Raw genomic sequence first — 57,671 nt, 5'->3', positions numbered from 1 at the left:
GCATTTGGGTTTATGCTTCATGTAAGAAAGAGAACCCGTCAGAAATATTCAGAAGCCTGCAGACCAATTCTTGGTAAGTATACAGACGGCTGGGCAGGAAGACTGATTGATTTGCTGGCTGTATTTGCACTATTGGCTGGAACAGCAACCACATTTAGTGTAGCCACACCGCTCATGGCAGCAATCATTGGAGAACTGTTTCATATTGAAATGAGCCGTACGGTAATAAATATTATTATTCTTCTGGTTACATGTGTGGTTTATACGTATTCATTATTGCATGGTTTTAAGGGAATTAGTAAACTTGCAAATATTTGTATTTACATGTTTTTTGGATTGATAGCTTTTGTGTTGCTGTGTGGAGGAGAGTCAAGATATATTATTGAAACTGGTTTTGCATCTTTTGGAAGAATGGTTCAGAATTTTATTGAATTGTCTACATTCACAGATCCATTGAGAACATCTAGTTTCCCGCAGACATGGACGATTTATTATTGGGCCTATTGGATGGTGTGGTGTGTGGCAGCGCCATTCTTTATTGGAAGCATTTCACGAGGCAGGACAGTACGTCAGACAATTCTAGGTGGATATGTATTTGGTGTAGGGTCTACATTGATAAGTTTTATCGTATTAGGCAACTACTCGATGGGTATGCAGGTGACCGGTAAAGCTGATTTTATTGAGCAGTATTTGGAGAATGGAGATTTGTATGGCATGATCGTTACTATTATTAAAACAATGCCTGGTGCACCTGTAATTATGGTAGTTGTACTCTTGACGATGATTGCATTTTATGCCACTTCATTTGATTCTATTGCATTGACGGCTTCCTGCTATAGTTACCATATTTTGGAAGATGGAAAAATGCCTAAAAAAGGAATTCAGCTTATGTGGTGTATTTTATTGATTTTACTTCCTATTGCGTTACTATTTGCGGAAAGTTCTATGAGTAATTTGCAGTCAGTTAGTATCGTGGCAGCATTTCCAATTGGCTTGGTAATTATAATGATTGCGGTAAGTTTTATGAAAGATGCTAAGAAATATATAGAACAAGAATAAGTGGAATAAAAGATAGGGCACCCTGTTTGTAAAAATAATAGGATGCCCTTAAATTTTAGAAATCTTTAGCAGGTAACTTACTTGCGTCGAAACCAGAAATTGCACTTTCCCAGCTGGAAATTCCTATTAAATTTAAATAGGAATTCATGATTTTCAAAGATGAATTTGTATCTAAATTTTGGTATACATAATAGGATTCCTTCTGCGTTTGTGTATAATTGGCTTGCCGTAGACCAAGATAGAGGCCAGATGCTGTCTCGGTAGGAGCATCTAAGTAAGCACGGATAATATAAGAATCTATGCGTTTATTAAACATAGCAATGTAATAGCCATATCCAAGTGCAGCAGCCTGGTATTTTTCATCAGAGGCATTTCCACCTTTTCCTGAAAAACCGATTTCTCCAATGATTACACGAATGGAATCAGAAGATTTACCATAAGTCCGTTCGACATGGGAAAGATAGTCAGTCAAAACCTGAATGTTTTCCATGGAAATATAGTTTGTGTTGACTGTATTTTTTGTATTTGATTGATCCTTCCAAAAATCAGTTCTGGTTAAAGGCTGAGAATAGGGATGATAATTTACATTCCATTGCATGCACGGTGCTGTTTCATCCATATACTTTGCAAAATAATCTAAAAATTCCTTTCCGGTATAACCAGCATCTGCAGTATTCCAACAATGATCAAGAGAAATGAAAAGCCGCGGACTTTTTGCAGTACGTTTAATACCTTGATTAAGTAACTGGAAAGCTAAAGCATAATTAGTAACATAATTTTCAAAAGTCATATTTCCAGAATAATTCCATATGTTACAACTATTAACCTCGTTTCCAAGAGTCCAGTTGTTGACACGTTCCTTCATTTGTCCAAGCTCCTCGCCTAAGTAACAGAATAGTGCTTCATATGTCTTACGTGCAGTATCATCTTTCATATTAAGAGAATAATAGGAAGCTGTTCCCTTAGTTCTGGCATCTGGATGAATGAGATAGGAAAGTTCATCATATTTCCAACTTAGTAAAAGTACAATTGTTACATTACGTGTATGCTTTTCACCGTAAGCATTTCCTTCAGAACTTCCCCATCCATGAAGATCGTAAATGGTCTTTTTTAAAGCCTGAAGATCTGAAAAGTAATAGGTTTTTCCTTTATAAGTGTATGGCACATATCCAGGATAAGAAGAGGTCCATACGAGGTCTTCAATATCTACATTTAATAGCACATGTTGGGCACGAAGATTTTCTGTATATGAATCTGATACTCCTTGAATTCCTTTTTTAGATGTTATTTTATAATTTTCATAATAGCCCCAATAATTATCTTTAAAAGTAATTTCTTTTGATGCAAAGCTATCAGGGTTTTCTATAAATTGACAATCACTAATGATCTCATATGAATCTTTTGATTTAACAGCAATAGCATATTTGTTCATTGAAATAGATTTAAAATTATCATCAGATGATAGTTTACAACTAAAATTTAAGGTACTTCCATTTGACAATTCTATTGAAATGGAATCAATTAATTCAGTAGCATTGCTGTTTAAAATTAAAAGATAGAATGTACTATATTTATTTTCAATAGAAGAAGATCTAGTAGTTTCGATGGACAAGCTACAGTCATTTTGGGATATTACATTGGCTGTACATTTTTTGATTTTTAGTGAAGGATTCGCACTAAAAATAATAGGTCCGGAAGTTGAGGTTTTTTTCATTACACCGCTTTCATTAAAATAGTACCAGACAGTTCCTAATTTAACCCACCCAGTTACCATAATGCCATTTGGTTGAAGGAAATACCAGGAATTTCCAAGTTTAAGCCATCCAGTTTTCATAGAACCGTCAGACTGAAAATAGTACCAATTGTTTCCAATCATAAGCCATCCGGTTGCCATAGACCCATTAGATTTCATGTAGTACCAGAAATCTCCTAATTTAATCCAATTGGTTGCCATAATGCCATTGGACTGTAAAAAATACCAGGAATTTCCAAGTTTAAGCCATCCGGTTTTCATAGAGCCGTTAGATTGAAAATAGTACCAATTGTTTCCAATCATAAACCATCCGGTTGCCATGGAACCGTTAGATTTCATGTAGTACCAGAAATTTCCTAATTTGATCCAATTAGTTGTCATAATTCCATTTGACTGCAAAAAATACCAAGAATTTCCAAGCTTAAGCCAGCCGGTTTTCATGATGCCATTAGACTGCAAATAATACCAATTGCCTTCGAGGTTTAGCCATCCAGTCTTTATGTTTCCGTTTTCATCATAGTAGTACCATTGATTATCTATTTTGATCCAACCAATTTGCATTTCGCCATTAGATTTGAAGTAGTATTTGTGAGAGCTGTTTATAAGCCAGCCCGTATACATGGCTCCGTCAGAGCGAAAATAATACCATTTACTATCTAGTTTAAGCCATCCAGTTGCCATTCGGCCATCGGAATAAAGGTAATAAACATGTTTATTAAGATATAACCATCCAGTCTGCATGGAACCGGTGTTGTCATAGAAAAACCAGCTTCCGTTTTTAAAAATCCATCCAGTTTTAAATGTTTCTTTTGATACAACAATAGAGATGGAATCTTTAAGATTGGTTGTAGTAGTTGCCGAGATAGTTGCAATACCGGGAGCTTTTGCTGTAATGAGGCCGGAATCATCAATGGAAATTATATTATTATCACTACTTTCCCAAAGAATAGAAGTATCTTCAGTTGTATCTTCAGGCAGTATTGTTGCTTGCAGTTTCAGTTGTTGCTGCAGCTTCAGTTCGGACACGCCATTAATAATGGAAATGGATTCTATAGGAATGTAAATAGTTACATCACAGGAGGCAGTACAATATTCACTTGAAACAGTAACGGTAGCGGTGCCGGCAGATATTCCAGTAACAAATCCGTTATCATCTACGGTAAGAATATTTTCATTATCACTTTCCCAAGAAAGAGAAGGAAGTTCATCATTGTCATCTGGAAAAATGTGAGGGGTAAGTTGTGTCCGTTCATTTATGGGGAGAGAAATGGTTGGCTCATCAAAAAGTATCTGAGATATTGGATTGGTAACTGTAACAGAGCACTGTGCGATTAAATCATTAAAAGAAACAGTAATCATAGCGGTTCCAATATTATTTGCGGTTACAATACCTTTGTCATTTACTGATACGATAGAATCGTCTTCGCTTTCCCATGAAAAAAAAGATGAAAGTTCGCTATCAGAATCTGAAAGTGTCGCATGCAATTCAAAAGTTTCTCCCTTTTTTAGAGTGAGTGATGTTGAGTCTAAGGAAATGGTAGGTAGAGCGGGTTCTTCATCTGTGATAGAAACAGACTCATTTTCTTCATAATCAATAGTATTGGATGCGATTGTTGTTAACGGGCATTCAAATAATTGAAAGAGAGAGAGCAATAAAGCAATTTTTTTGTAAAAGGGTTTGATTTTGTAATGCATATAAATACCTCGTTAGTAAATTAAAATACGTGCCTATTATAGAAAAGAAAAAGGCTAATTACAATATTTTCTTAAAAATAAAACTTAAGAAAATTTAAGAGACAGTAAGTTGAATAGAAACAAATTATAAAGTATAATAAACAACAAAGTTAGTATGATAGGATTTTAAATCTTACATTAGAAAGGAAAGGAAAACATATGAAAAAGAAAATAATACTTCAAGTATTAGCTTTGACATTGGCCGGAACGATGTTTGTAGAAACTCCGTCAATATCATATGCTGCGGAAACGCAAGATATATCTGGAGATGTGCAAGAGACATCGTTAGATGTCAGTATTCCAGTGAAGGAAGATAAGGCGACAGAAGCGCAAAATGCGTCGGATGAAACTCAGCCTGGTGAAGATGAAAATAGTTTTGTGGATTCAAATAATAAGTCTGAAAAGCAAACTAATGAAGTAGAGAATAATGAAGAAAATAATGGACAGGATAGCAACGAAACCGTAGAAGAGACAAATGCAGAAAAGCAGGAAGAGGATAAAATAGTATCTGTCAAGGAAATTGATACATTAGCATTCGAAAATAATAGGGCACTTTTGAAACTTCAATTAAGAAGAGATAAAGGTTCTTTAAAGGTACAAGCTTTTAATGTCGATGGACAAGATATAACTTCAGAAGTAAGTTTTGCATGGAATGCAGATGATGATAGTATTGTTTCGGTTATTCCAGGAGATAATGGAACAGCTGAAATAATAGCTAGATCAGCTGGAACAACCAATGTAAATGTAGTATCAGGAGATAAAAAAGCTGTTTGCAAAGTAATGGTTTCTAATCCGATTGATACGGTAACAATTATTCCGCCAGAAAAGGATTTAAAGAAAAAACAGATATTACAGCTTGAAGCCACGATTAATCCGGAAGATACAACAGAGGATAAGGAACTGATATGGAGTAGCAGTAATAAAAATGTTGCTACAATTACGGCAGAAGGGGTGCTTACGGCAATATCTGAAGGAACTACAACAGTAAGTGTCCAGACAAAATCTGAAGTTAAGGATAGTATAGAAATTAACGTTTCAGCAGAAGAATGGATGACAGGCTGGCAGAATATAGATGGTAAATGGTATTATTATGATGAAAATAGTAAGCTGATGACAGGCTGGTTGACATATGAAGGAAAGAAATATTATCTACTTGAAGATGGAAGTCGTTGTACAGGCTGGCAGAAAATTGGAAAAGCAAGTTATTATTTTAATCCAGATGGTACAATGAGATCAGGATGGCTTCAGGACGGGGAAAAATGGTATTATTTTGCAGAATCGGGAGAAATGGTTACAGGTCTGACAAAAATTGGACAGAAGAATTATTTCTTTGGCGATGATGGCGTTATGCAAAAAGGCTGGAAAACAATTTCAGAAAATTGGTATTTCTTTAAATCAGATGGATCAGCAGTGACAGGGTTGTCTACAATTTCGAAAAGATCATATTTGTTTGATGAAACTGGAAAAATGACTATTGGTTGGGGAAACTACAATAATATAAAGTATTATGCCGATAAAAATGGATATTTACAAAAAGGATGGTACTATGTAGCTGGAAAATGGTACTATTTTAACGATGATTATAGTATGAAAACGGGATGGTTATATTTATCCGGAAAATATTATTACCTGGATTCGGATGGTGCGATGAGTAAAGGCTGGAGAAAGGTAAGCAACAAGTATTATTACATGGGGACGGATGGAACCATGCAGAAAGGCTGGATTAAAGATAAAAATAACTATTATTTTTTGAAAAATAACGGAGAAATGCAGACCGGTTGGTTATTGCTTTCTGGAAACTATTATTTTTTAAGAAATGATGGAGCGATGCAGACCGGTTGGGTAAATGTTGGTGGCAAGTATTATTATATGAATAGTAGTGGAGTGATGCAGAAAGGATGGATTAAAATTGGAACTGCATACTACTATACGAATAATAGTGGAGTAAGGCTGACAGGTTGGCAACAGATTGATCGAAAATATTATTATTTTAATTCCAATGGAGTGATGCAGACCGGTTGGGTAAATGTTGGTGGCAAGTATTATTATATGAATAGTAGTGGAGTGATGCAGAAAGGATGGATTAAAATTGGAACTGCATACTACTATACGAATAATAGTGGAGTAAGGCTGACAGGTTGGCAACAGATTGATCGAAAATATTATTATTTTAATTCCAATGGAGTGATGCAGACCGGTTGGGTAAATGTTGGTGGTAAGTATTATTATATGAATAGTAGTGGAGTGATGCAGACTGGTTGGGTGTATGTCGGCGGTAAATATTACTATATGAATAAAGATGGAGTGATGCAAACTGGTTGGCAGCCAATTTCTGAAAAATGGTACTATTTTAATGCAGATGGATCCATGAAAACTGGATGGATGCAGTCAGGGTCAGTATGGTATTATTTCCAGTCAGATGGTTCCATGGCAACATCAGATATAGAAATAGATGGAAAAACTAACCGATTTGACAGTAACGGTGTTTGGAAAGGTGTAGTGAAGACAGATAAAAAAATAAAAGCATATGGAATAGATGTATCAAGTCATCAGGGAGATATTAACTGGAGTAAAGTTAAAAAGGATGACATTGATTTTGCTATGATCCGGATTATGAAAGGAAAGACTTCAAATTTAACAGTAGATGATAAATTTAAGAAGAATTATAAAGAAGCACGTGCGGCCGGAGTTAAGGTTGGAGTGTATCAGTATAGCTACATAACTAGTAGAAGTTCAGCAAGAGCCAATGCAGATGCAGTAATAGATGCATTAAATGGCAAAAAACTTGATTATCCAGTAGTGCTTGATTTGGAAGATTCAAGTATAATAAATGCAACTTCTGGAAAATCCAAGTCATATCGCTCTGAAATGGTTTTGAATTACAAAAAAGTAATTGAAGCAAGTGGTTACAAATTTGCACTTTATACCAACATTGAATGGATGAATAAATATTTAGATATGGACATGTTAAAAGATGTTGATATTTGGGTTGCAAGATGGAGAAGCTTAGATAAGGGCCATGGATATACTGGAAAAGGAAATGTAACTATGTGGCAATATAGTAATACAGGCTCTGTTGATGGAATATCTGGAAATGTAGATTTGAATGTGAGTTACAAAAATTATTAGTAAATAAAGGATCTTGTAGAAAGATAGAGCATCATCCGTAGAATCAAGAGAACCTATTCCTGATACTTGATCTGATAAAGTTTTTGTTATTGCAGATATATAGTATATCTAAGGACAGAAGTAAAAGGAAGGGTGAAATCATTAGAATGTACGATTATTTAGTGGTAGGCTCTGGTCTTTATGGAGCCATCTTCGCACACGAGGCAAAGAAAGCAGGAAAATCCGTTCTGGTCATTGATAAGAGACCGAACATTGCAGGAAATGTGTATACAGAGGATGTGGAAGGTATCCATGTTCACAAGTATGGTGCACATATTTTCCATACCAATAATAAAAAGGTATGGAACTATATTACCCAGTTTGCAGAGTTCAACCGTTTTACCAACAGTCCGGTAGCGAATTATAAGGGAGAGTTATATAGTCTGCCGTTTAATATGTATACCTTCAATAAGATGTGGGGTGTGATAACTCCGGAAGAAGCGGCTGCAAAGATTGAAGAGCAGAAGAAGGAAGCTGGTATTACTGATCCGAAGAATCTGGAAGAGCAGGCAATCTCTCTGGTCGGAAGGGATATTTTCGAAAAACTAGTAAAAGGTTATACGGAAAAGCAGTGGGGAAGAGACTGTAAGGATCTTCCGGCATTTATTATTAAGAGACTTCCGGTTCGTCTGACTTTTGATAATAACTATTTCAATGCGTTATATCAGGGTATCCCGATGGGTGGCTATACGAAGATGGTGGCAAATCTGTTGGAAGGCATTGAAGTGCGTCTGAATACCGATTATCTGGAAAATAAAACGGAACTGGATGCATTGGCAGAGAAGGTTATTTATACTGGCCCGGTAGATGCTTACTTTGATTACAAGCTGGGAACGTTGGAATATCGTTCTGTACGATTTGAGACAGAACTTCTGGATAAGTCGAACTTTCAGGGAAATGCGGCAGTGAACTATACGGATCGTGAAACACCATGGACCAGAATTATCGAGCATAAGTGGTTTGAATTTGGCAAGGATGATAACGGAAACGATCTTCCGAAGACCGTCATCAGCCGCGAATACAGTTCTGAGTGGAAACCAGGAGATGAGCCTTATTATCCGGTCAATGACGAGAAGAACGGAAAACTGTATGCTGAGTATAAAAAATTGGCAGAGCAGGAAGAAAAAGTAATCTTTGGTGGCCGTCTTGGTGAGTACAAGTATTATGATATGGATGCGGTGATTGATTCTGTATTGAAGATGTGTGAGAAGGAATTAGGTTAAAATAGTAATAAATCAAGAACAGTCTGGCAAAAAGTGTCGGACTGTTTTTGATTTTGGGGTATTAATAACAGTCGTTCTATGGTAAAGTGATGTTATAAAGAAGAAGGAGACAAGCAGGGAATATGAGTGAATCAATCAAATTGCCGATTGGAATCGATGATTTTGAACTGACTGGAATCCAATGTGGAAGCCGGAGAAGGGTTTGCAGACATTATTGTGGAGACAGATGATCTGGATGCCGGAATTATTACCGAACTGAAATATACAAAAGAGTTCAAAGACATGGAGCAGGCATGTCAGAAAGCCCTGGATCAGATTCGAGATCGAAGATACGAGGAATACTTATGGAATGATGGCAGACACGATATTTTGTTATATGGTATTGCCTTTTGCAAGAAGAGGTGCAAAGTAGTTGTGAGCAAGTCTTAAATCGTATATAATGGTACAGAATCTTTACAATATTTTTTGAAAGAGGATAGAATATATGTGTGGAATAGTTGGTTACATTGGAGAGGCACAGGCCGCTCCTATTCTGCTTGCCGGACTTGGTAAGTTGGAGTATCGTGGATATGACTCCGCGGGAATTGCTGTTCGCGACGAGGCAACAGGTAAGATTGAGATTGTAAAGGAAAAAGGTCGTCTTCGTGCCTTGGTGGAGAAGACGGACAATGGGAAGGCAGTACCGGGTACCTGCGGTATCGGCCATACTCGTTGGGCAACCCATGGTGAACCATCAGCCCAGAATGCACATCCCCATTGTACAGAGGATCGTTCTGTCGTGCTGGTACATAACGGAATCATCGAGAATTATCAGGAACTGAAAGAGAAACTTTTGAAATCCGGTTATACGTTTTATTCCCAGACAGATACAGAAGTGGCTGTAAAGCTCATCGATTATTATTACAAGAAGACGGGCACGCCGCTGGAGGCCATTTCCAGAGCCATGCTGCGTATTCGTGGTTCTTATGCGTTTGGCATTATGTTCCATGATTATCCAGGCAAACTGTTTGCAGCCAGAAAGGACAGTCCGCTCATCATTGGTGTTGGTGAACACGGAAGCCTGATCGCATCGGATGTTCCGGCTATCTTGGATCAGACCAGAAAAGTTTATTACATTGGGAATCTGGAGATCGCAGAGATTACCCAGGAAGAGGTACATTTTTACAACATCGACCGGGAAGAACTGCAGAAAGATCTGGTAGAGATCAAATGGGATGCCAAGGCAGCAGAAAAAGGCGGTTTTGAGCATTTCATGCTCAAGGAAATTCATGAGCAGCCTAAAGCAGTAAAAGACACCATCAATGCTTATGTGAAGGATGGAGAAATCGTTTTTTCCCAGGTGGGGTTAAGTGATGAGCAGTTGAAAAATCTGGAAAGAATCTATATTGTGGCATGCGGTTCTGCTTACCATGTAGGCATGTCCGCAAAATACATTCTGGAATCTCTGGCTGATATTCCTGTGGAGGTGGATCTGGCATCCGAGTTCCGTTACCGGGATCCCAAACTTATTGAAAATTCCATGGTGATTGTCATTTCCCAGTCCGGTGAGACCGCAGACAGTCTGGCAGCCCTTCGCCTTTCTAAAGAGAAGGGAAGACCGGTGCTCGGCATTGTGAATGTGATTGGATCCAGTATTGCCCGAGAGAGTGATTATGTGCTTTATACCTATGCAGGTCCGGAGATTTCCGTGGCAACTACCAAGGCTTACAGCACCCAGCTTGTTGCTATGTATCTCCTCACCATCCAGCTGGCAAAAGTAAAAGATAAGATTACAGAGGAAAGAGAAGCAGAGCTGCTCACCGAGATGGCAACCCTGCCAGATAAGATTCAGCGGGTACTGGAAGACAAGGAGAGGATTCAGTGGTTTGCCAGCAAATATGCCAATGCAAAGGATATTTTCTTCATTGGAAGAGGTCTTGATTATGCCATCAGCCTGGAAGGCAGCCTGAAGATGAAGGAGATCAGCTACATTCATTCGGAAGCTTATGCAGCAGGCGAATTGAAGCACGGAACCATCAGTCTGATCGAGGACGGTACACTGGTAGTTGGTGTACTGACCCAGCAGGCTCTCTTTGAGAAGACGGTCAGCAACCTGGTAGAGGTGAAGAGCCGTGGCGCTTATCTCATGGGACTGACCAGCTATGGTAATTATGCCGTGGAGGACACAGCAGATTTCTCTGTTTATGTACCGAAGACAGAGCAGTATTTTATGAATAGTCTGGCTATTGTGCCGCTGCAGCTTATGGGATATTATGTTAGTGTGGCTAAAGGACTGGATGTGGATAAACCAAGAAATCTTGCGAAATCCGTAACGGTAGAATAAAGCAAGGAAGAATGAAACAAGTGAAAAAACTCTTGCAAAAATATGGAAGAACAGCATACTGGGCAATGTTTCTCAGTATGCTGATTTATCGTTTTCTAAATACAACACTATTTTTTGAGGATATAGATATTTTCTATGCGGAAGGTGGGATAGCCAGCAGTATCTGTATGTGGTTGTTTCTGAAGCCGTATGGGATAATAGTAGTGATCGTATTACTACTGTACCTGACGAAAGAAAAGCCCGACTGGAAGCAGATAGGAATACTGTTTTTTTACGACATGATTCTTATTTATTGCAGCCAGAAGACAGATTGTGACAGTTTACTGACCTATTTATTGCTTCTTCCGGGAGCGGCAAAAGTGGATTTTGAAAAACTCATAAAAGCAGATGTATGGGTCAGTACAATATTAACTGTGGTGACGATCGTTTGTTCTTTGACGGGAGTGCTTGACAATCTAACATGGGGGCTGAGCAATGGCCAGGTTCGGATGGCTTTTGGATTTGTTTATTCTACGGATTTTGCAGCACATATTTTTTTCCTGATGCTTGGATGGTGGTATTTAAGACGGGAAAAGGCGAATTGGAAGGATAGTATCTTCTGGCTGGTGATCGGTGCAGTGGTTTTTAAATTCAGTATTGCCAGAAATTCATCAGCTTTAATTGCAATGACAGCATTGTTGATGGCATATTGCGGTAAGATAAAAAAGACCGATGTCCTGGAAAAAAAGATGTTGCCTGCAGCACCATTGATCTGTGCAGCAGCTGTCAGCGGATTGAGTGTTTTTTACAATCCTGATATTGCCTGGACGAAGCAGCTGGACAGCTGGTTCAGTAATCGGCTGATGCTGGTGAAAAAAGCAATAAATTTCTATGGTTTTCAGCTGTGGGGGGCTCCGATTCCTATGACGGGAAATGGAAGCAAGACAAGTAGTAGTGCTACTTATTTCTACATCGACAGCGGTTATATGCAAATTGGTCTTTTATATGGAGTGGTCTTATTGGCAATTGTCTTATGCCTCCTGACCTGGATCTGCCAGAAAGCAGCAGAACAGGATCAGAGAATTCTTTTATGGATCGTGGCACTGGCCTGTGTGCATGGAATGATAGAGCAGCATTTGTTTGAATTGGAATATTTCCCGTTCTTTCTGGCGGCATTTGCAAATTTGAAAGAGAAAGGACAACGAGAGTTATTACATGGAAAAGAGAAATAGTCTTGCCCTCATGAGCAGCACCATCAGTATGGCGGCGCAGGTTATTTATCTGCTGGTGAACTTTGTACTCCGAAGATTCTTTATTCAGTATTTTGGAATGGAGATTCTGGGAATTAACGGAGTACTGGCAGATGTGCTGAATACTTTATCATTGGCAGAACTTGGCATACAGTCTGCGATTACATTTCGGTTGTATGAACCACTTGCCAAAGGCAGAATGGATGAAGTAAATGAAATTGTTACATTATTCAGAAAGTTATATTGGCTGATAGGATGTTTTTTTATAGTGGCAGGTTTTGTCTGTATGCCGTTTCTGGGACTGGTAGTTAAGGATGTACAGCTCAGCATGGGTTATATCAGAATCGCATTTTTCCTGCAGCTGATGGTCTCTGCATCGACGTATTTCTTGGCATATAAGAGAACGTTGCTTTATGCGGATCAGAAGCAGTATCTGTGTTCTTTGGTGGACATTGTTTGTAATATTGGATTTGCAGCGGCTAAATTTGGAATTATTATTTGTACAGGAAATTATTTCTTTTATTTGATGGTTCAGATTATTCAGAATGTAATTTCCAACCTGATCGTTCATGTGATCTGTAAGCGTCAGTATCAGAATTTGAATGAGCGTGCAGAAGTTAGTGCTGAACTGAAGAAAAATCTGTTTTCGGATGTGAAAAATGTATTTACCAGTAAGTTGGCCACGTATGTCTATGGTTCTACAGATAATCTGGTGATTTCCGCGTTTATCAGCACGGTATCAGTAGGGTATCTGTCCAGTTATAAATATATTACGTCCTGCCTGATGAGTATCGTTTATTATATGATGATTCCCATTCAGCCGATGATTGGAAACTATCTGGTAGATGAGAGTGTGGAGCGTTCCAGAACTCTGTTTCGGAATTATACATTTGTCCGTTATTTTCTGGCAATGATATTATTAATTCCTGCAGTCTGTCTGTCAGACGCATTTATTTCGCTCTGGATTGGCGGAGATTATACAATGAATGCCATGATCACATATCTGCTGGTAGCAGATACGTATATTTCAATTGTATATGGACCGACTGGAGAGTATATTAATGCCAGAGGATTATTTGCAAAAGAAAAGAAAATTATGATTCTTGCAGCAGTTTTAAATATTGTATTATCAGTGGCAGGTACCTTTGTGATCGGTATCTATGGTGTATTGCTTGGAACTGTTGTATGCCAGATTGTTTTGTGGATTGGCAAGAGCTCCATTGTATTTAAAGATATTTTCCATATGCGGCCCGTGGAATATCTGGCGTACTGGCTGGAACAGGGGAAAGGACTGGTATTGTTTATATTGACTGCATGGATTGGCAGAATGTTTACTGCATCAGTTCTGCCGGAACCGGGAATTGTTTCTTTCGTGGTAAAAGGAGCAGTTCTGGTGATGTTCTCGTTCCTTGTGCTGACGGTATGCTATCGGAAGACTTCGGGATATGGATATGTGATGAGAATCAAAAATATGGTTTTAAATAAGTTGAAACGGGGAAAATGATGAGAGAGAAACAACTGTATGATGTAATTGTACCGATGACAAAGGACAACCTTTCGGTATTTCAGATGAATATTCAGTATATCAGGAAAAATCTGGATTGTAAGAGAGTCATTGTGATTGGGGCAGAAGGTCTGAGGGAAGACAGTCTGAGACTGGGAGCGGAGTTCCTGAATGAAGATGAAGTATGCGAAGGAATGACGTTAGGTGCGGTCAAAGCTTATATGACAGAACGTACTGGAAAAGCTTCGAGATCCGGCTGGTATTTCCAGCAATTTCTGAAATTTGGTTATTCTTATTTGTGTGAGGATGAATACTACATTGTCTGGGATTCCGACACAGTACCGCTTCATTCGATTTCCCATATGCAGAATGGAAAGCCGGTATTTACAAAGAAGGAAGAAATGGAACCGCCATATTTTGAAACGCTGGACCGATTGTTTGCTGGAGAAGTGAAGAAGTATGGAGATTTCTCATTTATTTGTGAAAATATGATCTTTTCAGTGGCGGTAATGAAGGAGATGCTGGACAATCTGATGCGCCAGCCGCAACTGGTGGGCGGCAGCTTCTGGGAAAGAATTTTAAGTGCAGTGTCCGATGAGAATCTTCCAGGCTCAGGCTTTAGTGAGTTTGAGACGTACGGAAACTATGTCATGAAATATCATCCGGGCATGTATGAACTTCGTACATTGCGCGGACTTCGAAAAGGAGCAGAATTCTTCGGGATGGCACCGACGGAACAGCAGCTTCAGTGGGCAGCAAAGAGCTATGATACCATTGCGTTTGAGCGGTGGAGTCATTCCAGAAAATGGATGAATCAGTTATGTGGTAATTCCCTGGTGATGTTATTTCCATTGTCCTGGATCGTTAATGCGAAAAATACAGTTTCACATCTGAGAAACGGAGTGTAAAAATGGAAAAATGTCGTTTTTCAATTATAGTGCCTGTTTATAATGTAGAAACGTATCTTGGAAGCTGTGTGAATTCACTGATGAATCAGGATTATGATAACTATGAGATTTTACTGATTAATGATGGAAGTACAGATGAAAGTGGGCGGATCTGCGATTATTTCTCATCTATCTGTTCTAAAATCAAAGTATTTCATTGTAAAAACAAAGGAGTTTCTGCGGCACGGAATTATGGGGTTTCTCAGGCCCAGGGGGAATATCTGATCTTTGTTGATTCGGATGATCGTGTCGAGTCAGATTTATGCAGTCATATAGATGCAGTGTTAAAAAAAACTGGCGATGTAGATGTGGTGGCTTACAATGGCTGGGAAGAAAATCAAATGGATAAGACCGGAAAGACCATTAAGGAAACTGGCAGGAAAGACTTGACGGTTCAAGATGGGCATGATTATCTTTTAGACTGTTATAGGAAAGAAGACCTGGAAGTAGTCGTTTGGTTATATTGTCTTCGAAGAGAATATGTGGAACAGCAGAAACTACAGTTTATAGAAGGAATTTATCATGAAGATGTAGAATTTGTTCCGCGGGCACTTCTGGCTGCAGAGAAAATCGTTGAGACAAAAAGATGCCTGTACCATTATCGAGTGAGACCAGGTTCTATCAGTACACATAATAATAAGCAAAAGAATGTGAAAGATTTATTTTATGTACTGGAACTGCAGAATGCACTGGCAAACCAGCAGCAACCAGAATTAAGAAAATGGATGAAGAACAGTATTTTGAACAGTGGCCTTAGTATGATAATGGAGGCACAGATGTATCGGCCTGAGTATCGGAAGCTTTTTCATAAATCCTTTTTATTGGGAAAAGCTGCGACAGGCAGGAATCATATCCGTGCAATACTGTGTGCGATAAGTGTTCCCTTTTATTGTAAAATAAACAGTTATTATAAAAGCAGAAGAAAGTAGTAATTTACATGAAAAGAATCTGGAATTTATTACGCAATAACCGTTTTGTAGGAAATACAAACTGGCTGATTTTTCAAAATATATATTCTATGATGCTGTCACTGGTAGTAGGTGCATTATCAGCAAGGTATCTGGGTCCATCGAATTATGGACTGATTGGATATGGAACGTCTCTGGTGAATTTATTTACATCCATAAGCCAGCTTGGACTGGACAGTATTTTGATGAATGAGATGGTCTGTCATCCAGAAAAAAAAGGAACGATTATGGGAACAGCCCTTTGCATGAGGCTGGTTGCTTCAACAATTAGTTTTGGCTGTGTTCTGATATTAGTAGCTGTCCTTGAACCTGGAAATTATGTGCTGTGGATTATTACAGCATTACAGGCTTTTTCTATTGCATGCAAAACCTATGAACTTTTAAATGAATGGTTTCTGGCAGAACTGAAATCTAAATATTATGTGCTGGCAAATATCTGCGGACAGACGGTAGTAGCAGTGTGGAAATTGGTTCTGCTGGTACTGGGAGCATCAGTTCTTTGGTTTGGTGCGTCTACCAGTATTCAGGTACTGGTATGCGGTAGTATTGTAGGTGTTATTTTCTTAAAAAGTAAAAATTTCTCATTGAGTTTCTCTTTTGATACAGCCAGAGAGTTGTTTGATAAGGGGAAGCATTATGTGATTGCAGGACTTGCAATTGCACTTTATACACAGATGGATAAGGTTATGCTTGGAAAATTAATGGGAGAGACAGAAGTTGGATTATATACATCTGCCATGACCATTGCCATGTTATGGGAATTTATTCCGCAGGCAATTATAAATTCTTCCAGAGTATTAATACTGGAGAAAAAAACACACGACGAAAAAGCCTACAGAGAGAAACTGGAATTATTGCTGTTTGCTATCAGCGGTATGGGACTGTGTGTGGGAATTGCAGTGCAGGTATTGGGAAAATTGGCAATTTATATCCTGTATGGAAAAGAGTACATGTCGGCAGTTCCGGTATTGCAGCTTCTGATCTGGTCCACGAGCTTTGCAATGATAGGAGTTGCAAGAAATATCTGGAGTGTGGCAGAAAATAAAAATCGTTATTCCAAGAATTATACAATCTGCGGGGGCGTTTTTAATCTGATTTTTAATGCGGTAACCATTCCAATATGGGGAATGGGAGGTGCAGCACTGGGTACATTGGGTGCTCAGGTTGTAGTAGCATTGATATCCCCGTTATTCTGGAAAGAAACCAGACCTTTTGTGGGTATTTATCTTCATTCCTGGAAAACTGGTGGAAAACTCATAAAAAATTTAATAAAAAGATCCTGAAACCATAGTTAATGGTTCAGGACCTGATGATAAAGTGTTTCATAAGAATCCAGCATCTGTTTTTCTGAAAAGATGGTTTCGATGCGGGAACGGGCGGCTTTTTCCATTACTTTTCGCTGAGAGGTATTGGAAAAGGCCGTTTCAATCGTATGGGCAAGCAGAGAACTGTCCGGAACAGGAATACACCATCCGCAATCGTCTGTGAGAATTTCGGGCATTGCGCAGATGGAAAAGGCGGCAACAGGTGTTCCGGAAGCCATGGATTCAATGGTTACCAAGCCGAATGTTTCATAAGTAGAAGGATTAATGAGAAGATCGGCTAGGGAATAAAATTCATTCATTTTTTTCTGATCAGTCAGATATCCAAAGGAACGTATTTGAAATTCTTTTTTGCAGTTTTTAGAAAAGGATTCACTCTGGCCGGCAATCAAAAGCAAATAAGATTCCGGTGAAGAAATTTGCTGTAAAGCATTTAAAAGAATGGACATCCCTTTTAGGGGTTTATCAGGGTCGGCAGCTACAAAAGCAAGGACCTTCATGTTTTGCGGAATATGATATTTTTTTCTCAATTCTGTTTTGTCGTATGTCTTCCATTCTGCCGGGTTCAGACTGTTATAGATCATAGAGCAATGCTCTGCAGCAAGGTGGGACTGGCGGAATTGTTTCAACATCCAGTGCGAAGGAACAACATAGTGGATATTTTTCTGCTGAAAAGAAGAATGTTTTTCAGCGAGAAGTTTTCTGGCAATGTCTTTTCGAATGGGGGGATAATTTGCCAGTTGTGGACAATGAAGACATCCACTTCTCCAGAGATCAGGACATCCGGTGGGATATGTGCAATGGCCGGTCAAAGGCCAGAAATCATGGACTGTCCATATGACAGGACAGATTTCACTGAGCTTTTGGATGTCGTGAATTCCAAGAAAATTTCCATGAGCATTGTGAATATGGATCAGGTCAATGTTATGTTTTTTGATGAAACGGATAATTTTCAGGCGGCTATAGGGGATGCAGAGACTGGTATTACTGTGATTCCTGGTGATAAGCCGATTGAAAAGCAGCATGGGCATGGAAGGATACAGAACATGGATGCCTTCTTTTAGTTGTTCTGATTTTTTATGGTAACTGACAATTTCGTAGACATGATGTCCTCTTTCTCTCATGCCATCAAAAATCTGGTTCGCAACCTTTTCAGCACCACCGCATAAATAAGTTGTATTTAAATATAAGATATTCAATGTTTTCTTTTTAATCCTTTCAGCAAAAATCCTTTTAATTGCATAGATCGATAATTAAGCCGGGAGAGAAAACTCTTTCTGGCAGGGATGCTGATCCATTCTTCCGGAAAGCAGTCGGTAGGCAGATAGCCGGAACCGGCCGGGTAGGAAGATGGGCGGATAATTAAATGATCTGGCACTTGGTTAAGTATTCCTGCCATGGCGGAAAAGGAACTGTTGCAGACGATCAGGTTTTCTAAAAGTGAGAGGCTGCACATATCCTCGACGAGTGTTCCGCGGATATCTTCACAGGGATAATGTTGGAAGAAATAGTTAACAATTCCGCCCTTTTTTTGTTTTCGATCATAAAATGGCAGAAAAATCACATTTTCACGTCCATATAGTTGAAGTATATAGTCTGCAGCATGAATCCAGTAGGAAGACTGCAGCAGAAACCCTTGTTTTAAATAATCATCTCCCACACGGAAATGAATGGCAATTAACTTTTTGTCAGGGTATTTCTTCCTGACAGATGCAATGCGTGTCTGACAGCGATCGGAAATATCCTGGGGGAAAGTAAACCATTTGCGGACTTCGTCAATATAAGAATGAAGATACTTATAGGAAATAAAGTGTCCGATCAGATAAGTGTTATCTTCAATATGGGCTACATCTTCATTATAAAAAAGAGGATCACCAGGCTGAATTTGTTCATGATAAGTATGAATAACCGTGTCAGGAAGTTTTTCTAAAAAGTTCTGGCGTGTTTGGGGAAATATGGTATGGATTTCGTTTCCGTATTTATGATCTGTGTCATTAATACGGTCATTATGTGCACGGATAAAACCAAAATCATATCCTTTTTGTTCAGCTAAGGTACGGATGGCTGCATAAGCAAACATTTGATTGCCCAGCTGATCAGAAATATTTACAACAAGCATGAAAACTCCTCACATTCGTATATAAGTAGTATTATTATACCTTATTTTGTATGGGTTGTAAAATAAAAGACCAGATGATAAAATGACACTGGATTAAGAAATAGGGGGAAAAGATGGGTAAAGGATATTCAGTACCAGTAGCAATTATTGTATTCAATAGAAAATATCTGGCAGAGCGTATGCTGGAATGTCTGGAGAAGGTAAAACCAGAGAGAGTGTTTGTGATCTCGGATGGTCCGAGAGACAGTGTTCCGGGAGAAGATAAAAAGGTAGAAGAAGTAAGAAAAGTTTTTGAAAATATTCCGTGGAAATGTGAAGTGTCACGTTGTTATGCAGATAAGAACATGGGATGTGATACCAGAGTCCCGACGGGATTAGACTGGGTATTTGAACATACAGAGGAAGCTATTATTCTGGAAGATGACTGTTTGCCAGATACGCAGTTTTTTTCTTATGCAGCAGAGTTGCTTGAATATTACAGAAATGATTCCCGTGTGATGATGATTTCAGGTTCGAATCAGATGTCAGCCTATCAGATGCCGTATAGTTTCTGCTTTACTGCCAGAGTATATACCTGGGGATGGGCTACATGGAGAAGAGCATGGAAATGTTATAGAGAAGGAACAGAAATTTGGAATCAGATACATGAGGATGGAACACTAAAAAGAGTTTATTCTTTAAGAACAAGATATTATGTGGAAAAGGAATTGAATTATTATATCGAACGTGGAAAATGTCCATGGGATTATCAATGGTGGATTTCCTGTATGGCAGTTAACGGATTATGCATTGTACCAAAAGTAAATTTGATCTGTAATGAGGGGTTTGGAAATGATGCAACGCATACAAGAGATAAAGGTGATTATAAGGGAGAAACTTTTGAAATGCAGTTTCCGATGAAATATCCACCGGAAGTGCAACGGGATATTCAATTCGACAGGTATGATAAGGGATTGAATCCACAATGGAAACTGATAAGAGGACTGCGAAAAATATATCACATGATAGACAGGAAAGGGAAAAAATACATTGAGTAAAAGAGAAAAAAAGATCGTAACAGTGGTCTTTATCATCTGTATTGTGATAGGACTGTTTGCTGTACAGGGATATGGTATTAATATAGATGAGAATACGGAAATAGACATTGCCCGAATGGATTTGAAAGAATATGTGCGCTTTTTTTTTGGCGAGAGCAGCCGGCTTTATCAGTTTATGGACAGTTTGATTGGAAATCTAATGGATTCTGTGGAAATTGATCATGGTGAGGCATTGCTTTATCCTGTAGTTGCAGTCGTATCAGTACTGCGTGTAATAGGAAGAACTGACCTTGGAATGCTTGTGTATCATATGTATTTGTACATATGGTTTCTTGTTGGTCTGCTGGCGGTTTATCAGACAGGAAAGTTTTTAACAGGAAAACCGTTCTTGAGTGCAATGGGAGCTGCATTTATTGGATTAAGTCCGGTGATGTTTGGAAATGCATTTATCAATAATAAAGACATGGTGATGCTGACACTGACATCTTTGTGTATTTATACAGGAATACGTTTCGTGGAAACCAAAAGTAGAAAATGGAGCGTTCTGTGGGCTGTGACTGCAGCTTTTTGCGTAAATATGAGAATTATCGGTCTGATGTTTGTCGGATTATTTGGTGGGCTATATTTGTTTGAGTTCCTTGTTTCGAGAGAAAAGAAAAAAGAAGAATTTCTGAACGGATTGCTGGCGGCTGTGATCGTTGTAATCGTATTTATTGCCATCACTCCGGCAACCTGGTATTCGTTGACCGGATATTTTCAATATACGATTTCCAGTTCTACAGGCTTTTTGCGTTGGAATGGATATGAATTGTATTGTGGAAAATTGTATCGATATCTGGAAAATAACTTACCATGGCATTATTTCTTTGTTTGCTATGGAGTTACAACACCATTGTTTTTTCTGGCAGCACTCATTGCCGGTCAGGTGGGATGTGTATATCTGATTGCTGCAAAACGGAAGGAACAGTGGAAGTTTCTGAAATATATGCTGATTTGCGCAATCATTATATGGCTGCCGATGATGGTATTTATAGTGAAGGGTGCTAATGTAACGTTCCGGCATTTTTTCTTTATTTATCCACCAATGGTCTTTATGGCTGTTTATGTACTTAACCAGATTGCAAAAAATAGAAAAGCAGAAAAAATATTGTATTTGTGTGGGATTCTGCAAATGCTCTGGTGTGCAGGCTTGATTGTAGTGGGACATCCTTTTGAATCTACTTATTTTAATATACTTGCTGGAAAAAATGTAGAAGAAAAGTTTGAATATGCGAATCTGGATTACTACAAAGCGGCATTAGAACAAGTTTTGAGAATGGACTCTGCAGATAGTATTGTAATTTCATCTGATAATCTAAATTGTTATTATGGAATCAAACAGGCATGGGAAGTTCTAAATCCGAAAGAGAAAAACAGAATTCAGGTTGCTGAACCGGAGACAGAAGCATGTGAAAACGCAGACTATCATGTATATGGAGAATCCATATTTATAAAAGAAAATATGGAGGCACAGCTTGGACTGGAAGAATTAAAAAAATGTGATCCAGATAGTAAATTTAATACCAGTCTGGGACTGGACGCTTATGGAAAAAGAGTTATTACGATTTATTATAACCGATAGGAAAAAGAAAATGAGAAACAAAAAAGAGTGGGCAGTATACCTTGTGTTTGCTGTTGTAGCAATCGGCCTGATCATTCGTGCACATTATGGAATGGATCTTACAGATGAGACATTTTATCTGGCAACGGCGAAAAGATTTTCAGAGGGAGATCTGGCAATTAAATATGATTGGAATACAGCTCAGATATTTGGACTGCTTCTGGTGCCAGTATATCGTATTTATACAGGAATTACAGGGTCAAATGAAGGTATTATAATATTTATGAGAATTCTGCTTGTTTTGGCAGAATGGATTACGGCAATGACATTGTATTCTTTATTGAAAAAGATGGGAAAGAATACAACATATGCACTTTTGATTGCGATATGTTTTTTTGTTTATGTGAGAGGAAATATTATAACTTTTTCTTATTATAGTATGGGAATGCTAACTTTTCTCTGGATGATTTTTGAGGTCGCAGCAGGATGCTACTTGCTGGCAGGTATTTTTTATGCAATATCGGTATTGTGCATGCCATATATGGCAGTACTGTTTGCGGTGATTCTAGGATATGGTATCTGGGCATTGATAAAGAATCATAGAAGTCTGGCAAAAAAAGTCTGGTATTTAATAGCTGGTGTTTTTTTGTCAGCAGCTGGTTTTATCGTGATATATGGAAGGTATATTCCATGGTCAGAACTGTTTCTGTATATACCGCAGATGCTGAAGGATCCTACAATGGAAAAAGTTGGAATGCTTCAGCAAGTCGCAGATGTTGGAGTGTATTATGTAAAATATTTTTTAAAATATACCTGGCCGATGTATATGGTATCATTGATCGGTGCATCAATTCTGGGCAGCCGGAAGGAAGAACGTCTTCGGAAAATCTGGAGCTGGCTTTTGATTCTTGAATTTTTTATTCAGGCTGTTTATGTGAGAACCTTTTTTGAGGCGGGGATAATTTCGACGTTCTTTTTTCTCGGAATTCAGATGCAGTTACTGTATCCGGAATATAGAGAACGAAAACTGGAAAAATATTTTTTATATACGGGGATTGCATTTGCCATTCCATGGATTTTTGGATCGAACGTGGGTCAGAGGGTGATTCACATGGGAATTTTGATAATGGATGTCTGGGCAGCCGCAATTGTATATGATAATGTTCGTGTGGAAACAAAGTGGAAAAAAACCATTATGATAATGCCACTGTATATCCTGGTATTGGTGTTGGGAATCATCCGGTTTTGTGATATATACAGAGATGGATTTGTTACAGAGTTAAATAGCCGAATCGAAATCGGAATAATGAAAGGAATTTATACGGAAGATTTGAGAGCATCTGCCTATGAATCGGCTGTAGATTGTCTGAAAAAAAATACAAATAAAAGTACTCTTCTTGCGGTGGCTGGTTGTAATCCGTGGGCATATTTAGACTCTGAAGCCCAATGTGCAGCATATAGTCCGTGGGAGATGGAAGGAGATGCGCTCTTAAAGGAATATTATGAAATGTTTCCGGAGAAAATTCCTACAGTAATTTTTGTGCCTACAGGAGAACTTTCCACATATAAGAGCTGGAGATTCAGTTCACATGGTTCAGGAATGCATGAGGGAAAAAATGCAGAATTGAACGAAGTATGGGAGAAAATCATAGAAGGAAAACTTCTGAAGAAAATAGAGGAAAACGGAAATATACTTTATAAAAGTGAAAGCGGAAGGACAAGCGGGTTGTAAAAATAAGGCAAAGGTGATAAACTGATACAGAATATGGATAAATATGCTTAGGAGTACCTGATGTTTAAAAATAAAAGTAAAAAACTGATTTTTCGGATTCTGCTGCTTATGCTGGTGGATGCCATGATCATTACGCTGGCCGGTCCGGTAGCCATTTATATTCGTTACAATCTGTTGTTTGAACCGAGAGCTATTGAATTTATTGAACATATTTTTCGGTATCTGCCGTTAAATCTGGTCATTACGATTGCAGCATTTACAGCGTGCCGTCTTTATCAGGGGATCTGGAAGTATGCCAGTGCTTCTGATCTTGTGAATATTCTGGTGGGTTGTCTGATTTCAGCTGTGACCCAGACCATCGGCATGACGCTGCTGGGACTGGAGTTTCCGAGAAGTTATCCGTTTATGTATTTTGTGGTACTGGCTATGGGAATCTCCGTATTCCGTTTTATGTACCGGATTCTGGGATATTTCCAATCCCGGTATGTGGGCGGAGAGAAGAAAAACATGGAAAATACCATGATCGTGGGTGCCGGAGAAGCAGGCTATACCCTGTTAAAAGAGATTCAGAACAGTAAGTTTATCCGGCAGAATGTGTGCTGCCTGGTAGATGATGATCCGGGGAAACGGGGAAAATATCTTCGCGGTGTGCTGGTGGCGGGAAATCGGAATGATATCTGCAGATTAGCAGAAGAATATGATATTGACGAGATTATGATTGCCATTCCGTCAGCCACCCGTGGGACGGTGCAGGAGATTCTTGATATCTGCAGCCAGACCAGCTGCAAACTGAAGGTTCTTCCGGGTATCTATCAGCTGGTGAATGGAGAAGTCAGTGTCTCCAAGCTCCGTAATGTGGAGATTGAGGATCTGCTGGGACGTGAACCGGTGGATACTCAGGTGGAGAGTATCATGGGGTATGTGTCCGGCAAGGTGGTGCTGGTGACCGGTGGAGGCGGTTCCATTGGAAGTGAGCTTTGCCGCCAGATCGCACGGCACGAACCGAAGCAGCTGATTATCTTTGATATTTATGAAAATAATGCCTATGCCATTCAGCAGGAGTTAAAGAGAAACTATCCGGAGCTGGATCTGGTAGTGCTGATTGGTTCGGTGAGAAATACCCACAGAATCAACGGCGTGTTTGAACAGTACCGTCCGCAGATCGTGTATCATGCGGCAGCACACAAGCATGTGCCACTTATGGAAGACAGTCCCAACGAGGCGATCAAGAACAATGTCATGGGTACCTGGAAGACCGCACAGGCAGCAGATAAGTACGGAGTATCACGTTTTGTACTGATTTCTACCGATAAGGCTGTGAACCCGACCAACATCATGGGTGCTTCCAAGCGTCTCTGTGAGATGGTGATTCAGATGATGAATGACCGGTCGAAGACGGAGTTCGTGGCAGTCCGGTTCGGCAACGTGCTGGGCAGCAACGGAAGCGTCATTCCACTCTTTAAGAAACAGATCGAAGAGGGGGGACCGGTGACAGTGACCCATCCGGATATTATCCGGTATTTTATGACGATACCGGAGGCAGTATCGCTGGTGCTGCAGGCGGGAGCCCAGGCGAAGGGCGGAGAAATCTTTGTCCTTGACATGGGTAAACCAGTGAAAATTCTGGATCTGGCGCTGAATCTCATACGTCTTTCCGGATTGAAGCCGTATGAGGATATTGATATCAAGTTTACAGGACTCCGCCCGGGTGAGAAGTTGTATGAGGAGCTTCTTATGAGTGAGGAAGGACTACAGAGTACAGAAAATAAACTGATTCATATTGGAAAACCGATTGAATTTGATGAAGATCTGTTTGTGCATCAGCTGGAAGAATTAAATGAGCTGTCGAAGATGGACAGCCCGGATATTAAGAAACGGGTGGCAGAGATTGTTCCCACCTATCACATGGAAGAAAAGAGGCAGTAATTATGGCACATATTTATCTTGCATCTCCGCATATGAGTGCGGAAGGCTATGAACAGCAGTATGTGAAGGAAGCATTTGATACGAACTGGATTGCTCCGTTGGGAAAAAATGTAAACGAATTTGAAAAAGAATTTTCAGCCTATGTGGGTGCCCATGACGGGGCGGCGCTTTCCGCAGGTACAGCAGCCATTCATATGGCGCTGAAGGCTGCAGGAATCAAAAAGGGAGATATTGTGTTCTGCCAGGATCTGACTTTTTCGGCAACGGCGAATCCGATTATCTATGAGGATGCAGTGCCGGTCTTTATCGACAGTGATTATGAGACGTGGAATATGTCTCCGGAGGCACTGGAGCGTGCGTTTGAGAAATATCCGAATGTAAAAGCCGTTCTGCCGGTACATCTCTATGGTCTTCCGGCGAATATGGATCGGATTATGGAGATCTGTAAAGCACATCATGTTCCTGTGATTGAAGATGCAGCAGAAAGTCTGGGAACAATCTATCATGGACAGAAGACCGGAACATTCGGTGATTATGGATGCTTCTCCTTCAATGGAAATAAGATTATCACTACATCCGGCGGAGGTATGCTGGTCTGCAACCTTCCGGAAGAAAAGGCAAAAGAGCGGGTGGCAAAGGTACGTTTCTGGTCCACACAGGCAAGAGAGAAAGCACGCCATTATGAGCATAAGGAAATTGGTTATAATTATCGTATGAGTAATATCGTGGCCGGTATTGGCCGTGGACAGCTGAAGGTGATTGATGAACGTATCGCTCAGAAGCGTCATATCTTTGCTTATTATCAGGAGCATCTGGGTGATCTGGAGGGAATTTCTTTCATGCCCATGCATGAGAATGAACGCCCCAACTGCTGGCTGTCAGTCATTGAACTGAGTGATGATTGCCCGGTGAAACCGCTGGATGTGATGGTGGCACTGGAACAGGGCGATATTGAGAGCCGTCCGGTGTGGAAGCCCATGCATCTGCAGCCTGTATTTGCAGGATGTGATTATATTGATAATGGCGAGGTGGGCAAATATCTCTTTGAACATGGTGTCTGCCTGCCCAGTGATACGAAGATGACCGATGCAGATCTGGAACGGATCTGTGACATTATCAGAGGATTGTGGAAATAGATGAGTTTTTACAGGAAATACGGGAAACGGGTATTTGATCTTTGCCTGACCGTACCGGCATTTGTGGTACTGAGTCCGGTAATGCTGGTGACAGCCGGTCTGGTTGCGGTAAAGCTGGGAAGGCCGGTATTATTTACACAGGAACGTCCCGGCTATAAAGAAAAAATATTTCGAATGTATAAGTTTCGAACCATGACGGATGCCAGGAATGCCAATGGGGAGCTTTTGTCCGATGAAGAGCGGCTGACTCCATTTGGAGAAAAACTGAGAAGTACCAGTCTTGATGAACTGCCGGAGCTTTTGAATATTTTAAAAGGGGATATGAGTCTGGTGGGGCCGCGACCTCTTTTGGTTCAGTATCTGCCGCTTTATAATAAGAGGCAGCATAAGCGGCACAGTGTGCTTCCTGGAATTACAGGGCTGGCACAGATTAATGGACGGAACAGTATTTCCTGGGAAGAAAAATTTGAATATGATGTGCAGTATGCAAAGCACGTGACATTTTTGGGAGATTTGAAGATCCTGTTTGAAACAGTATTTAAAGTATTGAAACGGGAAGGTATCAACAGCGAGAATTCGGCAACGATGGAAGACTTTACCGGTACCCCGGAAGAAAGAGGTTAAAAATGAATACGCCTTATTACCTGCTTCATAAAGAACTTCTGGATGAAGGCATCGAAAAACTGAATCAGGCCAGAAAGCAGTACTGGCCAAACAGTATCGTAGGATATTCTTTTAAGACAAATTCACTTCCGTGGGTTGTCTCTTATATGAAAAAACAGGGATATTATGCGGAGGTGGTATCAGAAGATGAATATCATCTGGCAGAATATCTGGGATATGACCAGATTATTTATAATGGGCCTGTGAAGGGACAGGAAAGCTTTTTAAGAGCCTGCAGAGCCGGACAGATTGTAAATCTGGATGCAGAACGGGAGATACGCTGGCTGGAAGAAGCTGCTGTCGATGGAAAACCGATCAATGTGGGAGTTCGGGTGAACTTCGATCTGGAGTCGATGTGTCCGGGAGAAGCGTCCGGTGGCGAAGAAGGCGGACGTTTTGGATTTTCTTATGAGACCGGGGCATTCGCTGAAGTACTGGAACGACTTGGAAAAATCCGGGGAGTGAAAGTGACGGGAATTCATCTGCATTGCAGTTCAAAAACAAGAAGCTTGAATATTTATAAGGCGATTGCGGAAATGGCATGCCGGATCAGAAGAGAATATCAGCTGGAACTTTCTTATGTGGATGCGGGAGGTGGATATTTTGGCGGACTTGCCAGCAAACCTCAGTATGCTGATTATCTTCGGGAAATGTCAGAGATTTTGAAAAGGGAATTTGATCCGGAACATACGATTCTTATTGTGGAGCCGGGAACGTCTCTGATCTGTCCACCGATAGATTATGTGACAAGCGTCACAGATATAAAACAGACAAACCGAAATTATTTTGTAGTAACAGATGGCAGCAGAATTCATGTGGATCCGCTGATGGCTAAGAAAAGTTATTTTTATCATCTGGAGTGTCAGGATGAGACTCGTCCGACAGCAGAACGACAGGTGATATCCGGATTTACTTGTATGGAAAATGACCGGTTATTTGAACTCAAAGGGTACAGTGCACTTCAGGAGGGAGACCGGATCATATATGAAAAGGTGGGGGCATATACCATGTGTCTGGCGCCGCTGTTTATAGGGTATTATCCACCGGTATATCTGGAAGATCAGGGAAAAATTTCCTGTATCCGTGAAAAATGGGGTGTAAAAGAATATACCAGTCAGTCTGTAGTGGAAGGTAATGAGTAAATGAATATTTTAGTGCTGAGTTGCGGAACACGTAACAAGATTATTCAGTATTTTAAAAGAGAATTGAATGGAGCCGGAAAAGTCATAGCGACGGATATGAGTCCGAATGCACCGGCGCTGTATGAGGCGGATGTGCATTATATCGTTACACGGATGACGGCACCGGGATATCTGGATATGATCTATGATATCTGTAGAAAAGAGCAGGTGACAGGGGTATTGTCTTTGATTGACCCGGAACTGTCTTTACTGGCGCTTCATGAGGAAGAATTCCATGCACTCGGAGTGACAGTGATAGGATCTTTTTATGACCTTTGTGAACGTACGCTGGATAAGTGGCAGATGTTCTGCTGGTTGAAAGAACACGGGTATGCATGTGCGGAAAGTTATATAGACCGGGAAGCATTTTATGGAGATGTGAGGGCTGGAAAAATAAATTATCCGGTATTTGTGAAGCCAATACGTGGAAGTGCCAGTATTGCCATCTCCAAAGTGCAGGATCAGGAAACGGTAGATCTTTTGTTTGAACATGCAGATGATTTGATGATTCAGGAGTATCTGAAAGGACAGGAGATTGGCGCAGACTGTTATATTGATATGATTAGCGGAGAGTTGATCTCCGTCTTCACGAAGAAAAAGCTGGTGATGAGAGCAGGAGAGACGGATAAGAGTATTTCCTTTAAGGATACGGAATTGTTTGCGTTGATTGAGCGATTCGTAAAAGAAGCTGGATTCCGTGGACAGATTGACATTGATATTTTCGAATGTGAGGGAAAATATTATATTTCAGAAGTGAACCCGCGTTTCGGCGGAGGTTATCCGCATGCTTATGAAGCCGGCGCCAACCACATGAAATATATAGTGAATAATCTTCAGGGAAAGGTTAATGAGCCGCAGATTGGAGAATACGAAAGTGGAGTGATCATGATGAAATACAGTGAAATCATGATCCGCAGGGAGAATGAGAATTATCGTTTATGAAAAGATTATGGATTTTAAATCATCATTCTGGATTGGATGGAGATCGTCATTTTGAACTTGGAAAAGAAATGTCGAAAATCGGAGTAGAAGTGACAGTCTTTATGTCAGCGTTTGACCATCAAAAGGAAGAATATCTTTATGACAAACCAGTCACTATTCGAAAAATAAAAAATGGTCTGACATATGTATGGCTCCGCACAGTACCGGAGTATCATGGAAATGGTGCGAAAAGAATTTTGAATATGATTTCTTACTGTCAGCTGATGCAGAAATATGAGAAGGTATTTTATGAAAAATTCGGAAGACCGGATGTAGTTATTGGATCTTCGGTCCATCCGTTTTCATGGGAGAGCGCATGGAGTATAGCAAAGAAAAACAAAATTCCATTTGTATGTGAGATTCGGGATTTTTGGCCTTTATCTTTTACAGAGATGTATCATTATCCATGGTACCATCCTGTTTGTCTTCTGTTTTCCGCACTGGAGCGGAGAGCCTATCGGAGAGCAGATGCCATTGTGACCACCATGGAGTTTGGCTACAAATATCTGGTGCAGTTTCCCTATGTGAAACGGAACCGGGTATTCTGGATTCCCAATGGATATCACACGGAGCAGATTGACGAGGTACTGGAAAAAGGAGAGGTAACCCTTCCGAAGGAACTGGATCAGTACCTGACGGAACACTGGTGCGCGGTCTACACAGGAAGCTTTGTGGATTCGGAATGTCTGCTGGATATGCTGGATACGGCAGCCTTTATGAAGCAGCAGGGGATGGATGAGATTCATTTTGCCCTCATTGGCGATGGTCATCTGAAAGCGCAGATGGAGGAGCGGATTCAGAAGGAACAGTTGACCAATGTGAAGGTATTTTCCAGAATTGAGAAAAGTCAGGTGGCGGTGGCACTTTCCAAGGCAAAATGTTGTATCGCCGCTTTGAAGGACGATCGGGTATTGAACGACCTGGGATTGAGTCTGAATAAATTAAATGACTATCTGTATTCCGGTAATCCGACGGTCTTCGCCTGCAATTCACAGAATGTAGTGGCGGAGTCGGGCGGCGGGTATGTGGTACCCTGCAGCGATCCGAAGGCCTATGGGGAAGCACTTATGAAGGTTTATCACATGACCGATGAAGAGCGGACCGCTATGGGCGAACGGGGACGCAAGGAGATTCGGGAGCATTATAATTATGCCCTTCTGGCAAAAGACTATCTGAAGATACTGACAGACTGTGAGAAAAGCAAAGGAGAACGAAGATGAAACAGTTACTCTTAAATAAAATCGAAAACAGGGAGATCGTGGTAGGCGTTATCGGTCTCGGTTATGTAGGACTGCCCCTGGCAGTAGAGAAAGCTAAGGCAGGCTTTAAGACCATCGGATTTGATGAGCAGGAAGTAAAGGTAAAGATGGTCAATGAAGGCCATAATTACATCGGCGATGTAGTAGATAAGGATCTGAAGCGTCTGGTGGAGGAAGGAAGACTTTCTGCGACCTCTGATTTTAGCTTTATCAAGGATGTGGATTTCATCGCTATCTGTGTTCCGACCCCGCTGGACATTCATCAGGAGCCGGATCTTAGCTGTGTCAGAGAATCTACCAAATCCATTTCCAAATATCTGACGAAGAATACCATGGTAGTTCTGGAGTCCACCACCTATCCTGGTACCACGGAGGAACTGGTAAAACCGATTCTGGAGGAAGGTTCCGGACTGAAGTGCGGAGAAGATTTCTATCTGGGATTCTCTCCGGAGCGTGTGGATCCGGGTAACCTGATCTATAAGACAAAAAATACCCCGAAGGTCATCGGCGGCGTGGGCAAGGATGCAACAGAAGTGATTGCAGCCATGTACCGGACGGTTCTGGAGGGTGATGTAAAAGAGGTTTCCTCCCCGGCTATTGCAGAGATGGAGAAGATTCTGGAGAATACCTACCGGAATATTAACATCGGTATGATCAACGAACTCGCCATGCTGTGTAACGAGATGGGTATCAGCATCTGGGAGGTCATTGAGGCAGCCAGCACGAAACCCTATGGTTTCCAGGCATTTTATCCGGGCCCGGGTCTTGGAGGACACTGTATTCCACTGGATCCCTACTATCTGTCCTGGAAGGCAAGAGAGTATGGTTTCCATACGTCCATGATCGAGAGCTCCATGATGATCAATGACAAGATGCCGGCTTACTGCGTAGAGCGTGCGGGAAAAGTACTGAACCGCTTTAAGAAAGCGCTGAACGGCTCCAAAGTGTTGGTGCTGGGCGTAGCCTATAAGCAGGATATTGACGATTACCGTGAGAGCCCGGCATTACGTGTCATCGAGGAACTGGAACACACGGGAGCAGAAGTGGTTTATTTTGATCCGTGGGTAAGACAGTATAAATTCAAGGGTCAGGTGCGTGACAGTGAGCCGGAACTGACAGAAGAACTGGTGGAGAGTGCAGATCTGGTCATGGTAACAGCAGCCCATACGAATGTGGATTATGAGTTCGTGCAGCAGCATGCCAAAGCCATTTTTGATACAAAGAATGTCATGAAGAACTTGAAGAACAGAGAGAATATCGAGGTATTATAGAAATGAAATATGCACTGATCGGATGCGGCCGTATTGCAACGAATCATGTGAAGGCGGTTGTGAACAACAAGCTGGAATTTGCAGCGGTATGCGATGTGGTTCCGGAACAGATGGAAGCACTGCTGGCAAAGCACGGACTGGAAAAAGACAGTTCTATTGCCAGATATACAGACTATAAAAAAATGATTGAGGAAGTACAGCCGGAATTGGTGGGTATTGCCACTGAGAGCGGCATCCACGCAGAGATTGCTCTGTACTGTATTGATCATGGTGTAAACTGTATCATTGAGAAACCCATTGCCATGAGCATGGAGGATGCGGATGAGATCGTCCGCCGTTCTGAGGAGAAGCATGTGAAAGTGGCTGCCTGCCATCAGAACCGTTTTAACATTGCGGTGCAGGAGGCGAGAAAAGCCCTGGAAGCAGGACGTTTCGGAAAGCTTTCTCATGGTTCGATTCATGTGCGCTGGAACCGGAATCAGAACTATTATGATCAGGCTCCCTGGAGAGGCAAATGGGCATCTGACGGTGGCGCGCTCATGAATCAGTGTATTCACGGTATTGATCTTCTGCGCTGGATGTTTGGAGATGAAGTAGAGGAAGTCTATGGTTCCACCAGACAGCAGTTCCATCACTATCTGGAAGCGGAGGATGTGGGAATGGCAGTGGTCAAATTCAAGAACGGTGCCATCGCTACCATCGAGGGAACCACCAATGTCTATCCCCAGAATCTGGAGGAGACATTATATATCTTCGGTGAGACCGGAACCGTGAAAATCGGCGGGAAATCCACCAATAATATTGATGTGTGGGATTTTGCAGACGAGACAGAAATGGATAGTGCTAACAAGCATCTGGAGGAAGCCACCAGCAATGTGTACGGCAATGGACACACCAGCTTGTATGCGGATATGATCGACGCCATCCAGAAGGACAGAAAGCCTTATGTGGATGCAGTCGCAGGCAGAAATGCGCTGGAGATGGTACTGGCTATCTATAAGAGCCAGAAAGACGGTATGCCGGTGAAGCTGCCGCTCACGAATTTTAAGAGTACGGATATGACAGGGGAATTTTCGGAGAACTAATATATGAAATTTACAAAAAAGAAAGTCACAATCTGTATACTGCTTCTACTTCCGCTTTTACTAGAAATCTTTGTATTTAATTTCTCTGCGGTAAAAGGACTGGTGGCAGATAGAACTGAAACCTCCTTTACAGCTTCGCTGTCACGGGGAATTAGAGAGCGAGACGATGGAAGACTTCAGTGTCTGAATGGAGACCGCTGCTATGAAGAACTGACGGATTTTTCAAGGAATGTCCATAACCTTTATGTGGATGTGGGAAGTCCGGACGGATATGTGACAGTAGAAATCTACGGAAAAGATGAAGGAAATGCCCGTTATTATCTGATGGGAACTCAGAACATCGTTGAGAACGTAGAAGAAAGTAAATGGATTGATCTTCATTTTTACGGACAGGCAGACAGTATTCAGATTAGTTTTGATGTGATTCATAACGGATTTTTCTGGGTGAATGAGATAGGGGTCAATCAGGCAAAACCATGGTTTTTCCATCTGGACAGAGTATTACTGATTTATGCAATCCTCGGAATTCTGTATTTTCTGAGAGGAAAAAATGAAAAAATCTGGGGCATTTCTTTTGAAGAAGGATGCAAAAATAAAAAGTGCATCGGAGCAGTGTTGGCAGTGATGCTGATACTGTGTATTGGTGTAGCTGGCATGGTGCAGTTAAATACATTCAGCCCCAGGGGGGGACAGATTCATCAGGAATTGACAAAAGCTATTATGGATGGCAGGCTGTATCTGGATGAAGAACCTCCACAGTATCTGGAGGAAATGGATAACCCTTATGATTTTAATCAGAGAGAATATTTGCAGGTAAGACATAAAGATCAGCCAGAGTATAAATGGGATTATGCATATTATGATGGAAAATATTATATTTATTTTGGTATTCTTCCAGTATTATTGATGTATCTACCGATTTATGCGTTGACGGGAATTATGCTCAGAACAGACCTGGTGGTGGGAATACTGAGTATTCTGCTGATAGGAGCCAGTTTTTGGCTGGTGCGTGAAATTTTCAGCCGTTGGTTCAGGTCCAGCTCCTATCTCTTATATCCAATATTGTCAACGGCATTGTTCTTTGGAACCGGTGTGATGGTGCTTATGCGGAATCCTGCGGTGTATGAGACCTGTATCATTATGGGTCTGGTATCTGCATTGGCGGGACTGGCAAGCTGGATCCGGGCTGGACAGGGAGAAAAACTGAAGATCCGGTATCTATTGTTGGGATCACTTCTGATTGCCAGTACAGCAGCCAGCCGCCCGCAGTTTTTGCTGACCATGGTATTTGGTCTGGTATTGTTCTTGCCGGAGTTTGTGGAGGAAAAACATTTTCGTCCGGTAAAGAATTGGAAGCAGATTCTGAGTTTGTGTATTCCGTTTATCATCGTTGCAGCGGCTGCCATGACATATAATTATGTAAGATTCCAGTCTCCCTTTGAGTTTGGATCGACTTATAACCTGACGACTAATGATGTGACGCACAGAGGATGGAATCTGGCGCGCGTAGGAAATGGAATTTATGAGTATTTGCTGCGTCCGCTTCATGTGACAACGCAGTTCCCGTTCTTAAGTTTTCAGGAGCTGGAGACAGGGTATATCGGAGAAACGGTATATGAGCCGCATTTTGGCGGCGCTATCTGGTATAACCCATTGATATTCCTGATTTTTGGTGGAACTTTGTTCAGCAGAAAGAATGGCGCGGAGCAGAAACATCTTTCTGTCTTAAAAGCGATGGTGATTGCGTCTGTAATCAGTATCGTGGTAATGATTGCAGCGGATACGAATATGGGCGGTATCGTTGAACGGTATCAGTCAGATTTCCTGTGGCTTTTCTATATTATCATTATTTTGTGCATTACCACAAAGTTGAATGGAATCACGGATGTGGCACAGAGAGCATCATTTAGAAACAAAATTGTTGTTCTGACATTGCTGACGATATTCCTGAATTTCCTCCTGCTGTGGATTGATGATATTTATGATGTATTTGATAATAACCTGACCGTTTACACTAATCTGAAATATTTATTTGAATTCTGGAGATTTTAAAAATGCTGAAAGTATGTGAAATCAGTGCAAAAGCATTATTACAGGATCGTTTTCCGGCAGAGACGGCAGACTTTACCATCTGGGGTGTCTCAGATCCGGAAGCGCCGGAAGATCACAGCGTGATTTTTGTGAAGAACAGCATCTCGGAAACCTGCAGCGAGGTAAAAGAAAGCATCTTTATCACCAGGGAAGAGACAGCGCTTTCCCTGGATGCTTCATCAGTGCAGTTAAAAAGCAACATGCCGAAAAATCTGTACGGTGAGCTGCTGCTCCGGATGGAGCGCATGATGCCGGGTGAAGATCTGTTTATGAAGAATGGAAGCTATGTCAGTGCAGATGCGAAGCTGGGGAAAAATGTGAGCATTGCTCCCTTCTGCGTCATTGGCAAGGATGTAGTCATTGGAGATAACTGCGAGATCGGTACAGGAACCGTTATTAAGGATCATGTGCGGATCGGAAATGATGTTCAGATTAAGGAACACTGTATGATCGGTGTGGAAGATGCGGATATTTACCGTCCGGAATCCGGTGTATGCCGGACTCTGCCCCATCTGGCAGGAACCATCATTGAGGATGGTTGCCTGTTGCTGGCAGGGGCTGTTCTGGCAGCTGGAGATACCAGACCGACCGTTCTTGGAAAAGGTTCCATGATCGGACTGGTAGGAGATGTGGGACATAACTGCCGAATCGGCGAGGAGACGCTGATCAGCGGAAAATCCAGTATTTCCGGTCATTGTCAGGTAGGAAATCATACCTATGTGGCACCCATGTCCGTGACTACCAACAGGATCAGTGTAGGCGACCATGCCTATCTGGGAATCGGTGCGGTGGCTATTAAGGATGTACCGGAAGGCGAGAAACAGTTTGGAAATCCGGCGCGGAAAGTACCGGAATTCAAGAAGAAATAGAGAGGTTCAATTCCATGCAGATTCAGAATATTTTGAATTATCTGGAAGCCAGTGCGGCTTCCTGCCCGGAGAAAGCGGCATTTGAAGATCTGGAGCACAGCTATACCTTTGCACAGGTGCAGGAGAATGCCAGAAGGATGGGAAGTGCCCTGGCGGCGGAACTTTCCCCCAATGCACCGGTGCCGGTGTTTATGGAGAAGGAAGCGTGGACGTTGAATGTGTTTATGGGAGCAGTCTGTGCAGGCTGCTTTTATACGTTAGTGGAACCGGAGCTTCCGGTGGAGCGGGTACGGCTCATTCTGGAGACACTGGATGCGCAGGTGCTGGTGACCACGGAAAAATTAAAAGAAAAAGCAGAAGGACTGGGATTTCAGGGAAGGATCCTGCTGGCAGAAGATCTGGTACAGACGGAAGTGAACCAGTCACTTCTGGAAGCCCGCAGAAAAGGAGCCTGTGATACAGATCCTCTGTATGCCATGTTTACCTCCGGATCCACCGGAGTGCCCAAAGGTGTGGTGGTATCCCATCGCTCCGTCATTGATTTTACGGAACATTTTACGGAGATCTTCGGATTTACTTCTGAGGATGTCATTGCCAATCAGGCACCTTTTGACTTTGATGTATCGGTAAAGGATCTCTACCCGACGCTCAAATGCGGTGCTACGATGGAAGTGATTCCAAAGAAATTTTTTTCTGTACCAAAGAAACTGATTGATTTCCTTGATGACCGAAAAGTGACGAGCCTTACCTGGGCAGTATCAGCTCTGTGTATCATTTCTATGTTAAAAGGATTTCGTTATAAGGTGCCGGGAAGCATTCGCAGAGTCATGTTCAGCGGCGAGGTGATGCCGGTGAAACATCTGAATTACTGGAGAAGTTATCTGCCGGAGGCCCGGTATGTGAACCTCTATGGACCGACGGAGATTACCTGTAACTGTACCTATTATGAGATCAAAAAGGATTTTACGGAGGAAGAGCAGATCCCCATCGGAATTGCATTTCCCAACGAGCGGGTATTCCTGCTGGATGAGGAAGATCATCTGGTGACAGCAGAAAATCCGGGCATGCTGGGAGAAATCTGTGTGACGGGTACGGCACTGGCTCTTGGCTATTATGCCAATCCGGAGAAGACGGCAGAGGTCTTTGTACAGAATCCGCTGAATCGCCGGTATCTGGAGCCCATGTACCGGACCGGAGATCTGGGACGATACGGAGAAGACGGGGAACTTTATTATGCCACCCGGAAGGATTTCCAGATCAAACATATGGGACATCGGATTGAGCTGGGAGAAGTAGAGGCAGCCTGTCAGGCGCTGGAGGGTATTTCCAGAGTCTGCTGTATCTATGATGAACCGAATACAAAAATCATTGCATTTTATGTGGGAAAGCTGGAATCCAAAGAGATTATACGGGGCATGGGAGAGAAGCTGCCCCGGTTTATGATCCCCAATGTATTTCAGAAGGTGGATGCCATGCCCCTGACCAAGAATGGAAAGATTGACCGGAAAGCACTGATGGCTTCTTATGAGGAAAGGAAATAATATGGACGAGAGACAACTGGAAAACTTAGCTGTGTCACTGAAGACACCGTCCTTTGTATTTGATACGGATATTTTGAAGGCCCGGGCAGCCCATGTGGCGGAGAAGGTAAAGCCGGCAAAGCTCTGTTTTGCCATTAAGGCCAATCCATTTCTTCTGCAGGCCATGGACACGGAAGTGGAGCGTTATGAAGTGTGCTCTCCTGGAGAATTTCATATCTGCGTGAAAAATGGCGTGAAAATGGAGAAAATCGTGCTCTCCGGTGTAAATAAAGAATATGAAGATGTTCGTTATGCGATGGAACAGGGAGTACAGCATTTCACAGCGGAGTCGCAGCAGCAGTTTTATCTGATGAACCGCTGTGCAGAGGAATTGGATAAACAAGTGCAGATTCTCCTTCGGGTGACCAGCGGCAATCAGTTTGGTATGAGCGAAGCGGATGTGACAGAGCTTATTCAGAGGAGAGCAGAGTATTCTCATCTGACTATCCGGGGACTTCAGTATTTTACCGGAACCCAGAAAAAGCAGATCAAAAAAATTGCCGGAGAAGTGGCATATATTGAGGACTTCATTCAGAAGCTGGAAGAGAAAGAAGGATTTGTAAGCCAGGAGCTGGAGTTCGGTCCGGGACTGGGCGTTCCGTATTTTACCAAAGACGACTTTGAGGAAGACGAAAAACTTCTGGATGCGTTTACGGAGATTTTTAAGGAAGAGCGTCCCTATGAAGTGACTTTCGAGATGGGCAGGTTCCTGACCGCCTCCTGCGGTTATTATCTGACGAAGATCATGGATCAGAAAATCAATGATGCGGTGAATGTGTGCATCGTGGACGGCGGTATCAACCATGTGAATTATTACGGACAGAATATGGCTATGAAGACACCGATCCTTTCTTATTTCCCTCAGCATGAGCTGGAGGAGAAGGAGACGGAGTGGACCGTCTATGGCTCTCTTTGTACCGTGGCAGATATTTTGCTGAAAAAGCTGGTGTTAAAGGACGCCAGAGTGGGAGACTATCTGGTGTTCCACAATATCGGAGCCTATTCCGTGACAGAAGGTATTTATCTGTTCTTAAGCAGAAAAATGCCGGCCATCTATTTATACAGCGAAAAGAAGGGGGCAGAGCTGGTGCGCGACCAGCTGGAAACATGGACTCTGAATATGGAAAGGTAAAGATTGCCATGTATCGGGGTTCGTGTTACAATAACTTGAATCTGGCGACAGAACTATTTTTTGGAGAGAAAAACAATGGAAGAATTAATGGAGTTACTGGCTTCTTTAAAGCCGGAAATTGATTTTGAAACAGAAAAAGAGCTGATTGATGACGGTCTTCTGGAGTCCTTTGATGTGATCACCCTGATTGCAGAGCTGGAGGATCAGTTTGAGGTGGAGATCCCGGCAGAAGAAATTGTACCGGAGAATTTTAACTCAGCAGAGGGGATCTGGAATCTGCTGCAGCGGATCAAAGGAGAGGATTAATATGCAGTTTCGCGATCTGAAGAAACAGTATCAGGTATTGAAAAAGCCTATGGACGAGGCCATCAGCAAAGTGTTGGAGGCGTCAAATTATATCAGCGGCACCCAGGTGGCAGAGCTGGAGGAAAAGCTTGCCGCGTATGTGGGAGTGAAACACTGCATTACCTGCGGCAATGGAACGGATGCGCTGACCCTGGCCCTCATGACCTGGGGAATCGGAGAAGGGGATGCAGTCTTCGTGCCGGACTTTACCTTTTTCTCTTCCGCAGAGACCGTTGCCTATGAAGGAGCGACACCAGTCTTTGTGGATGTACTGGAAGATACCTTTAATATGGACCCGGACAGCCTGGAACGGGCGGTGAAAGCAGTCCTTGCAGAAGGAAAATTAACGCCGAAAGTGATGGTAGTGGTGGATCTCTTCGGACTTCCGGCAGATTATGACCGGCTTCAAAAGATCGCGGATCAGTATGGAATGTATATTCTGGAGGATGGTGCCCAGGGCTTCGGTGGTGCCTGTAAGGGCAGACGTGTGGGAAGCTTCGGTGACATCAGCACCACCTCTTTCTTCCCGGCGAAGCCGTTGGGATGCTATGGAGACGGCGGTGCGGTCTTCACGGACAATGACGAGTGGGCAGCTCTCTTAAAATCTTATCGGATTCACGGAAAAGGTACCGGAAAATATGATAATGTACGAATCGGTATGAATTCCCGTCTGGATACCATCCAGGCAGCGATTCTGCAGGTAAAACTGCAGGCATTTGAGGAATATGAACTGGAGGACGTGAACCGGGTGGCAGCTGTCTATACCGAGCAGTTAAAAGACTGCGTGAAGGTGCCGGAGATTCCGGAGGGATATCTTTCGGGCTGGGCACAGTACAGCATCCTTCTGAAGGATAAGGAAGCGAGGGACAGTCTGCAGGCTTACTTAAAAGAACAGGATGTTCCATCCATGATTTATTATCCCAAAGGAATGCATCAGCAGACCGCTTTTGCAGGATGTGAACTCTATGGAGAAACCTTCAAAGTATCAGAAGATATCTGCGGCCGGGTACTGGCGCTGCCATTGTCTCCCTATCTGACAGAGGAAGATCAGCAGAAGGTGATCCGGTTGATTCGTGAGAAAACAGGAGCAAAGGCATGAAAATATTATTGATATCCTATGATTATTTTCGGTATGACGGACGTGTCCGGGAGCTGATCAAAGTAGCAAAAGATCTGGGGGATGTGACCTATATTACCCGTGGTGACGGAGATGAGCAGCCCCAGGAAAAGCAGCATATCGTTTACAAAGACCATGGGTACATGGATTTTATCCGGTTTTGCAGCCGTCAGGCAAAGAAACTGGGAAAACTGGATTTGATTTTCATTGACAACCGGAAGGGAATCATTCCCGGCTATCTGGCAAAAAGAATCAGTGGTGCAGAATATGTGGTGCAGGACTGCCGTGAGCTTTACAGCATCCGCAGAGCATCCGGTATCCCGGGAAAGATTGGCTGTCTGGTGGAAAAAATGTTTACCAGACATTCGGATGTAGTCATTGCAGCCAATGCTTTCCGTGCCAGAATTATGGTAAAGATGTTTGGCCTTAAGAAAGTGCCATTGAACTATGAAAATATCCGGAGACTGGAATACAGCAGCCCGGAAGCAAAAGCGCATGTGGCAGAGGAATGTAGAGAGTTTTTTAAAGAGAAGAAATTCCGCATTATATCCACTGCAGGCTGTGATGTCAGCCGGACCACTTCCCGCATGGTACAGGCCATGAAGGGACTGGGAGACGACTATGAACTGTTCCTCATTGGAGAAAGCGATGAGGAAGATGAGTTGATTATCCGGGAGACCATCCGGCATCTGGGATTGACCAATGTGAAGATTTTCCCGCGGATGGATCAGGATCATCTGAAATATTTTATTGAAAACAGTCAGGTGGGCATGGTGACCTATCATCAGCACGACCTGAATAATAAATATTGCGCCAGCGGTAAGATTTACGAGTTCCTCTTTGAAGGAAAACCGGTGGTGACCTCCACCAATCCGCCTCTTGCTGATTTCTGTGGAAAATATGGCATCGGCATTGCGGAGGATAATTATGAGCAGGCCATCCGGACTATTGCGAAACGGTACGACGAATGGCAGCAGGCAGTAAAGAATTTTACCGCTCGTGTTCATGTGGAGAAAAATAATGAGAAACTGGCGGAGCGCATTCGCCGGAGACTGGAGGAAGTACAGTCATGAAAAAAGTGATGCTGGTATTCGGCACACGGCCGGAGGCTATTAAAATGTGCCCTCTGGTCAATGAACTGAAGAGCAGAAAAGAAATTGAGACGGTAGTATGCGTTACCGGACAGCACCGGCAGATGCTGGATCAGGTACTGGAAGCCTTTGATGTGGTTCCGGACTATGACCTTTCTATCATGAAAGACCGTCAGACCTTATTTGACGTGACAACCAATATTTTGAATCGGATCAAAGAGGTGCTGGAGGAAGTGCATCCGGATGTAGTGTTGGTACATGGAGATACTTCTACCACATTTGTAACCGCTCTGGCCTGCTTCTATCTGCAGATTCCGGTAGGACATGTGGAGGCAGGACTTCGTACCTACAATATTTATTCTCCTTATCCGGAAGAATTTAACAGACAGGCGGTCAGTATCATCTCTGCCTATAATTTTGCACCGACGGAACTGTCGAAGCAGAATCTTCTGAAGGAAGGCAAGAACCCGGATACCATCTATGTGACGGGAAATACAGCTATTGACGCGCTGAAGACAACGGTGCGCGCCGATTATACCCATCCGGAGCTGGAGTGGGCAAAGGGAAGCCGGCTTATTATGATTACGGCACACCGCCGGGAGAACTTAGGCGAGCCTATGAAGCATATGTTCCGTGCCATCCGCCGGGTATGCGACGAGCATCCGGATGTGAAGGCCATTTATCCGATTCATATGAATCCGGTAGTCCGTGAGACGGCCCGTGAGATTCTGGGAGATGATGAGCGGATTCACATTATTGAGCCGATGGATGTCCTGGATTTCCATAATTTCCTGTCCAGAAGCTTTCTGATTTTGACGGATAGCGGCGGAATTCAGGAGGAGGCTCCTTCTCTTGGAAAGCCGGTACTGGTTATGCGGGATACCACGGAGCGTCCGGAAGGCATCAAGGCCGGTACATTGAAGCTGGTGGGAACCGACGAGCAGGTCATCTATGAGAATTTCAAGCTTCTGCTGGAAAATGAAGATGCTTACAAAGCCATGAGTACCGCAAGCAATCCTTACGGGGACGGCTTTGCATGTAAGCGGATCGCAGACATTCTGGAAGGAAAAGCATGAGCATTTATCTATTAGTATTTCTTCTGCTGGCGGCCGGGACTCTTCTGGAGTATTTCCGCCCGCAGACAAAAATATATGCATACTGGATCTGCTGGGCGGCCATGATGGGCTGCCTTTGCTTGCGATTTGGACAGGGGACAGATTATGTGACCTATCAGGGACTGTATGAGACGATTCCTGTGGCGATTGATCTGTCCCAGGGATATTTCTGCGGATTTTATCCCGAGATTGGGTGGAGGCTCTTGTCAGCGGCATTTAAAATGTTTGATGCACCTTTCTGGGTATTTGCGTCAACGCTCGGTCTGGCGGAAATGCTGCTTCTGCACCGGTTCGTGAAACGGTTCGTACAGGGCAGGACAGCAGGGCTTTTTATGCTGTATCCGGTATTGTATCTGGTGTATATGGTATCCGGACTCCGGCAGGGACTGGCAGTCTGCCTGTTTCTTGGAATTGCACTGCCGTTCCTTATGGAACGAAAATGGATTGCTTATGTGATAACGATCTTCCTTACTCTTTCTTTTCATCGGGTGGCATTTGCCTGGCTGGTACTCATACCGGCGGTGTATCTGCCGGTCGATATGATGATGGCGTTGTCAGGTGTCTCAGCAGCCGGAGGACTTATTTTGCAGTTTGGACCGGTAGAACAGCTTCTTGCACGGCTGATTCCGGTCTATCATGTACAGCAATTTCTACTGGAAGGTGAAGTCAGCTGGTTTGCAATTGGAGAAAGGCTCGCAGCAGCAGCGGTTTTAACAATTCTCTACCTTTGGACACGGAAAAAGGTGGATAAGATCTCCCCGGAGACAGAGGCTCTGTGGAAAACTTACCTTTGCGGTGTCTGTGCATATCTTCTTCTGTGCAGCAGTTCTTACTATGCCAGCCGTTATGGCGCTATTTTCAAAGTGGTGGAATGTGCGCTGGTGGTGGATCTGGCCATGGGACAGGAAAAGATACAAAGAGCAGCAGCTGTCTTCTTTTTCTGCCTGACCTGTCTGATGGGACTGAAAAACCTGAATGCCATGACCAATGAAGGCGGTTATGCAAAACTGGGATATCATTTCTGGAACTATCCATATGTATCAATTTTCCATCAGGAAAAGATTGAGGAGTACTTTGGATATCAAGATCGGGTTCAGGTGATTTATGATGCCAATATTGAGGATCAGGAACTCTGGAGACTGGAAAAATAGAGGAGCAGAAGGATGTTACTGGAGATTATTTTGACGGCAGTGCTGTTTTTTGCGGGAATAGCGCTTAGCGGTTACACGATTCGTCATATCTTAAAATTAAAACAGGAAGGATTCCTGTTTTCGATCCTGGTTGGCTGCATGGGCTGGTGGGCGTTGATGGAAGTGATTCTCATTCCCATGACCATGAAGTTGGCAGCTTTCCACACGTTTGTGTGGGTTTATACGGCAGCAGCAGGAGTATTGACCGTGGCAGGATTCTTTTGCTGGAGAGAGATTCTGGAGGACGGAAAAGCGCTGATATCTGGCTGGAAACAGAATCTGACACTGGGGCATCTGGTGGCAATTGTATTAATTATCTGGCAATTATATTATCTGGCACATCACATGTATCTGGAATGGGACGATACCTATTATGTAAATCTGGCCAACACGGCACTGACCACGGATAAAATTTATTGGGTTTATCCGGAGACTGGAACATTTGCTGATTTTGACAAGCGGTATGTACTTTCTCTGTGGCCGATTTTTTATGCATGGCTCTCGAAGTTGACTGGGGTTCTGCCAACCATTATGGCCCATACGATTTTGCCATGGCTGATTCTGCCGTTTGCCTATTTGGTTTATGTGTTGATTGGAAGAAAGCTTTTTCCGGAAGATCATCAGCTGCAGGGAATGTTTTTGGCCATGGCGGTCATGCTTCATTTGTTTATGAGCGGGGAACATACTGCAGGTCTGACATTTCTAAGCATCACTCCCTGGGTAGGAAAAGGCGTTCTGGCAACGGTTCTTATCCCTTCTTTGTTTTACTGGATTTTGAGAACTGCTGAGAAGGAACAGACGGCAGATTTTCTACTGTTGGGACTTACCTGTCTGGCAGGATGTCTGTTATCCTCCATGGGAATCATGCTGACTCCGGTATTTGTCGGTACGGCCATGCTGCTGACAGGAATCCGCAAGAAGAGTATTTCCTATGTGGTGAAGGGGGCGATTGCCTGTATTCCCTGCGTGATTCTTGGAATTTATTATATTGTATTGACTCATTAGGAAAGGAATTCGTATGCAGAACTTTTTGGAAATTGCAAAAACAGATTTTACAGATACGTTCAGCGGCGCATGGATCTTTCCTATGTTATTGATTGGAATTCTATGGATTCTCTGGCAGGAAAAGGACTGGATGAGGAAGATTCTGCTGGGAATTCTGCCGCTGGTATTTTTATTCTTCTACTGGTGTCCGCTGACTGGATTGTTTTTCATGAAAGTGCTGGGTGAAAATGTATATTGGAGAATCCTGTGGCTTTTATTATTGGCAGTGATTATTCCCTATGCGGGATGTCTTCTGCTGAAACGGCTATCAGGGATCTGGCGGCAGGGTGCTTTCCTGCTTTTGCTGGCTGTGATCGGACTGGGCGGAAAAAGCGTGCTTTCATCGGAATGGTTTGAAACAGCGACGAACGACTATAAGGTACCGGAAAATGTCATGCAGATTGCAGATCTTCTGCCGGAAAATGTACATGTGGTGGCATCCAACCGATTGACCCCCTATCTGCGGCTTCGGGATCCGTCCCTGACATTAGAGTATGCCAGAAATGCCTTGGTTTTTAATGGTATGGATGTTGTTTATGGCCCGACAGCGAATTTATATAAAGAGTTACAGAAAGAAGAAATAGATGTAAATGTTGCAGGACCACTGGCCAGAGAAGAAAAATGTACGTTTATAATTATATCAAAAAGTCATATTTATAATGGTGATTGGGCAGATTATGGATATTTGTCTTATCATGATACTGATGAATTTACGATTTTGGTAGATGAGAATTATGAGGAAGGAATGGATACAAGAAAATGGGAAGAATAAAAGAATTGAAAGCATTTGTAAAAATATTTGTAATTTTAATTGTAGTGTTTTTTTTGTCCATGACGCTGGTATATTACATTCCGACCTCCTGGATTCAGAATAATGTAGAAAAATCGGTAGAGGTGATCGAAAACGAAGGAGAGTATCCGATGTATTTCTTTTACCGTCACAGTGCAATCATTGATGAGCATACCGATAAACTGATGTATACCAGCCTGATCCAGAATAGAGATTATTATAACCCGGTTCAGGCTTCTGTGAGTATTAATCAGTATCCTCGGTACTGGCATGGTTATCAGGTGATTTTAAGACCGCTGACGGTAATTTTTCAGGTGCAGGAGCTTCGATATCTTGGAATGTATGTATTTCATCTTCTGTTTTTCTGGAGTGCCTGGCTGATGGCAAAGAAATTAAAGCCGGGGATTGCCATGTGTTATGTGGCAGCAGTGACTAGTGGATACATTGTGTTCCTTCCGGTTTGCTTCCAGTTTTTTACGACTTTTCTAGTTCTGTTCGGTGCTTTGATTGTGCTATTGACCAGATATGAGAAAGACAGCACTATGAATCTGATATTGTATTTTTTTGTAGTGGGAATGGTAGAAAATTTCTTTGATTTTCTTACTTATCCGATTATTACACTGGGGATTCCGCTGATAGTTCTGCTCTGGTTGAAAATCAGGGATGAATCTGCAGATTTGATAGAAAATATGATCTTTACAGTGAAATCATCTGTTTCCTGGGGTCTTGGCTATGCATTGACCTGGATTGCAAAATGGGGAATTGCTACGGTGGTGCTTGGTGTCCGGTATTTCTGGCGTACCATGAGCGTGGTGCAGTATCGTCTGGAGGGAAGTGAAGAGGAGCCTCTGGATCGGATTGGCACATTGCAGAAAAACCTGAAAGCCTGGATGAATGTGCAGGATAATGGCATCATAAGCTGGAGTAAAGTAGTGATGGTACTGCTGTTGATAGTTATCGTCCTGATTTTGGTCAGAAGACTGAAGGATCAGAAAACTGTGCTGGCGAGTCTGCCAATCGGAGTAGTGGCATTGTATCCGTATATCTGGTATCTGGTAATGTCTAATCATTCCCAGATTCACTACTGGTATACATATCGAGCGCAGGTTTTGACGATGTTTGGTATTCTGGTGTTCGTAGTGAATATATTGAAGGAGAAAAAAACGTCTGCTTAATGCAGGCGTTTTTTTCTAACAAGATTAATAAAATTTTGTCCAAAGAGAATTTTAATAAAATATTTAAAATAGAAGTTTAGTTCTCGAAAAAACCATATGGGTGAAAAATGGAAAACTCCAAGTTGTTTTTGCATGCGATGTTTCTCCTGATGGGATAAAAGCTTATTTTTATCTGAAAATCCGGCAATTTCGTAAATGGAAACTGGAAATGGAAGATAGTCAAAACTTTTCTTTTGAAGATACATCTGTAGAAAAAAATAATGATCAGCACATACCTTAAAAGTGGTATCATAAGGATATTTAGATAAGAGCTGTTTTGATATAAAAGCGGACTGATGACAAAAAGCCATTTCATAAATCAAATTTTTCAAAGGAAGAGCAGAATACTTCTTTTGTTGTCCTTGATAGACACAGATGGTATCACCATACAAAATATCTGCCGAATGAGAGATTTCAAAAACCTTTCTCAAAATATTTGGTTTATACAGTAGATCACCTGCATTTAAAAATAGCAGCCAGTCCCCAGATGCGATGCGTATACCTTTATTCATGGCATCATAGATTCCGTGATCTTTTTCAGAAATAAAATGGAAGGGAATTTTTTTTGCTGCAAAAAGAGTGGTGGACTGTTCTAAAAAAGAAACAGTATCATCAGTGGAAGCACCATCGATGACTAGGTATTCAAAATTCGTCCATTCCTGTGCCAGAACATTTTTAACGGTATTCTGCAATTCATTGCATGCATTAAAACATACGGTAATAATTGATAAAACAGGTGTACTCATGAGTTACCTCGTCTGCTGATGGTGATCTTCATTTGCCGCAGTCATATGATAGGTGCTTCGGATGACATATTGTGGACTGCTGTTAAGACTGATATAAATCCGGCCAATATATTCGCCGCAGATTCCAAGCATGATCATGATCATACCACCGATGAACAGAAGCACAGCCATCAAAGAACTATACCCCTCTGTAATCAGCTGAGGATGTATCAGTTTGTGTATAATCAGATAGATTCCCCAACAAAAACCGAGGATGGAGCAGATAGTTCCAGAAAAAGTTGCAATTCTAAGTGGCAAAATAGAAAATGCAGTAAAGCCGTTTGAAAAAAGAGAGATCAGTTTTCTTAGATTGTAATTGGAAGAGCCACTAAGCCGTTCACGATCCTGCATGGGAACACTTGCAATATGATGGCTGGATCGAAGAAGAAGTCCATCAATGTAGGGATATGGATTCTTATATTCCAGAACTTCGTTGGCAATATAGTCTTTCATGGCAACAAAGTTAGTAATTCTTAGATCTTTTGGCTTATCGATCAAAGTACACATCATAGCGTCGTTAATACGGCTTCCAAGAACGCGGAAAAAGGATTCTTTTCTCTCTTCAAATTTATATTGTGCAACAGAAATATCATAACCCTCATCAAGAGGTGCAAGAAGATCCCAGATTCGATCAACCGGACACTGAAAGTCATCATCCAGAAATACAATGTATTTTCCAGATGCAAAAGAGAGACCTGCCATCATGGCCGCATGCTGTCCAAAATTCTTTGTGAAATCAACTACCCGCAGCCAGGAATGGGTTTCAGCATATTCCTTCAGTACCTGAAGTACATTATCTGGAGAACTGTCATTGACGGTAATGACTTCATAAATAGTATCTGGTCGTTCATTCATTTTATCTTCGATTTCTTTTAATACTTGTATAATTGTGTTTGCACTTCTATAACAGGGGATAACAAAACTTATCTGAATCATTAATATTTAATACCTTTCTTTTCATATTTTTTAATTATAGGAGATATTTGAGGAGACGTCAATTACTAAAGAATTTAGAATAATAGAAAATAAGGTTTTGTTTTTGAAAGAGTTAATGTAATATAGAGAAGAGAGAATGAAATGGGGATAATAGCTATGAGCATTAAAAAGAAAAATATAATAATTGCCTGTATATTGCCGGTATTTCTGATTGGTGGATTAAGTCAGGTAATTCCATTTATATATGCAATCATTGATGACCGCAGCATGATGGAAATTTTATCAGGTCAGTATCTAGGATATCCAGATGCACATGCAATTTTTCTACAGTATTGGTATGCACTGGCACTGACAGGATTATATCATATCTGCTCGCAAATAGACTGGTATGCATTAAGTTTTTTTGCAGCACAATGGTTTTGCATGAGTTTAATTCTATACCGTATCATGGGTAAAATGGAACAAAGAAAAGAAAAAATATGGAAAATCATACTGGCATTATCAGTATTTCTTGTGATTGGGCTGCAAACATTAACGCAGATTACATTTACAACAACGGCAGCCGTTCTGGGGGCTTCCATATTGTATTGGTATGCAACAACGGAAAGAATGACGATCGCAGATCTGATAGTATTGGGAATACTTGAATTTCTGACAATGCAGATAAGAATAGAAGTTTTTTTTATGGTTCTTCCAGTGGGAATAGTTTTCTGGTGTATCCGGATGTGGAGGGAAAAAGGAGAAAAAAGGGAAAAAATAGAATGGTATGTACCGGTTGTTGTGTTTGTTGTGCTTTTTATTGGACTCCTTGGAAAAGAAGTCGGTTATGGAAATGAGGCATGGAAAGAATACAATATCTACAATCAATATCGTTCAGATATTTATGATTATCCAGATTATACATTTCCGCCATATGAAAGTGCGGAAGAACTATATGCCGCTGCAGGAATTGACAGTAAAAGCCGGGCGCGTACATTGATGAATTATAATTATACAGCAGATGACAAAATTACTCCGGAATTTTTCGAAAATTATATCCATACTTATAAGAAAATATATCCAGTAGGACAAAATAGAACAGAAAAATTAATTAAAGCGGCAAAAATTTATGTAAAAGGTTTGTTAGATGGAAGATTTCATCTGATTCAAAGTATTGGAATGCTGGTGCTTGGACTTTTGTTTTTGCTCAGTATTTGGAGAAAACATTGGAGTCAGGCAATAGAACTTCTTGGTCTGCTTGGAATACAGTTTGTACTTTGGATTTATTTACTTTATAAAGGACGCGTTCCAGAACGAGTCATCTATAGTATGAATCTACTATTAGTCGTAATTGCAATTTTGATATGCAGAGAAATCAGTTCTTCATTTGAACAGGAATTTGTGAAAAAAATATGGAAGAAAGGATTGACAGCAGCTGTTTTTGCGCTGGTCATGATTAGTGTTGTATACGGAAATTCTATTCGCATTCAAAACGAAGAGCGTTATAAAAGAAATGAATCTGTAGAAAATCTTAAGCAGTATTGCTCTGAATATTCAGAAAATTTTTATTTTAACGATGTGACGACCATGGCATTTACTACATGGAATGTGAAACTTTGGCGTAATAAAACTTATACGATGAATTATATGTCTCTGGGAGACTGGATGAGCTTTAGTCCCGTGTGGAAGAAAAAACTGGAACAACAGGGGATCACCAGTGTGCGTGAGGCATTGTATAAGCGGGACAATGTATATTTAATCTGCACGTTTGATAAGGGGCTGGAATATCTGACCTCTTTATATGAGAACACAACCTGCACGGAAGTGGATCGTGCGGGACTATTTCATATTTACAAACTGCAATCCTTGTAAAAGTATCCTGAAAGTGGTAGAATACAGAAGACTATAGATAATGAGGTAACTGTGTTCATGGATAAATTTGATCAGTATAAACGGCTTCTTCGTCTGGGCATAGCCGGAATTGAGATTATTCTGGAAGCTGCATTTTTTACGTATGTCTGGTTTGGAGTATACAATGGACGGAGACTGAATCCGTTTGAAAATAAAGGTAATCTGATGATGGTGGGATTTTATATCCTTTATTTGGTTGTCTTTATTTATATGTATGGCGGAACAAAATATGCGTACTATCGCAAGGGACAGCTGATTCTTTCCCAGACGCTGGGAACGGTCATTGCAAACGCGCTCATGTATATGCAGATTATCATGGTTGTAGGACAGTTCCCGCTTCCGGCGGTATGGCCCATGCTGGTATTATGTGTGCCGGAATTCCTGATTATTGCTTTGATTAATCAGATGTCTGACGGTATTTTCCGGAAGATGTTTCCACCAAAGCATCTGCTCCTGATCTGTGATCTGGAATATAAGGAACTTTTGCTTCGGAAGATTTCCAGCAGAAAAGATCTCTATGAGGTGAGCAGATGTGTGTCAGCGTCAGAACCGCTGTCAGTCTTACAGAAAGAAGTGGCAGACTGTGATGCTATGATGCTCTATGGGATTGAAGAGCAGAAACGGAACGATCTGATCAAATTCTGTTATGAGAAATCCATCCGGATCTATGTGGCTCCGGAGGTGTCAGATATTCTGCTGCGTGGTGCAGACCGCGTCCATTCCTTTGACACACCGTTTTTCCTTCTTCGAAATTCCGGCCTGTCTTTTGAGCAGCGGATTATGAAGCGTGCCATGGATATCCTGATTTCAGGAGCCATGCTCATTGTGGCTTCTCCCTTTATGCTGTTGACGGCACTGGCCATCAAGCTGGAAGATCATGGTCCGGCGCTTTTTAAGCAGGAGCGGGTAACGATCGGAGGTAAGAAGTTCTATATCTATAAATTCCGCAGTATGATCGTAGATGCGGAGAAGAATGGAGCACAGTTCTCCACGAAGAATGACAGCCGTATTACGAAGGTGGGTAAATTTATCCGTGCCACCAGACTGGACGAGCTGCCCCAGCTTTTAAATATTTTAAAAGGAGACATGAGTATTGTAGGGCCGAGACCGGAGCGCCAGACGTACATTGATGAGTTCTGTCAGGAAACGCCGGAATTTATCTATCGTCTGAAAGTAAAAGCCGGACTGACCGGTTATGCGCAGATTTATGGAAAATACAATACGACTCCGCTGGACAAGTTAAAGCTTGACCTTATGTACATTGAAAGTTATTCGGTTCTTCTGGACATCCGTCTGATCTTCCTGACGCTGAAGATCATGTTCACCAAGGAGAGTACAGAAGGAGTGGAGGAAGGACAGAACCATGCATAGATTTTGGATATTTAACCATTATGCGACGACCCCCCTTACGGGGCCGCTGCTCCGCCACTATTATTTTGCGGAGTATTTAAAAGAAAGAAATATTGAGACGACAGTCTTTGCGGCCAATGAGCTTCATCAGACCGGAGGCTGTGTCGACACCCACGGGAAGCCTTATCTTCGGACCGAAGAGGAAGGGGTTCCCTTTGTCTTTGTTAAGACGAGTAAATATGAAGGTAACGGAATCTCCCGTGTGAAGAACATGGTGAGCTTCTTCCTAGGACTTTTAAAGATCAGCAAGGGCTATGCGAAGCAGTATGGAAAGCCGGATGTGATCATGGGTTCCAGTGCCCATCCCCTGACCAGCATTGCGGGAATTCTGGTGGCCAGACGGTTCCGGGTCCCGGCTATCGTAGAAGTCCGGGATCTCTGGCCGGAGGCTATCTTCTCTTTTGGAAAAGTAAAGATGAACAGTCTGGTAGGACGGCTCTTAAGTGCCGGAGAAAAATGGATGTATGTCCATGCGGATGCTATTGTATTCACCAAAGAAGGCGACGTGGATCACATCAAAGAGATGGGATGGGATAAAGACCACGGCGGTAAGATTGATCTTGCCAAATGCCATTACATCAACAATGGTGTGAATCTGAAGGATTACTATGCAAGTATTGAGAAGGATATTCTGAAAGATCCGGATCTGGAGGATGACAGTTTCAAGGTGGTGTACACCGGGACGGTTCGCCCGGTCAACAATGTGGGCAATCTTCTGGATACGGCAAAATTATTAAAAGATAAAAAAGATATCAAATTCCTGATCTTCGGTGGTGGAAGCGAGCTGGAAAAACTGGAAAAAAGAGTACAGGATGAGCACATAGACAATGTGATTTTCAAAGGGTTTGTGGAGAAAAAATATATTCCGTATATCCTGAGCCGATCTTCTGTGAATGTATTGAATTATTCTCAGGCAAACTATAACTGGTCCAGAGGCAACAGTTCCAACAAGCTGTTTGAGTATATGGCCAGTGGAAAACCGATTATTTCCACGGTGAAGATGGGATATTGCATTCTGGATAAATATCAGTGTGGTCTGTCCCTTGAGGAGTGTACAGCGAAGGCGCTGGCAGAGCAGATCCTGAAGATTCATGATATGCCGGAGGAAGCTTATGCCCAGATGGCGGAGAATGCGAAGAATGGGGCAAAGGATTTTGACTTCCCGGTACTGACCAGGAAACTTTATCAGGTGATCAAGAGTGTGGAAAAAGATTGAGAAATATTACCGGACGGTGTCTTATCTGAAGAAAAGCCAGGTAAAATTCTTGGTGAAGAATCGTCTGGAAAGAAAGAAAAAAGCAATAACGAAAGCCTCTGCACCGGCGTTGGGAACAATGCCACTCTGGATGGATCGCCTTGACGCTCATCCGGATTATGAGAAGCGGTTTGACCGGGATGAGATTTTAAACGGAACGGTGACACTGCTTCATGAGAGCGGTATTCCGGGCGGTCATAATTGGGATAATCCGGATAAGAGTCATCTGTGGAATTTTAATCTGCAGTATCTGGAATTTCTGATTCCGCTGGCAGCAGCCTATCGGGAAACCGGAGAGGCGAAGTATTATGAGAAGTTCCGTGATTATTGTCTCCGATGGATGGAAGATAATGAAGACGGGACCGGGGATGGATGGCATCCTTATACCATTTCTTTGAGGCTTACTAATCTCTGGATCTGTATGGATGGATTTGGTGAGATATTCCGGAAAGATGAGAAATTTACTCAGAAGCTGGGTGACAGTATGTACGCTCAGTATCTGCATCTGCAGAAGAAGCTGGAGCTTCACCTTCTGGGCAATCATTATCTGGAAAATTTAAAAGCAGTCATGCTGGGTGCGCTGTATTTCAAAGAGCCGGGTGTTTATGATGATTATAAAAGCCGCTTGCTGGAGGAACTGGAAGAACAGATCCTGCCCGATGGCATGCATTATGAACGAAGCCCCATGTATCATAAGATTGTACTGGAAGATCTGATGAGGGCAGCAAGAGGTGTGGAGAAAGCAGACCGCCTTTTCTACGAAGAACTAAGTAAGAAGATTAAGAAAATGGCGGACGTTATGTATTCTCTGGAAGATGGCATGGGACAGACGCCGCTTTTCAATGATTCCGGGGATAATGTGGCGCGTTCCATGGTAAGTCTCCTGGCAGCACTCCGGGAAGAATTCGGAATTACGCCGGATTATAAAGCATCTTTCCCGGATGCCGGTTATTATTGCCTGCGAAGCGGAGATGTGAAGGTTCTTCTGGATGCAGGTGCCATTGCGCCGGATTACATGCCGGGACACGGACACTGCGATGGATTGAGTTTTGAACTGTCCAGACAGGGACATCCGGTCTTTGTGAATTCTGGTACAGGGATGTATCAGGGGGCATTACGGGGATATTTCAGAAGCACTGCAGCCCATAATACGGTGATGATTGACGGCGAGGAACAGTCTGAATGCTGGGGAGAACACCGGGTAGCCAGACGGATTTCAGAAGTAACCGGTTCTGCCGGCAGCCAGGAGCTGAAAGGCAGGCTGACGACGGCATCTGGCAGAAAGCAGGGACGCTGTATCTGGGCAGAAGGCAGCAGTGTCGAGATCTGGGATCAGGTAGACGGACATGCAGATGCATATTTCCATCTGGCGCCGGATTATCATTATGAAGAAGCGGAAAATTCCGTATTGGTCAAAGAAAAAGACGATACGCTGGTCTGCCGTATCATTCCGGAAAAACAGGATCAGGTAAAAATCTACCGGGAAGGAACCATCTGTTCCTATGCACCGGAATTTGGAAAAACAGAACAGATACAAGTGCTTGCACTTGCCTGGGAGGGCGATGGAAGTGAGCACATAACACAGATCATATTCGAAAGAGAAAGGGAGAAGCATCATGATTAATGTAGTAGGACTTGGTTATATCGGTCTTCCCACTGCGCTGATGTTTGCAGCACATGGGGTAGAGGTTGTAGGAACGGATTATAATAAGGAGCTGGTAGATACCCTGAATGAGGGAAAGACTACCTTCGAGGAGGATGGCCTTGACGAACTGTTCCAGGAGGCAGTGAGCAAAGGGATCCGGTTTTCTCATGAGTATCAGAGCACGGATATGTATATCGTGGCAGTGCCGACTCCCTATGATAAGGCTAGTAAAAAGGTGGATGCAAGCTACGTAGTAAAGGCAGTGCAGAACGTTATGAGTGTCTGCCCGAAGGGCGCAACGGTGGTTATCGAATCTACCGTATCTCCGGGAACCATCAATAAATATGTGCGTCCGATCATTGAATCCGACGGATTTACCATCGGCGAGGATATCAATCTGGTGCATGCACCGGAGCGTATCATTCCGGGAAATATGGTATATGAGCTGAAACATAATTCCCGTACGATTGGTGCAGACAGCCTGGAGATCGGTGAAAAAGTAAAGGCCCTGTACAGCTCTTTCTGTCAGGGAGAGATCGTGGTAACGGATATTCGTACCGCAGAGATGACCAAGGTAGTGGAGAATACCTTCCGAGATATTAACATTGCATTTGCCAATGAGCTGGCGAAGATCTGCCGCTCCGATAATATGGATGTGTATGAGATCATCCGAATTGCCAACAAGCATCCCCGTGTCAACATTCTGACTCCGGGACCTGGTGTCGGCGGACACTGCATCTCTGTAGATCCGTGGTTCCTGGTAGGTGATTATCCGGGCCTGGCAAATATCATTCTGGCAGCCAGAAAGATCAATGACGGTATGCCTGATTTCGTTCTCGAACGGATTCACAATATCATGAAAGAGAATAACATGACCGATGTGGGAAGAGTAGGTCTCTACGGTCTGACCTATAAAGAAAATGTAGACGATACGAGAGAAAGTCCGACCTTGCAGATGTTGGAGAGCATGGAACGCCATCTCTGCGGCGGACAGATCAAAGTCTATGATCCCTATGTAAAGAAAGATCTGGTGCCGAACCAGTATCATGATCTGGACAGCTTCCTTGCAGATGTGGATTTTGTGGTTCTGCTGGTAGGACATGATGAGATCAGAGAAAATATGGACAAACTGAAAGGAAAAGTAGTGTTGGATACCAGACATATCTGTTTCCTGGATGGAACCTACCGCTTGTAGAGAAGGGAATGGAGAAACATAATATATGAAACAGTTATTTCTGAATGTAAAAGACGGAAGCATGAAGCTCATTGACCAGCCCATGCCCACGGTAAAAGAAAATATGGCTCTGGTGGAGACTTTGTATACGGTAGTCAGTGCCGGTACAGAGAGAGGCCTTGCTTCTTTCGGCGGCAAGAATCTGGTCCAGAAGGCACTGGAGCGTCCGGATCAGGTAAAGAAAGTGTTGGAAAAGCTTTCTACCGATGGGATTGTGACTACTATCGAGAGTGCCTTTAACAAGCTGGCAGAACCGATGCCTATGGGATATTCTGGTGTAGGACGTGTCATTTCCTGCGGAAAAGGCGTGACAGAAGTACAAGCCGGAGATCTGGTAGCCATGGTAGGTACCGCTTATCACTGCGAGATCAACCGGGTGAGTAGAACTATGCTCACAAAGATTCCGGAAGAGTTACAGGATTATCGTCAGGCAGCGTTCTGCGCCCTGGGTGGTATTGCACTGGAGGGGATCCATCAGGCGGAAGTCGTACCGGGAGAGACTGTAGCAGTCATCGGTATGGGACTTCTGGGACATATTGTGAGCCGTATTTTAAATGCTTACGGTTGTGACGTCATTGGCTATGATGTGGTGGATAAGACCATGCCAGGTACCAACCTGAAGGCATTTATCAATTCCGGCGATGACAGCGCTGTTGATATGACCAAGGCACTGACCAGAGGACGCGGTGTGGACAAAGTCATCATCACCGCAGCAGCCAATACCAATGCACCCATGGATCTGGCGGCAGCCATTGCCCGTGACCGCGGTATTATCTGCATGATCGGTGTAACCCAGATGAACATTGACAGACGCCCGTACTATGAGAGAGAGCTTTCTTTCCGCATTGCCCGTTCTTATGGAGCAGGACGTTATGATGCGACCTATGAGCAGAAGGGAATTGATTACCCCATCGGCTATGTGCGCTTCACAGAAGGTCGCAATATCGAGGAGTTTGTCCGCCTGCTTGCTCAGGAAAGAATCAGTCTTTCCGATATCATTACCCATGAGATTCCCTTTGCTCAGGCAGCAGAAGCTTATGAGATGATCACGAAGAACCCGAATCATGAGCGTTATATCGGCGTTCTTCTGAAATATGATGAAGAAAATAAAGAAAAATGGAATGGAACCATTCATAATCCGGAGGCAAAGAAATCTGTATCCGGTGATAAGATCCGTCTGGGACTTATCGGAGCGGGCAACTTTGTACGCAGCACCATGCTTCCGATTATGAAAGAGACCGGACTCTTTGAGTTCCGTGGACTGGCTACTACCGGTGGTGTAGGCGGAGCACAGGCTAACAGCGGAACACCGTTTGCTTATACCACCAATGATTATAAAGAACTGTTGGCAGATCCGGATATTGATCTGATCGCAGTTTCCACTCAGCATAACAGCCATGCCAAATTTGTTATCGAGGCATTGAATGCTGGAAAGCATGTCTATTGTGAGAAACCGCTTTGTCTGACTCTGGATGAATTACAGCAGATTAAAGAAGCGTATGAGAAATCCGAGGGCGAGCTGTTCGTAGGCCTGAACCGGCGTCATGCGCCGCTCATTCAGCAGATCAAGAAGGATCTGAAGACGGACCAGATTCCGGCAGTCTATGATTTTATTGGAAATGCGGGATTTATTCCGAAGGATCACTGGGTACATGACGAGGCAGCAGGCGGCGGCAGAATTCTTGGTGAGGCATGCCATTTCGTGGATCTCATTCAGT

At 42.4% G+C, this 57,671-nt stretch carries 44 protein-coding genes and 1 pseudogene (2 of these 45 running past the window's edge); 39 read left to right on the top strand and 6 right to left on the bottom strand.

What is annotated here, in order from left to right; genetic code table 11:
- Window positions 1-1,059: the 3' portion of a BCCT family transporter gene (locus LKD36_RS04205; protein ID WP_308458844.1), read on the top strand. The gene continues 426 nt to the left of window position 1, outside the view; the window shows 1,059 of its 1,485 coding nt (coding positions 427-1,485); the start codon falls outside the window, past its left edge; it ends in the stop codon at window positions 1,057-1,059.
- Window positions 1,060-1,114: 55 nt separating this feature from the next.
- On the opposite strand, the gene LKD36_RS04200 is transcribed toward LKD36_RS04205, so the two are convergent.
- The gene (locus tag LKD36_RS04200) at window positions 1,115-4,507 is read right to left on the bottom strand and encodes a DUF5722 domain-containing protein (protein WP_308458820.1); all 3,393 of its coding nucleotides are present in this window, start codon (window positions 4,505-4,507) and stop codon (window positions 1,115-1,117) included.
- A gap of 198 nt (window positions 4,508-4,705) precedes the next feature.
- On the opposite strand from LKD36_RS04200, the gene LKD36_RS04195 reads away from it, so the two are divergent.
- The 9 genes from LKD36_RS04195 (at window position 4,706) to LKD36_RS04155 (ending at window position 17,191) form a co-directional block, all read left to right on the top strand.
- Complete coding sequence (locus LKD36_RS04195; RefSeq protein WP_308458819.1) at window positions 4,706-7,675, top strand: GH25 family lysozyme; 2,970 nt, start codon at window positions 4,706-4,708, stop codon at window positions 7,673-7,675.
- Window positions 7,676-7,821: 146 nt separating this feature from the next.
- Window positions 7,822-8,937 (top strand): UDP-galactopyranose mutase, encoded by a 1,116-nt coding sequence (glf, locus tag LKD36_RS04190; protein ID WP_308458818.1) that lies wholly within the window; start codon window positions 7,822-7,824, stop codon window positions 8,935-8,937.
- A 216-nt stretch (window positions 8,938-9,153) separates the two neighbouring features.
- The gene (locus tag LKD36_RS04185; RefSeq protein WP_308458817.1) at window positions 9,154-9,366 is read left to right on the top strand and encodes a PD-(D/E)XK nuclease domain-containing protein; all 213 of its coding nucleotides are present in this window, start codon (window positions 9,154-9,156) and stop codon (window positions 9,364-9,366) included.
- 55 nt (window positions 9,367-9,421) lie between these two features.
- Window positions 9,422-11,260, top strand: coding sequence for a glutamine--fructose-6-phosphate transaminase (isomerizing) (gene glmS / locus LKD36_RS04180; RefSeq protein WP_308458816.1), 1,839 nt, complete (start codon window positions 9,422-9,424; stop codon window positions 11,258-11,260).
- 20 nt (window positions 11,261-11,280) lie between these two features.
- Window positions 11,281-12,471 (top strand): hypothetical protein, encoded by a 1,191-nt coding sequence (locus LKD36_RS04175; RefSeq protein ID WP_308458815.1) that lies wholly within the window; start codon window positions 11,281-11,283, stop codon window positions 12,469-12,471.
- A complete protein-coding gene (locus tag LKD36_RS04170; protein WP_308458814.1) occupies window positions 12,455-13,993 on the top strand; it encodes a lipopolysaccharide biosynthesis protein in 1,539 nt (512 codons plus the stop codon). The genes LKD36_RS04175 and LKD36_RS04170 overlap by 17 nt, the downstream gene beginning before the upstream one ends.
- Entirely contained in the window at window positions 13,993-14,901 is a 909-nt protein-coding gene (locus LKD36_RS04165) for a DUF6492 family protein (RefSeq protein WP_308458813.1), read from the top strand. Before LKD36_RS04170 ends, LKD36_RS04165 begins: the two co-directional genes overlap by 1 nt.
- A gap of 2 nt (window positions 14,902-14,903) precedes the next feature.
- Complete coding sequence (locus LKD36_RS04160; RefSeq protein WP_308458812.1) at window positions 14,904-15,869, top strand: glycosyltransferase; 966 nt, start codon at window positions 14,904-14,906, stop codon at window positions 15,867-15,869.
- Window positions 15,870-15,877: 8 nt separating this feature from the next.
- Window positions 15,878-17,191: a flippase gene (locus LKD36_RS04155; RefSeq protein ID WP_308458811.1), complete on the top strand. Its 1,314-nt coding sequence runs from the start codon at window positions 15,878-15,880 to the stop codon at window positions 17,189-17,191.
- Between the two features lie 8 nt (window positions 17,192-17,199).
- On the opposite strand, the gene LKD36_RS04150 is transcribed toward LKD36_RS04155, so the two are convergent.
- From LKD36_RS04150 to LKD36_RS04140, 3 genes and pseudogenes are all read right to left on the bottom strand, one after another.
- Window positions 17,200-17,760 (bottom strand): glycosyltransferase, encoded by a 561-nt coding sequence (locus tag LKD36_RS04150; RefSeq protein WP_308458810.1) that lies wholly within the window; start codon window positions 17,758-17,760, stop codon window positions 17,200-17,202.
- 90 nt (window positions 17,761-17,850) lie between these two features.
- Window positions 17,851-18,354, bottom strand: a pseudogene (locus LKD36_RS17655) (glycosyltransferase); the annotation flags it as partial.
- 71 nt (window positions 18,355-18,425) lie between these two features.
- Entirely contained in the window at window positions 18,426-19,349 is a 924-nt protein-coding gene (locus LKD36_RS04140; RefSeq protein ID WP_308458808.1) for an O-fucosyltransferase family protein, read from the bottom strand.
- Window positions 19,350-19,462: 113 nt separating this feature from the next.
- Between LKD36_RS04140 and LKD36_RS04135 the strand changes: the two genes are divergently transcribed.
- The 23 genes from LKD36_RS04135 to LKD36_RS04025 all read left to right on the top strand — a co-directional run bounded on the left by LKD36_RS04135 (window position 19,463) and on the right by LKD36_RS04025 (window position 46,759).
- Window positions 19,463-20,386: a hypothetical protein gene (locus tag LKD36_RS04135; RefSeq protein WP_308458807.1), complete on the top strand. Its 924-nt coding sequence runs from the start codon at window positions 19,463-19,465 to the stop codon at window positions 20,384-20,386.
- Window positions 20,379-22,007: an ArnT family glycosyltransferase gene (locus LKD36_RS04130; RefSeq protein ID WP_308458806.1), complete on the top strand. Its 1,629-nt coding sequence runs from the start codon at window positions 20,379-20,381 to the stop codon at window positions 22,005-22,007. Before LKD36_RS04135 ends, LKD36_RS04130 begins: the two co-directional genes overlap by 8 nt.
- A 10-nt stretch (window positions 22,008-22,017) precedes the next feature.
- On the top strand, window positions 22,018-23,718 hold the full coding sequence (locus LKD36_RS04125) for a hypothetical protein (RefSeq protein ID WP_308458805.1): 1,701 nt from the start codon (window positions 22,018-22,020) through the stop codon (window positions 23,716-23,718).
- Window positions 23,719-23,778: 60 nt separating this feature from the next.
- Window positions 23,779-25,644 carry a polysaccharide biosynthesis protein gene (locus LKD36_RS04120; RefSeq protein WP_118770265.1) on the top strand — a complete coding sequence of 622 codons (1,866 nt, stop codon included), beginning with the start codon at window positions 23,779-23,781 and terminating at the stop codon, window positions 25,642-25,644.
- A gap of 2 nt (window positions 25,645-25,646) precedes the next feature.
- Window positions 25,647-26,780: a DegT/DnrJ/EryC1/StrS family aminotransferase gene (locus LKD36_RS04115; RefSeq protein ID WP_308458804.1), complete on the top strand. Its 1,134-nt coding sequence runs from the start codon at window positions 25,647-25,649 to the stop codon at window positions 26,778-26,780.
- Window positions 26,781-27,404 (top strand): sugar transferase, encoded by a 624-nt coding sequence (locus tag LKD36_RS04110; RefSeq protein WP_308458803.1) that lies wholly within the window; start codon window positions 26,781-26,783, stop codon window positions 27,402-27,404. It abuts the gene before it with no gap.
- Window positions 27,405-27,406: 2 nt separating this feature from the next.
- On the top strand, window positions 27,407-28,585 hold the full coding sequence (locus LKD36_RS04105; protein WP_118770264.1) for a type III PLP-dependent enzyme domain-containing protein: 1,179 nt from the start codon (window positions 27,407-27,409) through the stop codon (window positions 28,583-28,585).
- On the top strand, window positions 28,586-29,566 hold the full coding sequence (locus LKD36_RS04100; RefSeq protein WP_308458802.1) for an ATP-grasp domain-containing protein: 981 nt from the start codon (window positions 28,586-28,588) through the stop codon (window positions 29,564-29,566).
- The gene (locus LKD36_RS04095) at window positions 29,563-30,825 is read left to right on the top strand and encodes a glycosyltransferase family 4 protein (RefSeq protein ID WP_118770262.1); all 1,263 of its coding nucleotides are present in this window, start codon (window positions 29,563-29,565) and stop codon (window positions 30,823-30,825) included. The genes LKD36_RS04100 and LKD36_RS04095 overlap by 4 nt, the downstream gene beginning before the upstream one ends.
- A complete protein-coding gene (locus tag LKD36_RS04090) occupies window positions 30,822-32,135 on the top strand; it encodes a nucleotide sugar dehydrogenase (RefSeq protein WP_118770261.1) in 1,314 nt (437 codons plus the stop codon). The genes LKD36_RS04095 and LKD36_RS04090 overlap by 4 nt, the downstream gene beginning before the upstream one ends.
- A gap of 2 nt (window positions 32,136-32,137) precedes the next feature.
- On the top strand, window positions 32,138-33,220 hold the full coding sequence (locus LKD36_RS04085) for a Gfo/Idh/MocA family protein (protein WP_118770260.1): 1,083 nt from the start codon (window positions 32,138-32,140) through the stop codon (window positions 33,218-33,220).
- Between the two features lie 3 nt (window positions 33,221-33,223).
- Window positions 33,224-35,272, top strand: a complete 2,049-nt coding sequence (locus LKD36_RS04080) for a hypothetical protein (protein WP_308458801.1) — start codon at window positions 33,224-33,226, stop codon at window positions 35,270-35,272.
- Window positions 35,273-35,274: 2 nt separating this feature from the next.
- Complete coding sequence (locus tag LKD36_RS04075) at window positions 35,275-36,180, top strand: LbetaH domain-containing protein (RefSeq protein ID WP_308458800.1); 906 nt, start codon at window positions 35,275-35,277, stop codon at window positions 36,178-36,180.
- A 14-nt stretch (window positions 36,181-36,194) separates the two neighbouring features.
- Window positions 36,195-37,721 (top strand): amino acid adenylation domain-containing protein, encoded by a 1,527-nt coding sequence (locus LKD36_RS04070; protein ID WP_308458799.1) that lies wholly within the window; start codon window positions 36,195-36,197, stop codon window positions 37,719-37,721.
- Between the two features lies 1 nt (window position 37,722).
- A complete protein-coding gene (locus LKD36_RS04065) occupies window positions 37,723-38,892 on the top strand; it encodes a diaminopimelate decarboxylase family protein (RefSeq protein WP_308458798.1) in 1,170 nt (389 codons plus the stop codon).
- 75 nt (window positions 38,893-38,967) lie between these two features.
- A complete protein-coding gene (locus LKD36_RS04060; protein ID WP_118770255.1) occupies window positions 38,968-39,198 on the top strand; it encodes a phosphopantetheine-binding protein in 231 nt (76 codons plus the stop codon).
- 1 nt (window position 39,199) lies between these two features.
- Complete coding sequence (locus tag LKD36_RS04055) at window positions 39,200-40,336, top strand: DegT/DnrJ/EryC1/StrS family aminotransferase (protein WP_308458797.1); 1,137 nt, start codon at window positions 39,200-39,202, stop codon at window positions 40,334-40,336.
- A complete protein-coding gene (locus LKD36_RS04050) occupies window positions 40,333-41,427 on the top strand; it encodes a glycosyltransferase family protein (protein ID WP_308458796.1) in 1,095 nt (364 codons plus the stop codon). The genes LKD36_RS04055 and LKD36_RS04050 overlap by 4 nt, the downstream gene beginning before the upstream one ends.
- Entirely contained in the window at window positions 41,424-42,521 is a 1,098-nt protein-coding gene (wecB, locus tag LKD36_RS04045) for a non-hydrolyzing UDP-N-acetylglucosamine 2-epimerase (RefSeq protein ID WP_308458795.1), read from the top strand. The genes LKD36_RS04050 and wecB overlap by 4 nt, the downstream gene beginning before the upstream one ends.
- Window positions 42,518-43,711: an EpsG family protein gene (locus LKD36_RS04040; RefSeq protein ID WP_308458794.1), complete on the top strand. Its 1,194-nt coding sequence runs from the start codon at window positions 42,518-42,520 to the stop codon at window positions 43,709-43,711. Before wecB ends, LKD36_RS04040 begins: the two co-directional genes overlap by 4 nt.
- A 12-nt stretch (window positions 43,712-43,723) precedes the next feature.
- Window positions 43,724-44,755: a DUF6077 domain-containing protein gene (locus LKD36_RS04035; RefSeq protein ID WP_308458793.1), complete on the top strand. Its 1,032-nt coding sequence runs from the start codon at window positions 43,724-43,726 to the stop codon at window positions 44,753-44,755.
- A gap of 13 nt (window positions 44,756-44,768) precedes the next feature.
- Window positions 44,769-45,566, top strand: coding sequence for a hypothetical protein (locus tag LKD36_RS04030; protein WP_308458792.1), 798 nt, complete (start codon window positions 44,769-44,771; stop codon window positions 45,564-45,566).
- The gene (locus tag LKD36_RS04025) at window positions 45,554-46,759 is read left to right on the top strand and encodes a hypothetical protein (protein ID WP_308458791.1); all 1,206 of its coding nucleotides are present in this window, start codon (window positions 45,554-45,556) and stop codon (window positions 46,757-46,759) included. The genes LKD36_RS04030 and LKD36_RS04025 overlap by 13 nt, the downstream gene beginning before the upstream one ends.
- Here the strand turns inward: LKD36_RS04025 and LKD36_RS04020 are convergent.
- Window positions 46,756-47,544, bottom strand: a complete 789-nt coding sequence (locus tag LKD36_RS04020; RefSeq protein ID WP_308458790.1) for a glycosyltransferase family 2 protein — start codon at window positions 47,542-47,544, stop codon at window positions 46,756-46,758. The two genes, LKD36_RS04025 and LKD36_RS04020, sit on opposite strands and share 4 nt — an antisense overlap.
- Window positions 47,545-47,547: 3 nt before the next feature.
- Window positions 47,548-48,519 carry a glycosyltransferase gene (locus LKD36_RS04015; RefSeq protein ID WP_118770246.1) on the bottom strand — a complete coding sequence of 324 codons (972 nt, stop codon included), beginning with the start codon at window positions 48,517-48,519 and terminating at the stop codon, window positions 47,548-47,550.
- A gap of 156 nt (window positions 48,520-48,675) precedes the next feature.
- On the opposite strand from LKD36_RS04015, the gene LKD36_RS04010 reads away from it, so the two are divergent.
- The 6 genes in view from LKD36_RS04010 to LKD36_RS03985 are tightly spaced (at most 57 nt apart) and all read left to right on the top strand, a layout consistent with a single transcriptional unit that may run on beyond the window.
- On the top strand, window positions 48,676-50,370 hold the full coding sequence (locus tag LKD36_RS04010) for a hypothetical protein (RefSeq protein WP_308458789.1): 1,695 nt from the start codon (window positions 48,676-48,678) through the stop codon (window positions 50,368-50,370).
- Window positions 50,371-50,427: 57 nt separating this feature from the next.
- A complete protein-coding gene (locus LKD36_RS04005) occupies window positions 50,428-51,780 on the top strand; it encodes a sugar transferase (RefSeq protein ID WP_308458788.1) in 1,353 nt (450 codons plus the stop codon).
- Complete coding sequence (locus tag LKD36_RS04000) at window positions 51,773-53,035, top strand: glycosyltransferase family 4 protein (RefSeq protein ID WP_308458787.1); 1,263 nt, start codon at window positions 51,773-51,775, stop codon at window positions 53,033-53,035. The genes LKD36_RS04005 and LKD36_RS04000 overlap by 8 nt, the downstream gene beginning before the upstream one ends.
- Window positions 53,019-54,698 (top strand): alginate lyase family protein, encoded by a 1,680-nt coding sequence (locus LKD36_RS03995; protein WP_308458786.1) that lies wholly within the window; start codon window positions 53,019-53,021, stop codon window positions 54,696-54,698. Before LKD36_RS04000 ends, LKD36_RS03995 begins: the two co-directional genes overlap by 17 nt.
- Window positions 54,691-55,914 (top strand): nucleotide sugar dehydrogenase, encoded by a 1,224-nt coding sequence (locus LKD36_RS03990; protein ID WP_308458785.1) that lies wholly within the window; start codon window positions 54,691-54,693, stop codon window positions 55,912-55,914. Before LKD36_RS03995 ends, LKD36_RS03990 begins: the two co-directional genes overlap by 8 nt.
- A 25-nt stretch (window positions 55,915-55,939) precedes the next feature.
- On the top strand, window positions 55,940-57,671 hold the 5' portion of the coding sequence (locus tag LKD36_RS03985) for a bi-domain-containing oxidoreductase (RefSeq protein ID WP_308458784.1). It continues 410 nt past the right edge of the window; the window shows 1,732 of its 2,142 coding nt (coding positions 1-1,732); the start codon lies at window positions 55,940-55,942; its stop codon lies off the right edge, out of view.

Origin of the sequence: Hominiventricola filiformis, assembly GCF_020686965.1 — a bacterium.
GTDB classification, from domain to species: domain Bacteria; phylum Bacillota; class Clostridia; order Lachnospirales; family Lachnospiraceae; genus Hominiventricola; species Hominiventricola filiformis.
The sequence above is the reverse complement of the archived record's forward strand: the minus strand, read 5'-3'. Positions and strand labels throughout refer to the sequence as shown.

Bases quoted from the DNA above. Each gene is read 5' to 3' on its own strand.
- LKD36_RS04200 (WP_308458820.1), bottom strand. From the start codon at position 4,507: ATGCATTACAAAATCAAACCCTTTTACAAAAAAATTGCTTTATTGCTC.
- LKD36_RS04195 (WP_308458819.1), top strand. From the start codon at position 4,706: ATGAAAAAGAAAATAATACTTCAAGTATTAGCTTTGACATTGGCCGGA.
- glf (WP_308458818.1), top strand. From the start codon at position 7,822: ATGTACGATTATTTAGTGGTAGGCTCTGGTCTTTATGGAGCCATCTTC.
- glmS (WP_308458816.1), top strand. From the start codon at position 9,422: ATGTGTGGAATAGTTGGTTACATTGGAGAGGCACAGGCCGCTCCTATT.
- LKD36_RS04170 (WP_308458814.1), top strand. From the start codon at position 12,455: ATGGAAAAGAGAAATAGTCTTGCCCTCATGAGCAGCACCATCAGTATG.
- LKD36_RS04165 (WP_308458813.1), top strand. From the start codon at position 13,993: ATGAGAGAGAAACAACTGTATGATGTAATTGTACCGATGACAAAGGAC.
- LKD36_RS04160 (WP_308458812.1), top strand. From the start codon at position 14,904: ATGGAAAAATGTCGTTTTTCAATTATAGTGCCTGTTTATAATGTAGAA.
- LKD36_RS04155 (WP_308458811.1), top strand. From the start codon at position 15,878: ATGAAAAGAATCTGGAATTTATTACGCAATAACCGTTTTGTAGGAAAT.
- LKD36_RS04140 (WP_308458808.1), bottom strand. From the start codon at position 19,349: ATGCTTGTTGTAAATATTTCTGATCAGCTGGGCAATCAAATGTTTGCT.
- LKD36_RS04135 (WP_308458807.1), top strand. From the start codon at position 19,463: ATGGGTAAAGGATATTCAGTACCAGTAGCAATTATTGTATTCAATAGA.
- LKD36_RS04125 (WP_308458805.1), top strand. From the start codon at position 22,018: ATGAGAAACAAAAAAGAGTGGGCAGTATACCTTGTGTTTGCTGTTGTA.
- LKD36_RS04120 (WP_118770265.1), top strand. From the start codon at position 23,779: ATGTTTAAAAATAAAAGTAAAAAACTGATTTTTCGGATTCTGCTGCTT.
- LKD36_RS04115 (WP_308458804.1), top strand. From the start codon at position 25,647: ATGGCACATATTTATCTTGCATCTCCGCATATGAGTGCGGAAGGCTAT.
- LKD36_RS04110 (WP_308458803.1), top strand. From the start codon at position 26,781: ATGAGTTTTTACAGGAAATACGGGAAACGGGTATTTGATCTTTGCCTG.
- LKD36_RS04105 (WP_118770264.1), top strand. From the start codon at position 27,407: ATGAATACGCCTTATTACCTGCTTCATAAAGAACTTCTGGATGAAGGC.
- LKD36_RS04100 (WP_308458802.1), top strand. From the start codon at position 28,586: ATGAATATTTTAGTGCTGAGTTGCGGAACACGTAACAAGATTATTCAG.
- LKD36_RS04095 (WP_118770262.1), top strand. From the start codon at position 29,563: ATGAAAAGATTATGGATTTTAAATCATCATTCTGGATTGGATGGAGAT.
- LKD36_RS04090 (WP_118770261.1), top strand. From the start codon at position 30,822: ATGAAACAGTTACTCTTAAATAAAATCGAAAACAGGGAGATCGTGGTA.
- LKD36_RS04085 (WP_118770260.1), top strand. From the start codon at position 32,138: ATGAAATATGCACTGATCGGATGCGGCCGTATTGCAACGAATCATGTG.
- LKD36_RS04080 (WP_308458801.1), top strand. From the start codon at position 33,224: ATGAAATTTACAAAAAAGAAAGTCACAATCTGTATACTGCTTCTACTT.
- LKD36_RS04075 (WP_308458800.1), top strand. From the start codon at position 35,275: ATGCTGAAAGTATGTGAAATCAGTGCAAAAGCATTATTACAGGATCGT.
- LKD36_RS04070 (WP_308458799.1), top strand. From the start codon at position 36,195: ATGCAGATTCAGAATATTTTGAATTATCTGGAAGCCAGTGCGGCTTCC.
- LKD36_RS04065 (WP_308458798.1), top strand. From the start codon at position 37,723: ATGGACGAGAGACAACTGGAAAACTTAGCTGTGTCACTGAAGACACCG.
- LKD36_RS04060 (WP_118770255.1), top strand. From the start codon at position 38,968: ATGGAAGAATTAATGGAGTTACTGGCTTCTTTAAAGCCGGAAATTGAT.
- LKD36_RS04055 (WP_308458797.1), top strand. From the start codon at position 39,200: ATGCAGTTTCGCGATCTGAAGAAACAGTATCAGGTATTGAAAAAGCCT.
- LKD36_RS04050 (WP_308458796.1), top strand. From the start codon at position 40,333: ATGAAAATATTATTGATATCCTATGATTATTTTCGGTATGACGGACGT.
- wecB (WP_308458795.1), top strand. From the start codon at position 41,424: ATGAAAAAAGTGATGCTGGTATTCGGCACACGGCCGGAGGCTATTAAA.
- LKD36_RS04040 (WP_308458794.1), top strand. From the start codon at position 42,518: ATGAGCATTTATCTATTAGTATTTCTTCTGCTGGCGGCCGGGACTCTT.
- LKD36_RS04035 (WP_308458793.1), top strand. From the start codon at position 43,724: ATGTTACTGGAGATTATTTTGACGGCAGTGCTGTTTTTTGCGGGAATA.
- LKD36_RS04030 (WP_308458792.1), top strand. From the start codon at position 44,769: ATGCAGAACTTTTTGGAAATTGCAAAAACAGATTTTACAGATACGTTC.
- LKD36_RS04025 (WP_308458791.1), top strand. From the start codon at position 45,554: ATGGGAAGAATAAAAGAATTGAAAGCATTTGTAAAAATATTTGTAATT.
- LKD36_RS04020 (WP_308458790.1), bottom strand. From the start codon at position 47,544: ATGAGTACACCTGTTTTATCAATTATTACCGTATGTTTTAATGCATGC.
- LKD36_RS04015 (WP_118770246.1), bottom strand. From the start codon at position 48,519: ATGATTCAGATAAGTTTTGTTATCCCCTGTTATAGAAGTGCAAACACA.
- LKD36_RS04010 (WP_308458789.1), top strand. From the start codon at position 48,676: ATGAGCATTAAAAAGAAAAATATAATAATTGCCTGTATATTGCCGGTA.
- LKD36_RS04005 (WP_308458788.1), top strand. From the start codon at position 50,428: ATGGATAAATTTGATCAGTATAAACGGCTTCTTCGTCTGGGCATAGCC.
- LKD36_RS04000 (WP_308458787.1), top strand. From the start codon at position 51,773: ATGCATAGATTTTGGATATTTAACCATTATGCGACGACCCCCCTTACG.
- LKD36_RS03990 (WP_308458785.1), top strand. From the start codon at position 54,691: ATGATTAATGTAGTAGGACTTGGTTATATCGGTCTTCCCACTGCGCTG.